Raw genomic sequence first — 57,671 nt, forward strand, 5'->3', positions numbered from 1 at the left:
TCTCCTGAATAACCATTCTCTGCAATCAACGCCGTGCCTCTAAAGCGTTTAATTCTCGCTGAATGACCGAATATTTATGCGAATTGGTATTAAAACCTAATGTCATGCAGTTTGACATTAGGTTTTTGGTTTCCTAATTAACCCCACCTAACGTAAGTTTTGCAGGATCTAATAATGTTGACAGTTCCTCTCGACTTAAATCGGTATTTTCTTCTGCAACATCAATAATTGGTCTATTTTCTTTGTAAGCTAATTTCGCTATTTCAGCTGCTTTTTGATAACCAATAATAGGGTTAAGAGCTGTCACTAAGATAGGGTTTTTATCTAATGCTTTTTTTAGGTTTTCTTCATTAACTTCAAAGCTTGATATCGCTTTATCTGCAAGTAGCTTGGAGACATTACTTAGTAATTCGATACTTTCAAGCAAATTTTTTGCAATCACAGGTAACATAACATTTAATTCGAAATTACCTGACTGTCCAGCAATGGAAATCGTTGTGTCATTGCCAATTACTTGCGCTGCGACCATGGCGGCTGCTTCAGGTATCACGGGGTTAACTTTACCTGGCATAATAGAAGAACCTGGTTGGAGTGCTTCTAAGGTAATTTCCCCTAAACCTGCTAAAGGACCCGAATTCATCCATCGTAAATCATTAGATATTTTCATGATTGAAATAGCGACGGTTTTTAATTGTCCTGATAACGCAACGGCAATATCTTGTGAGCTAATATGAGTAAAAAAATTATCAGCAGGCGTAAATGCGATATTGGTATAAGATGATAACGCTTTATTAAAAGCAGCAGAAAATTTATTGTCGGCGTTTATGCCAGTACCAACCGCAGTTCCACCTTGTGCAAGGCTTTGAACGCTTGGTTGTAATTGTCTAAGATGAATAATGTTTTGACTTATTTGGTCAGCCCACGTACGTAAAGATTGCCCTAAGGTAATAGGCATCGCATCCATTAAATGTGTACGGCCGGTTTTGACAAACTTTTCAACTTGATTAGCTTTGTTTGAAGTAATCTTTACAAAGTGTTGCAAAGCAGGTATCAACCGCTCTTCTACTTCAATAGCAGAACTTATATGTATGGTAGAAGGAATAATATCATTACTACTTTGACCATAATTCACGTGGTCATTTGCATTAACTTTTTCATCAATGTTTTGGTTTGCAAGTGTTGCTAATACTTCATTAGCATTCATATTGGTACTAGTGCCTGAACCTGTTTGAAAAACATCCACGGGAAAGTGTTTAGTAAAGTCTTCTTGCAATAAATTATCTACGGCATCAATAATCGCTAAAGACATATTTTTTGAAAGATGATTTAATTCACCGTTAGCTTCTGCAGCTGCACGCTTGGCAATTAATAAGGCTTTTATAAATGCTTTTGGCATTGGTTGGCCACTAATTGGGAAGTTATTAATTGCTCTTTGAGTTTGGGCACCATAAAGCGCGTTAATGGGTACATTTAATGAACCCATGCTGTCTTTTTCCGTGCGATAATTACTCATGTTGTCTCCTTATCTATAAAAGCGAGCGTCGTCTTAGTGTGAGCGAATAAATTGAACGCTGCTTAGAGCAGCGACACATGTTTTTTATATAACCCTTTGTCACCTAAGTATTTTCAATAAAAGTTACATTTATACATCAAACTGCTTACAATGATAATTCGTTTGGTATAGGCCGCTATGATGACATGCTTTACTATTGACTCTACGCATAAACCGCCTAATGATCAAAGTAGTTACTTATTAAATGCAATGAGGAAGGCGTGTCAAAAGTTATTATTAAATACGGCTTAATTTTGTTTGGTTTATTGGCACTTTTAAAGTTCATAGAGTTTCAGTTTTTTAGTTATAAATTACCGTTATCGAGTTATTTAATGATCATCGCTTCAATTTTTCTTATTGTTGGCTGCGCGATAGCTTGGTTTTTTAAACCAGATAAAATTGTTGAGCGTGAGGTAGAAATTGATCAAGAAAAGTTAGCGCAATTGAGTGAACGAGAGCAACAAATGCTCTTGTTTTTAGCGCAAGGTTATACCAATAAAGAAATTGCATTAAGCTTGTCTATTTCACCTAATACCGTAAAAACCCATTTAAAATCTTTGTTCGAAAAATTGGATGTATCAAATCGTACACAAGCCGTTGCTGAAGCTAAATTGTTAAAGCTGATACATTAAGCTAACGTTGTTCAAACGCTTATTTTAACTAGCTCACCCATATGGGTGATAGCCTTTTTGATAATGCTTGCATAAGGTAAAGCTACGTTAGGTTCTTTACTATACCTAAGATAATAATTCTTAACATTCACGGAGTAGGCGATGAAAAAATTAATAATGAAATATGGCTTGATTGCAGGTGTTATTGTTGTCTGTATACCTTTTATCGGTAGTTTAGTGATGGGTAGTGATCCATCCACCTACCAAATGGGAGAAATCATTGGCTATTCTACAATGATTTTTTCACTATTAACGATATTTTTAGCCGTTAAAGAATATAAGGCGCAATGCAAAGAAGTTGTATCTTTTAAACAGATATTTTTATTAGGTATTGGTATCACTTTTATTGCTGCATTTATGTTTGGCGTTTATAACGTATTATATGCAACCGTCATCGAACCTGACTTTATGAATAACTATTTTAATTACTACATTGAAAATATACGTAATAGTGGTGCTACAGAGGAAGTCATTAATCAGCAAATAGCCCAATTAGAACAAGAGAAATCATTTTTTATGAACCCTATGGTTAATTTTTCTGTGATGTTTGCAAATGTCTTTATGATTGGTTTAATTATTTCGATTGTGTCTGCATTTAGCCAGTCAGAACGTAAGCCAGCTAGTTAAACAACCAGTACATTTCCTAGGGTCTGTTAATCTTTCGAGATTAATCTTTGTTCGAACTAAACACGAAAGATCAACAGACCCTAACAATACTCTTTATTTTTTGAAATCGTTTTAGTTGGTCACTTATTTAAGCGTAATGGTATAAAATACCATGACTAAAATTACTTAAGAAAAACTATGTATAGACGAGAACAACTTATTGGGAGCTGGTTTAGCAGTAGACAACAAACTAACGGAGAAACTCATAACGAATTAGCAAAAATTCATAGCGATGGCTGTTATGAGTTTACGTTCACCGTTCTTGATCAAGAAAATCAGCTCATGCAAGAATATATTGAAGTAGGTGATTGGGGCTTAGTAGGCGATGTTCATTTTACTATCGCTAAAGCAGAAATTGATCAACAAGAAGCATTTCCAATGGATATGGCTAACCCTGACAACTATCATGCTTATCAAGTAATCCAATTAGACAGTCATATTTTTAAATATCAGCATATTGTCACGAAAGAAGTGTTTATCCTTAAGCGCGTTGTTGATAGAATCGCGCACTGTTGACATTATTCTTTTTATTATTGCAAATCGATCGAGATATTCATGAAGCAAATACATTCAGCAAGCCTGATCACGGCTATTAAAACTCCCTATGATGACCAAGGTGATATTGACCTAGCAACCTATGATCGTCTTGTTGCTAAACAAATCGATGCTGGTGTTGACGGTATAATTGTTGGTGGCACAACGGGTGAGGGGCACTTGCTAAGCTGGGAAGAGCATTTAATGCTTATCGCTCACAGTGTTCATCAGTATGGTAAAGAGCTTATTATTATTGGTAATACTGGCAGTAATAATACCCGTGAAGCAATAAAGGCGACTGAAAATGGCTTTGCCATGGGAATGGATGCTGCGTTGCAAATTAACCCTTATTACGGACGTACTTCCTCACGAGGTGTAATTGAGCACTTTCGTAAAGTATTAGATATTGGTCCTGCGTTTATTTATAACGTACCGGGTCGAACTGGCCAAGATTTAACACCAGATATCATCGTACCAATTTCAACGCATGAGAATTTTGTTGGGGTGAAAGAGTGCGCGGGCAATGAGCGTATCGGTTATTATGAAGAAAAAGGTATTGCCTGTTGGTCAGGTAATGACGATGAATGTTTTGCCGGTCGTCATCAGTTTGGTTCGCATGGTGTGATTTCTGTTACCTCTAACTTAGTACCAACATTAATGCGTAAATTAATGGATGAGCAAGACAGTAGTCTGAATGCTTCAATGCAAGGATTAATGAATTGGTTATTCTGTGAACCGAATCCTATCGCCATTAATACTAGTTTGATGATGACAGGGGCTGTTTCGCCAAATTTCCGTTTACCTTATAAGGCACTTACTATTGAACAGCGTGAACAGGGGCTTGCATTAATGGAAGCTATAGGCGCCGAACATCTAGTGGGTGAAGAACTCAACGTGTTAGATGATAGTGATATTCGCTATACACCCTAACCCTATGAGGTTAATATTTTAGCAACGCCAATAAGATCTGGTTTTAATGATGTTGTTAAATTAATATCTTTTACTTGTTCAGTTAATGGGCAAATAAAAGATAAATGTACTGCGGTTAACTGTAAGTTTACCTGTGTATCGTTATTCGCGTTACCGTGTAGCCTATCACCTACAACAGGGTAGCCTAAATTAGCAGCATGTAACCTTATTTGATGTTTTCTACCTGTTTCTATCTCAACATTAAGTAAACTAATCATAGCTTTTATTGATTTGTCGGCATATGAAAAGAATGTGCTAGCAGCTTTATTATTAATAGGGGTTGTTGTGTGTATAATGTTTTCTTCAACTAAGCCATGAACAAGTATTTGATACTTCTTGGTAATTTTACGCTGCTCAAATAAGTGACTTAACGCTTTTGCTGCCTTTTTACTATGTGCGATCAACAATAAACCTGAAGCTGCTTTATCAAGTCTGTGTACTAAAAAAGCAGGCCGTTGGGGTGTTAGTTGTGTTTCTGCCCATCTAGTTATTGTGCAGTGATCTGCCCACTTTGAACCGTTGCAAGGCATACCTGAAGGTTTATAAATAACGCTATATTCGATAAAGTCTTCAATAATGTGAGCGGCTAAACATGCTTGAGATAACACATATTCATCATAATAAAAATGTAGTACATCATCAGGTATAAGGCTTTTTTTCACCTTACGTAAACGATCAATATTTTTACCGCGCTCTAACCATAACGCTCCTTTGGTGATTGCCATTTTTAACTGTCCGTTGCTGAGTAAAGCATGCGCTCTACAGGCATTCGCTAGCAGTTCGATGACCGAGTCGTCTTGAGATTTTACGGGAAGATGAAGTTCAAATTTGATCATGTATATACTCGACAGCAATGAACATTAAAGAATTAATCACTGAATTTTTTTGATGAAATAGTTACACTAGTTTTATTTTACCCAGAGAACAGTGCAAATGGAACGAGATTATACGTTATTCCCAGAAGATGAACACGGTGAAGCTTTATGGCAAATGTTATTGCAAGGGGATGACTTGTCTGTTGCTAGAGAGTTTCAATTTTCAGTAATTTTTGCTAGCGAAGAATCAGCACTTAAATACGGTCAACTATTGTTGGAAAATAATCAAAAGTTATCATTTTGCCCGTATCCTGATAATGCAGATTATCCATGGGAAATAACGGCCTATCCAGAAATGCCAGCAAGTTATGAAAACATCACCGCCTATCAAACCCTATTAGAACAAAGCAGCGCGCCTTTAGCTGGGCATTTTGATGGATGGTATTGTCAGTCGGTGGGTTAATTTTGCTTGATATATCACAATTAAAAACGTTACAAAAACGTAGTACTAGGTCATTTCATCAGCAAAAAAAATTGATTGCTAATGTACTTAATGGGCAAAAAGTATATTGCCCACAATGTGAAAAGCTGCTTTCTGTTAAGGTTGATCATGATAAAGGAAGCACTAAAATTTTTTGTAAAGCCACCTGCACAGATATAGAACTAGAGCATTAACGAGCAGTAAAATGATAGCTACCCTTATAAAAAGGTAGCTATCTCATCAAGTGATTTTTTGACACTAGCATGATGAGGTACTGTTGCACCTTCTGCAGGATAACCCGCCACTAATAACATATAGGCGCGATCATTTTCAGGTCGGTTACATACTTTACTTAAAAATGACATTGGTTTTGGTGTGTGCGTCAGTGTTACCAAGCCGCTAGAATGCAACGCATTAATTAAAAATCCTGTTGCTATGCCTACTGATTCATGAACATAGTAATTAGTATGTTTATCTTCGGCATGGATCCCCCCCTTCTTTTGACTAAATATTGCGATGAGCCAAGGAGCGTGCTCAAGGTAAGGTTTGTTAGCATCTGTCCCTAAAGGTTTTAATGCATCTAGCCATTCATCTCCTGCTCTGCCTGCATAAAAGCTACGTTCGTGTTCTTCTGCTTGTGATCTTATTTGTGCCTTCATTTCAGCACTATTTATCGCAACAAAGTGCCAAGGTTGATGGTTGGCACCACTGGGTGCAGTGCCAGCTGCTTTGATACAGTTTTCTATTATTTCTTTAGCAACAGGGCGATCACTAAAACTACGGATACTATGCCGACGTTTAATTTCTTGATAAAAATGTTCTGAACGTGACAGCATCTCCTGTTCAGGATATTCAATATAATCAGTTAATGGTGTTGCATCATGTTGTTTCATTGTAAAACCCTTATTTTTTTGCATAGCATACCGCACAGTAATTATATTGCAAGTGCAATATAATTACTGTGCGGTATGCTAAAATAAAACAATAAATGCAGGGCTAAGGGCATTTATTGTTTATTCTGGTTGTATCGTTATCTATATCAAAAAATTGAAAGTTTTCAATGGTAAATTGCTCGATAAAACCGAGCTTTTTATAAAGGGGTAAACCCGCTTGCGAGGCTTGCAGTACAAGGTGTTTGATATTTAGCGTAATGCATTGGTTGATAAGTGCAACCATGATTGCTTTGGCATATCCTTTCCCTTGATGTGTAGGCAGCACACCCATCTGATGCACACCAGAGCATGTTTCGCTGTGTAATAACATACTTGCTCCGACATTAACTGAACCCGTAGAGGCAAGATACATCACCACTTGGTTATTACTAAGCAAGGGAAGAATAGCATTAATATCAATGTGGTAGTTAAAAGCTGCTGAGCCAATATGACACCATTCTTCAACTTGCTTTCGCGACCTTACAGGGGTTAAGGTTAACGTTGGGCTTTCTGGTAATAAATGTTGATGATTTAGCGGTAAATACATTGCAGTTTGCTTAAATGATTTTTGCCAACCATTTGAAAGTAAATGAGATTTAATCGCTTGGTGTATGTTGGATTTACCTGCAGTTTGCCATAAAGCAAAGATGGCATTATGTGAAATTTTTTGTATTAGCGTTAATAACTTTTCATGGTGTTCTTTCTCAAAGAGCTCTTCAGTTAGCGCAGAAGCTGAGGAGTCTAGCCAATGTCGATGCGGCCAATGCCTTACTGCATTAAGCGTGAACATGTCATCGCGATAAAGTGTGGTTGCACCATATAATCGCCACAATTTTTTAAGGTTAGTTAAATTTGCACTATCGATAATATTCATACGGCTTTCCAGTTTATCAAAATGAGTCCTATTATCATCAACGAAGCACCTAACGTACTTTCAAGATTCATTGTTTTTTGAGGTAAAGACAGCCAGCCAAAATGACTAAATATCATCGCACATATGAGTTGGCTCGTTAATGCAAATGACATTAGGGAGCCAGCACCCAATTTAGGGATCAAATAGTAAAGTAAACCCACACCAAGTGCACTAAGTACGCCTCCGGTATACCAGATTAAACTTGGCACTTGGGTTAATTGGTTGAATTTAACGGTATTGCCCATGATCAGATAAAGTACCAAGACTGAAATAAAAGCGATAAAAAAAGCACAGGCGGTTGCCAGTAAAGTATTATTTAACAGAAGCGCCAATTTGCTGTTTATCATTGCTTGTATAGCAATGGCTGAACCTGCAAGTAATGCAAGCAAGATTAAATTGAACATATTTACCTCATTTCAGCAAATTGTTCTAGGGAGTTCCGTATTTTTGCATAGTTAGCATACTTATCATTTTTTGCTCGCAAGCCAACAGGGCAAATAACTGTCGTTTTATAATTACTATCTTTGAGTGCTAGAATGTCATCGTACTTTTGCTGTTCAAAGCCGGTCATTGGACAACTGTCTATTTGATTAAAGGCTGCTGCTGTTAACAACGTACCCAATGCTATATAGGCTTGTTCGCTGGACCATTTATCAAATGCTGCGTTATCCATCGAATTGACAAACTGTGATACTTGTTGCTGGTAAGAAAGTATCTGATGTGCTTCTGTGTTATTTCCCCTACAATATTGAGTAAAATAGTTATTAACGAGGGTTTGTCGATCGCCAACATAATGAGCAAAAACGAATAGGTGTGAACACTGCACCACCTTTTCTTGTCCGTATGAATAGGGCAGTAATTTTTCCTTGAGTTGTTGATCTGATATAACAATTAACCTTAACGGTTGAAGGCCAAAAGCAGAAGGTGCCAATCGAGTTGACTCGATAAGTAGGGCGATTTGTTGTTCAGTTAATCGCTGTGAAGAAAAGGTTTTTACAGCGTATCGCCATTGTAATGCCGTTAATGTATTCATGTGATTCCTTAAATAAATGATGCTGAAGTAGCATACAAAACAAGGAAACATGGCGCATTTACATAGGTTGATTTAGCGAGTAATGTTTTTTCTGATCCTAGATAATTGAGTAGGTGTAATGCCAAGGTGTGAAGCGATATGATATTGCGGTAATCGTTGGTTTAATTGTGGAAAAAGATCTACAAAGTTTTGATAACGTGTTGTAGCGTCTTGTTGAACTAATTCAATCTCTCTCGCATCTTTTGCAAGCACCCAGTTTTTTTCTAAGTAATGGATATGAAAAAGTTTTATTTCTTCATTTTTGCTTAGAAGTTGGCGGAACTTTGCAAAATCAATCGAAATGTAAACGCTATCTTCCACGGTTTCTATCGCCAATAAAGCCGGAGTGTTTGTTAATAAAGAGGTCATTGAACCTGGAAACATATCCTCAGTAAAAAAAATTTTATTGTATTCATTACCTTTATTGTCAACGCTATAAGCACGCATTAATCCTTGATAAATAAAAGAAAATGAACTTGGGGTTTCTGCTAAAGGATAAATAATGCTATTCGCTTTCACTTCATGAAATTGACAAATTTTTTGAAAACACTGCCAAGTTGACTCGCTAATCGGGTAATAGGTATTCATTACTTGAAGTAATTGTTGGAACGCGAGAGATTTAGTTAGCATACTTTATGTTCACAAAGATCTTAAGGGTGTGAAAGTGTAATTTCCTTGGTACGATTGTATTCAAGCATTACGGTAAAACAAATTACTGCATGGCAGTATTAGCAAAAATCAGTTTACTATAAGTCAATAAAGCAAGGTAGAAATTTTTAAATGGACAGTTTACGTTTTCAGCCAAAGGTATTATCACTGCTTATTATTTTGTTAAGCGCTTTTTTGCCATGTTTAGCAACTGCGCAAGCAACATCAATGAATTGTATGTCGCTAAACGAAGATGTCGCGCAAATAAGAAAGTTTGCCGATGAAGCAACCTTTCGATCAGTATTACCCGTTGATAAAGAAATAAAGTTTAATTATCAATCACTACCAAGTTTTGGTGAATATTTAACATTCGCTCGTCAGCATATAGAGCAATTAAACCCTAAAGCGAAGATAAAGTGTTCGATAGATACAGCAATAAGTGAGCTTTATTTAAAGAAAAATCTATCTGAAAGAACGGTTGTTGATTTAATTCAACCTTTTGAAATAACGCCTCCAGAAGCTGAAACCGTTGTTTTATTGATTCATGGATTAACAGATTCACCCTTTATGTTTCATGATCTAGCAAAGCAGTTTTATCAACGTGGTATTGCAGTTAGAACGCTATTGTTACCTGGGCATGGTACAGCGCCTTCAGCCTTAATTGATATCGATGAACAACAATGGAGAACAGCCGCTAAGTATGGTGTTCAACGGGCATTGAAAGATTATAACTCTGTTTACCTTGGCGGCTTTTCAACAGGCGGAGCCTTACTTATTGATCAGTTACTTTCTTCGCAATGGCAGCCAGAAGAAGTTGCACGTATCAAAGGATTATTGCTTTGGTCTCCTGCGAGTAAAGCAAAGTCAGATTTTGCTTGGGCTGCAAGATATATTGATTACCTTCCTTTTTATGATTATCTCAGTAAAGGGGCTGATATCGATATCGCTAAATATGAGTCATTTGCCATTAATGCGGGCGCGCAAGTACATAAACTGATGTTGCGTATTTCACCCAATAAAGTGTCATTTAAACAACCCCCTGATGTCCCTGTTTTTTCGGTTGTCAGTGATGTAGATACAACCATTAACACAATGGCGACTCTTACTTTACTCAAGCGCTGGCACCGCGGTGAAAATCGCCAATCTAAAACAGCAGATCAATTAATGTATTTTGGCAACGAAGCGCTATTACAAGGATTTCCAGATACATTTAAGGTGAGTAGAGCACACTGTAACAATAAGCCATTTTGCCAGCACGTGTTAAATGTTGCCCATACAGCGACAACTAACGCACCTAATAACGTATATTATGGTGTGCATGGCATATATAGAAATTGTCAGCATATTAATGAAAATGCTTATTTTCTTTCTTGTAAAACCGATGATGAAAACTACATGGGTGAAACCACGAAAACGAATAAACAACAATACCCTGCAATGCAACGATTAACGTTTAATCCTCAATTTGATCAAATGATTATCTCGCTTGATCAATTTATAAACAACACCAGCATGTGATTCAAATAGAAAATATCGATAAGTAAAATACAATGCTTTACTTTTGCTACACATTTTGTAGTATGCTACTAAATGTGTAGCGTATTTTGTGGGTATTTATGACCATTCCATTTCCAGGAAACCCTGTTAGAGGCTCAAAAACAGGTAAGCCGATCATGGCTTTATTAGATCTACTTGGTAGAACGTGGGCTTTAGGTATTATTTGGCAGTTAAATAAACAAACGTTGACTTTTCGTCAATTACAAAAAGCATGTGAGGGAATATCACCTACCTTATTAAATACACGGATCAAAGAATTAACGTGTCTATCACTGTTAACAAAAGGGCAAAGCGGTTATCAATTAACAGACCAAGGTAAGGAGTTGTTTTCATTAGTACTTCCTTTAGGGCCTTGGGCGTTAGAGTGGCAAAAAGCAGTATTAACAGAAAAAAAATTACAGGACAATAAACATGTCTAAGTCATTATCATTAACACAAATGTCTTTAGACCGATGCAGCAGTGCACGGAAAAATCCGGAATGGATATCCACTCAGCTTACAAAGCCAAATACTCACTTTTTTGTGAGTTATCAAGGCAAGTTTTTAGTAAATGCTGGGCAATTAGTCACTTTAAGTAGAACGCAATTTGAACACGTTAATCATCATCGAATGACGTGTATTTTTTTGGGTAAATATTCACATGATGGCCAAGCGGTCTTTATCTTAGATTTCAGTTTACTAAGCGAAGAACAGTGGCAAGAAATACATAACCGAGTATTGCTGCAATGTTCAGATGATTTGGTTGACTTACGTCGTGCGTTGAATGAACTGCCTGTCGAAGTTGCATCTATTGCTGGTTTTGCAAATGCACTAATAAACTGGCATCGAAGTCATCAATTTTGTGGTTATTGCGGTTCTCCTTTACTTGATAAAGAAGCAGGGCATGCTAAGCAGTGTAGTGATCAAGTTTGTGCAAAGGTTGTTTTTCCTAGAACAGACCCTGTCGTCATTATGATTATTGAACATACTGATGAACAAGGGGTCTGCCGTTGTTTATTAGCAGGCCACCAACGAAGCCAAGGACAAGTTATTTCAACGCTTGCGGGTTTTGTTGACCCGGGAGAATCAATCGAAGAAGCAGTAGAAAGAGAAGTGTTCGAAGAAGTCGGTTTAACCACGACCAATATTCGCTATTTACGCTCACAACCATGGCCTTTTCCTGCATCGTTAATGCTAGGGTTTCACGTTACCGTTACCAGCAATAAAACAACAATTGATCCAGATGAAATTACCCACGTAAAATGGTGTACAGCCGAAGATATTGCAGACTTTAGTGACTGGGGAAGTGAGGATGACAATATTCAAATTCCAGGAGAACATTCTATTAGCCGTTACTTAATAGACTGGTGGTGTGAAAATCAACTTAATGTGTCAAAGTAATTCATCACTTCTTGTTCTAAAAACAAGGTAATTAGATAGCTTAATCCAACAAAACCAGCGTTGATAAGCATACGAAAAACCCTATTAAGGTGAGCGTAATTGACGTTTAACACACTTGTTGTAATGACAATACAGGCCATTAAAGCAAACCACGGTGTAAAGAAAAATATGGGTGTAAACTTTATCAAAGAAACAGCTGAGTCGTGTAGCGCGCCGCTGATAATAAAAGTGACTAATAACGCACAGGATTGAGGCATTATTTTTATGCTAGGCTTTTGAATATACTTTGCTAAGTAATAACTCCAAATAGGATTCCAATAACGCCAAAACAACGCAAAAGAGTTGGCACCCAAGGAACGAACGAGCATGTTTTTTAGTGAGTCAGAATGGCCTAATTTTACTCCCGTTCTACGTTTTACATAAACTGAAAGGCTAATCGCGGGCATGAGTTGTTTGGAGATCCATACGTTGTTGGTTGTTAACTAGCATAAAAATAACCGTCTAGTATGTACAGACTTATCAAGTGATTATTTAGCCTGCTACGCTCAAGGTTGGTTGTTGTTTTCATTAGTGGAGGTTGCTACAGTACCTTCGTGCATATTTACCGTATTATATTGTCGCCAAATTTTAGCGGTTTCACCATTACTATCTAGTGTTTGCAATGCTTGTTGAAATTGATACGCAATACTTTCTTTTGTTAACTGATGTTTTTGGTTACTAAAAGATAAATCTTCGTACTGTTTAAATAATGGATTACGCAAAAGATCAATGTGTTTAGAACGTAATGAAAAGCCTAAATACATTGGATGATCTTTACTACAGCACTGATGTATTTTGATTTCTTTTGTTGGGTATTTTGATAAATAATATAATATAACATGACATTTTCGTTATATGCGTAAAAGTCAGCTTGCTCTGAAGATATTAGCTCAATAGCTTTACCAATAGATAAGTCATATACATAACGGATGTACACACCTTTAAGGTCTTTTTTATCATAATTGGCGCCTTGTGAAATCAAGAGTGTTTTACCACGCATATCTGCAAAACTTTTTAAATCATCAACGTCTGATCTTGAAATGGTGGCAGCTCGATAATGAAGACCATTTTCAAAATAATGGGTAAATTCAGCTCTTTCGTCGTTAAAGCCAAGGCCAGGGTAAAAGTCTATTTCACCTTTTTTAAGCATATACAGGATACGTTTTTTGGGAGCACGTATTACCGCCAACTTGCAATTAATTTTGGCAAGCGCTTTGGAAAATAAAATTTGATAAACACCATTATTATTGGGGGCTTTTTCAATAAGTGGTAGCTTGTTATTCGTTCTGTAACCCATAGTAACGGTACAGGAATAAACGTGAAAACTACTTAAAATGAACAGAAATAAGCTTACATAGCGCAACAACATAATGATAAACGTTAACCTTTTTTAGTAATATGCATCAACTCTAATGCACTAACATATGGCCCAGCATACCAAACATAAACCCAAACACAGCCCATAAAGGTGGGGACCAATGTTTTTCTAACCTTACCTGTGGAGCGATATCTTGAAAAATAGAATATAAAATACCTCCAGAGGCTAATAGCATTATCAATGAAACAACTTTAGGTAAGTCATATAAAAAAGTATAGCCTAAAATCCCCGATAGCGAGCCTAATAATGCTAATCCAACAAATGATAGAATAATGATAACTGACTTCATTGATGAGCCATCTTTGAGCTCTCGATAAGCATTGAATCCTTCTGGTAGGTTTTGAAGAGCGATCAATAGCGCAATTAAATAGGCGCTTGAACTGCCTGTAGCAAAAGCTGCACCTAGGGCAATGGACTCTGGAATAAAATCGGCCAGCATGGCGACTAATTGGCTCGCTGGCGAGTTAATTTTTTTGAGTAAAATATCTAACAACATAAAGCCTACGCCGCCTAAGGTAAGAGCTAAGCAGGCAACCAATGGCGATAGATTGGAAGTACCTTCCGGCACTAATACTAACGCTACTGCTGATAAAAGCGCACCAGCTCCAAGTGCGATAATACTATGTCGTAATTCACTTTTTAACCATGAAGGGTGTAAATGTTCAATCTTCGCCAACAAAGCACCAAAGGGCATCGCCAATCCAGAGAGTAGGGTTAGAACAATTACGGTGAATAATAAATCCATAGTGATTATTTTTACCTTGCTAATTTTTATCTGTAAAGTATAAACCGATTAATTATTTTTTTTGATCATGTATACGCAATTCTCTATCGGCATTGGTTCTGAATATTGTGCCAAAACAAACCCAAGTTTTTGATATGCCCTAGCTGCTGATGTGTTGTGTGAAAATACAAATAAAGATAGTTCATTTGAATTTAACAGCTTACAGCCTATTTCACCTAGTTTTTGAATGAGCACAGTTGCTATACCTTTGCCTCTTTCGCTTGGTTTTACAGCCAACCGAGCTAGGTGACATCGATTCATTCGTAAGTAAAATTGGCCAAATGCGATTATCTCACTGTTTTCATTTAATAAAGCATAAGATGATAACGTTGATAACTTCAGATCATCTATAAACGTTTGTTCGGTGAAAGGGTAACGAAAACCAGGGCCAGACCAAAGAGAAAATGCTTGTTCATTAGGAAACCAAGCCATTAATGTTGGAATATGTTGTTGAGTAGCGACGGTTAACTTCATGATGTTTTATCCCTTAAACCTTAAAATGAACGATTACATTATATGACTTTTATAGAATAAAACCTATCTATAACATTACCTGCTTTTTTATTTCTATTTTCTTTATTCTTGCTAGATCAATAGGTTAATATTTACATAAAGAGATAAATGGAGTTTCTGTGCGTAAAATACATCAAATTTTAGGGTTAATCATGTTGCTACCTATAATTGCTTGGGCAATAACGGGTACCTATTTCTTCTTTAAACCGGGATATCAAGAAGCTTATCAAGCGCTTAATGTTAAAACATACCCATTAACTTATATTGATAAACTGCCTAAAGGGGAGTGGCTTGAAACGAAACAGTTAAAAACCGTATTAGGTCAACATGTTTTTTTAAAAGATAATAAGCAAAGGCATCACTTTATCATGCCAAGTTGGCAAGCTGTAGATATTTTATCTAAAAAACAAATCAATGCGCTGGTAGCTGATGCGATTACGGCAAACAAAACTCGCTATGGCGAGATAAAGTCTATTACCAATAACCAAATTTTAACCACAACTAACGTAGTAATCACCTTAAATTGGCCGCTATTATCACTAAGGCAACAAGGAAAAGACACTGACTTTATTAATACGATGTATAACATTCATTATTTGCGTTGGTCTGGTAATAAAACCCTTGACCAGTACCTTGGTGTAATAGGACTATTTTTAGTGCTTTTATTAGCAGGGATAGGGACTTGGATGACGATCAAACGTACATAATGAACACTTGGTTGTTTTATGGTGAGTGACAGGCTTGAGGTCAGACCTCTTGTTGTGTAAGGTAATTGCTTTTATTGAAATCTTTTTAGCTGTTTAAAGTAGGTTGATACCAATGAAACAAGAGTCTTTGTTTGTAAAAAGCGATGAGCATCAATTGCATGTGCGTCATATTTATCAACAAGAAGGTGGCACGCCTATTTTGATGCTACATGGCACCATTGAAAACGGCAAAATTTTTTATACCCAATCAGGTAAGGGTTTGGCTTGTTATCTGGCTAAACAAGGTTTTGATGTTTACGTACCCGATTTACGCGGTAAAGGTCTAAGTATACCGACATTGCATGAAACAACTGAGCATGGCCAGCATGAAATGATAGTTGCAGATATACCTTCATTGGTTAAATTTGTAGCAGAAAAAACCGGAAAGCCAATGCATGTTATTTGTCATTCATGGGGGGGCGTTGTTTTTTGTAGTAGTTTTGCTCGATTTCCAGATTTACACAGCCACGTGTTAAAGCTGGTGTGCTTTGGAACGAAACGAAGTGTATACCGTAAAACCTTCAATAAGTTTTGGAAAGTTGATGTGTTGTTTAATCGTATAGCCCCTTTTTTAGCTAAACGAAAAGGTTTCATTGACGCTGTTAAGCTTAAATTTGGTGCAGATAATGAAACAAGCCGCTTTTTGAAAGAGTGTACTTATTGGGTAAAGATAAACCCATGGCATGATCCCGTTGATCAATTTGAATATGGTAACGCTGCAAACTCGATTGAATGGCCTGACACTTGGCATTTAACGGGGGTTAACGATGATTTGTTAGGCCACATAGACGATGTAAAAGCTTTCGTTGATGAAACCAATCCAGCAGCTAAAGTGTCACTTTTAAGTAAGCAAGCGGGTAACTTAAAAGATTACGATCATATTGATATTTTGACCGATGCTAATGCAGTACAAGATCATTTTCCTGAACTTGTATCCTGGTTAAATAAATAAGCTTATAAAGTTGGCTGAGAAAGGGCTGTATGAATGTTATGTCATGACAACCCTTATTTGCGTTAGGCTATTTTAACCAACCTTTTGCAATAGCATGATTTGACAAAGCAATAAGTAATATGCCAATCACGATCACCAATAATGGCATAATAATGCTGGCGCTACCGTAAACGGCCATTGAGTCAATAACAAAAAAACTATGATAATTTTGCACTAAAACGCCAATTAAAGAGACAATAAACACTGGTTTAGCGACTGATTTTTTCAGTAATAAAAGTGCACTACCAAGCGAGCCTGCGATTACTGCGGTAGCAAAAGCGATTGTCGCCCACATAGGCATATTTTGATAAAGTGCTTGTTCAGCACTTGGTAATTCGCTAATCATCTCTGGTGTCATCATTATATGGCTGACAAATGCCATCAACCCTAAAATATTCCATATCAGAGCGATAATACTGACAATTAAAAACCATTTTGGTATTGCTGGTGGAGTCTGTTGATTCATAGTTACCTGCTTATTTTTATTGATTATTATTTTTATTCCAATAAGGCCAATTATGCTGATTGATCGAATTGGTGTTGTCTTCATCAGTGTAGTTACATTTTGAATAAATTTATACTTTGAAAGTCAATTTATTATGTAATATGCTGTTCACCTTTTTTAAAATTATAATTAAAACCATGAAGTTACCTGTAGTTTTCCTCTATTTTTTGCTATTTACAACTGTTGGCTGTAGTTCACCTTCTACAGTGCATTTATATGCTAAGTTCTTAAAGCAAGCTGAGATTAATAAAATCAAAAACTCGTTAACACAAGCTGAAATGTTAGTAGAGGTAAATCGCTTACCCTTTCCAAACTCAATAGGTGACAATACCTTAATTTATGCGCCTAGTAAGGGAAGTAAGCAACAAGCTGAACAAGTAATGAATTTGTTGAACCAACTAGGTATTGTTATTGATAATACGGGGCTTATTCTTGCAAGTAATCATAGTTTTAGTGCAAATAATATGGGGTTATATATTGTTCCCGATGATATCGTTGCTCGTAACGCTATACATGTCGAACAAAAATATAATATCCCTTTAATAAATGAATACGCGGCAAGAGATTGTCAAAACACTAGCACGTTAATATTACAAAAAAATGGCCAATTTCGTATTGAAGAAGACATATGGGATGCATCAAGAAAACTATATAATGAGCATGTGTTTAAAGGTACTTGGAAGTTAAAAGAAGGTAATTTTTTATTCTTAGCAAGTCAACAACTCGACTTTACCTTAATTTTTGAACGCGCCCCATTTTCACGTAAAATAGAAGAAGGTTTACTACAAGGTTATCAATTTTTACCAATGACGACCTACAGTAAAATGAACAACGCTGGGCGTATTTATTGCACTTATGAAATTAGCCAAGTCTTGTAGTGATTTTTACAATTATGAATAATAGGTGTTTTATTTAACGTTTATGCGCTACGTGTGGATTTTTCTTTAAGTTGTTCATATTGTTGCGTTATTACGATTAAATCGGCGTTAACCTCATCAAGCTCTGCCTGTAGCGCACGTGATGTATTAATTGCTACTGTTTTTTCTTGCTGCAATTGAATTTCCTTTGTTTTTGCTAAGGCTAGCTTTTCCTTTGATTCTTCAAGTAAAGCGATTAATCGAATAACGTCTTTGTTTTCTGTAAAAACTTGGTCATGGCCAAGTTTATTTTCAACGACTCCTTCTTCTTCAATAAGTGCGTTTGCTTTTTGAGCGAGGTAAAAATAAACCAATCGAGCGATGAAAAATAGGCCTGTTAATAAAAGCGTAAGAATATATTGATGATCAGTTTCTGTTATTGCGGTATTAATTTTACTGCTAAAACTTCCACTGCTGGTAAACAATGAAATAAAGAATTGGTGATGACAAATAAGCCAGATAATCGCATAAACGAGCAAGAAGTTAGGTGCTTTAGGTTGCGCTCGGTGAAACAAAACTACGTTTTTTAAAAACGATTGGAACATAAAAATCCTTTTATTACTTGACGCCATATTCAATAAGTTTACTGTGTTAATTACTTTATTTATATGATTTTCGTTATTAGGGGTTGTTATTTTTCTGCGGCGTTTTCGCTTATTTATGTAGAACAACTTTATTACATAAGTTTATCCTTGTACAAACACCAAATATTACGTCGTAAAAAGTGTACAGACAATTTCAACATGTCCTTAAGTGATCATTTCTATCAAAAAACTCTTGAATAATCATCATTAAATTTATGATTATTCAAGATGTGTTATTTTGTAACTGTGCTTTTAAGATAAATGTACAATAATCTGAGATATCTGACCTCCGCATGTAATAATTCTTTTGTATACTATATTCATGTATTTTTTGAGTGTGACCAAGATGTATTCAACACAATCAGGTAAAGCCTTATTTCCTTTTATCATTACCCTTTTAGTAGGGTTGTGTATTTATTTATATTTACCGACCAGCCAAGGTGAAAAAAACGCAATGGCAGGTACGGCAACACAAGTTATGGCGCATAAAGCGACCCTACAAGAAAATGCAGTGCTAATTGAAGCGATTGGAAGTGCGCGTGCTAATCAAGCGATTTACATAAAAAGTGCCCAAAGTGATTACCTTATCGATATTTTCTTTGATGATGGTGACTTTGTTGCTAAAGGTCAAAAACTGGTGCAATTACAATCTGAAGAAGAAAAAATAGCCGTAAAAGAGTTAAGCATTAATTTAGATGAAGAACAGCGCCAATTAAATCGACTAAAGGAACTTTCTCGCTCGCAAGCAACAGCTAAATCAATGTTAGAAGAGCAAGTTTCCATTGTGGAAGCAACAAAAGCGCAATTAGAAAGTGCGAAAACTAAACTTGCGGAAATGACGATAACAGCACCATTTACTGGTCTATTGGGAAAACGTGAAGTATCGATTGGTAGTTTTGTGAATACGGCGACTAACATCACAACCTTAGATGATATCAGTGTTATTAAAGTTGACTTTAAAGTACCGGAAAAGTATCTCGCGCAATTGCAGTTAGGAATGAAAGTTGTGACTAGAAATGATGCATACCCTGAGCGCACTTTTACAGGTGAAGTTACACATATCAGTTCTCGCATTGATGCAGCAACACGCAGTGTAGAAGTTACCGCGAGTTTTGCGAATGAACAACGTTTGCTTAGACCAGGCATGCTTTTAGAGACTTCATTACAACTCAGTTCCGCTCAAGCGATAATGATCCCAGAAAAAGCGGTGATCCCACTAAAAGATCAACATTTTGTTTTTGCAATTGAAAACGGTATTGCTAACAAAGTAGAAGTGCATGTTGTTAGCCGCCATGATGGCTGGGTTGCTATTGATGAAGGCTTAACTGATGGACAACAAATTGTAACCGAAGGGCTAATTAAAATACGTTCTGGCAGCAAAGTTAGTATTAAGGGGTAATTGAAATGAAAATTACCGATACAAGCGTAAAGCGTCCAGTCTTTGCCATTGTTATAAACTTGTTGTTATTAACGTTTGGTATTGTGGCTTTTACCATGCTGCCATTGCGAGAATATCCTGATATTGAATCGCCAATAGTTAGTGTTAGCACCAGCTATACAGGGGCAAGTGCTGAAATCATTGAAACCAAAATCACTCAAGTATTAGAAAATAGAATTTCGGGCATAGAAGGGATCAAAAGTATTAACTCTTCAAGTCGTAATGGTCGCTCTAATATCACTATCGAATTTAATATTAGTCGAGACATTGATGCTGCATCTAATGATGTGCGTGAACGTGTTGCCAGAGCGTTAGATAGCTTACCTGAGCAAGTTAACCCGCCAGAGGTGTCAAAGTCTAACAGTGATGAAAGTCCAATAGCTTGGTTTGTTTTAAACAGCACCACCATGAATTCATTACAATTGTCTGATTATGCGCAACGTTTTATTGTTGACCGTTTAGCCGTTGTAGATGGTGTCTCTAATGTTCGTGTCGGTGGTGAGCGAAAATACGCCATGAAGGTGTGGCTTAATCGCAAAGCTATGGCTGCGCGTGGCATTACAAGTAGTGATATTGAAAACACACTTAGAACTGAAAATGTTGAATTGCCTGCAGGTGAAATAGAATCTGTAGATCGAGATTTTACTGTTCGCACGGCAAGAAGTTATAAAGATCAAACTGACTTTAGAAACCTCGTTATTAAACGCGGTGAAGATGGCTATTTAGTGCGTCTCGGTGAAGTGGCCGATGTACACCTTGAAGCGGCTGACGACGAAAGCTTATTCCGAGGCAATGGGCGTAACATGATTGGCTTGGGCATTGTAAAACAAGCGAAAGCTAATACGTTAACCGTTGTTGATAATGCGCGAGCAGAACTTGAAAACATCAAACGTAATTTGCCTGAAGGTACCACCATAGGTGATAGCTACGACTCGTCTATTTTTATTAAAGAATCCATTGATGAAGTTTACCGAACGTTAGCCATCTCTATGGCATTGGTTGTGCTAGTAATTTACCTGTTTTTGGGGAATATTCGCGCAACATTGATCCCTGCTGTTACTGTACCTGTCGCTTTGATCGGTAGTTTTATGTTTTTACTCGCGATGGACTACTCGATAAATTTATTAACGTTATTAGCGTTAGTACTCGCAATTGGCTTAGTCGTTGATGATGCTATTGTGATGCTTGAAAACATTCACCGTCGAATTGAACTAGGTGAACCTCCTTTATTAGCAGCTTACCGCGGTGCAAGAGAGGTTGGCTTTGCGATAATCGCGACAACGTTAGTGCTTATTTCAGTATTTGTACCGTTGGTATTTATGGATGGTCGCATAGGTGCGTTATTTACAGAGTTTGCTATGGCGGTAAGTGCTGCAGTATTTTTCTCTAGCATTACCGCGTTAACATTATCTCCTGCGCTTTGTTCAAAAGTATTAAAAGCTTCAGAAAAAGAAAGTAAATTTAGTCAATGGATGGATAAAACCTTTCACCGTATCGAAGAAGCGTATAAGAACTCTATTCGTTCAAATATGTTACGTAAGTGGGGCTTAGTAATCACCATGTTATTGGCAGGATTTGCGAGTTATTCACTTTATCAACAAGTCCCTTCGGAACTAACACCTAAAGAAGATCGTGGTACTTTTTTCTTAATGATGAATGGCCCAGAAGGGGCAAGTTATGAGAATAATGCAGCAAATATGGCAAAAATTGAAGAAAGATTAATGCCTTATTCTCAATCTGGCGAGTTAAGTCGTGTGTTAATTCGTGTGCCAGGTTGGGGCGGACGAGGTGGTGTTGCTATTGTTGGTATGGCTGACTGGGATGAGCGTAAACGCTCTACATGGGAAGTCATGGATGAAATAAGCGGTAAAATGCAAGAGGTTACTGACGTTCGTGCTTTTGCAATAATGCGCCGAGGCATCGGTGGTGGTGGCTCTTCTCGGCCAATAGAGTTTGTGTTACAAGGTAATGATTACGCACAACTGGCTGATTGGCGTGATCGTATTATTAAACGTGCTGAAACTAATCCTGGCTTGGTTCGTATTGACCATGATTACAAAGAAACATTTCCACAGTTTCTCGTCAATATTGATAAAAATAAAGCAGCTGATTTAGGTGTTTCTGTCTCTGAAATAGGCAGAACCTTAGAAACTATGTTGGGTCAACGCCGTGCAACAACGTTTATTGATCGTGGTGAAGAATATGATGTTATTCTAAAAGGCACGAAAAAAGACTTTACGAACCCTACTGACATTTCCAATATTTATTTAAAATCGCGTAGTGGTGAATTGGTCCCGTTAGATAGTTTAATAACGTTAACGGAAGAGGCAACTGCATCAAGGCTTAATCGTTATAATCGTATGCGAGCTATTACCTTAAGTGCTAATTTAGCTGATGGTTATACGTTAGAAGAAGCGCTGAACTTTCTTAATCAAGTCGCTGCTGAAGAAAACGACATTGATGGTGCTATAGATTACAAAGGTGAATCACAGCTTTTCTATGAAGGTGCATCTGCGATGACTTACGTGTTTATTTTAGCACTTACCGTAACGTTTTTAGTGTTAGCGGCACAATTTGAAAGTTTTGTTCATCCGTTTGTGATCATGTTAACGGTACCGTTAGGCTTAGTTGGCGCTTTATTTGGTTTATGGTCGACAGGGTTAACTATTAATATTTATAGTCAAATTGGTATTGTGATGTTGATTGGGTTAAGTGCGAAAAATGGCATACTTATCGTTGAATTTACCAATCAATTACGCGATAAAGGGGTTGAGTTTAAAGAGGCCATTGTGCAAGCAGCAGCACAACGTTTACGCCCAATCATTATGACATCGTTAACAACGGTAATGAGCTCAGTACCGCTTGTATTGGCATCTGGTCCAGGCGCTGAAAGCCGAATGGTTATTGGTGTTGTCGTGTTTACTGGTGTTATAGTTGCTACGTTATTAACCTTGTTTATTATTCCTGCGGCGTATTATGCCTTAGCGAAAAATACGCAATCTCCTGAATTTTTACAAAATAAACTTGATAGCCAAGCTCAAGAAAAACCATTACAACAGCAATAACACCATGTTTGTTGGCTTAACACAGTTTTTACTGTGTTAAGCCAACATATTAACGTCTTATTTTTATTAAGCTTATAGTTACTAATAGTGCTAGTAATGCATAAATACTACCGCCGTGACCATGGCTTTCGCTTTCATAAACAACATCGGCGTAATCAGGATCATAATCAGTGCTTTCTAGCGGTAAAGCATATAAATCGTTAGTATCATTTGCACTATATGTGGCTACAATATCAGGGTAGCCAACTTCATATAAATCAATTAATACATCATAATATTCAGGAATATAGCCCTGATTTAACGTCGTATAAACTTCATATTCGTCATTGTCATCTTCACCAATAATCACAAAGTCTTCAGTGGTGTAATAATGTATCCAATCACCACCATTTTTACTTAAATAAAGTTCGGCATAAACCTTAGCTGAGTTGATGTGATCATAACTGTAAACATCCGCATCAAACGTAACGCTAAAGGTTTGGAAAAAGCCATCTTGGTCATAATCTTCGATAAGTTGGGCGTACCCTTGGTAAATTGAAAAACTTTGATAAATACGTGATGCCGATTTTTGACTATTGTTTATCATTTGTTTTTTGGCAGATTTTCGCTTTAGCACTTGGTCTCTAGATAGGCCTACTAATTGATTTTCTAATTTATCGCCATCTTTTAACTGACGTAGCGCTGTTGATGCATCCCATGTAACTTTGGCTGCCGAGATGCTTTTACTTTCTAGCGTTTGCGAAGCTGCATTTACCGGTAACGTCATTAGTACGCCTAATATTGCAATAGTTGTGATAGTGTGAGTCATGAGCCATCCTCGAAATAAAAAATATGCTTTATTAAAACGTGTTTATTCTGAATGCTTCCTGAACGATATAATTTTGTTTTTATTTGGTTTATTAGGCGTTTTTTGTTCAGTTCGTATTCAGTTTCTACTTGATAGATTGTCATCAAACTCGATTACTTTTACACTGACAGGGTTGTTATCATAGGCACGGTATTTTAAATGAATTTTTGTACGGTAGTTCGCTCCATTATTTTAATCGTTATGTTGTTTTCACTTAACAGCTATACGCCTGTTTATGCTCAGCCATTTGAAGCAGGAAAAACGTATAGGGTAGCAAATGCAAAACAAGCAGCGCGTTTAGTAAAAGCGCGTATTGGTGGCAAAGTGTTGAAAGTTCAACGTACCAACGTAAAAGGTAACCTAGGCTACCGGGTTAAAGTGTTAACCAATAAAGGCCATGTAGTGTCGGTAATAGTAGATGCGGTAAGCGGAAAAATAGTAGGAAGATAGCGATGCGGTTATTACTTGTAGAAGACGATATTACTTTACAAACGCAATTAAAAGATCAATTAGAACAGGCTAAATATAGTGTTGATTGTGCCGACGATGGTGAAATAGGTTTATTTCAAGCGACAGAATATCAATATGACGCGGCCATTATTGATTTAGGCTTACCTAAGCTTGATGGTAAATCGCTCATTGAAAAAATACGCGCGCAAGATATTAAATACCCGATTATTGTCTTAACTGCACGCGATAGATGGCAAGATAAAGTTGAAGGCTTAGACGCTGGCGCTGATGATTATTTAACGAAACCTTTTCAAGTGGAAGAATTACTTGCAAGGTTAAACGCTTTAATCCGTCGCAGTGTAGGACAAGCAAGCCCTGTTATCACGAATGGCCCATTTTCAATTGATACCACGAGTATGGTCGTTAGTGTTAATAAAGAAACAGTTCCATTAAGCAGCTATGAATACAAAGTGTTCGAATACATGATGTTACACATGGGGCATGTTATTTCTAAAACACAATTAACCGAACATATCTATGATCAAGATTTTGATCTTGATTCTAATGTCATTGAAGTGTTTGTAAGACGGCTACGTAAAAAGCTTGACCCTGACAGTAGTTTGCAATTTATTGAAACGTTACGTGGCCAAGGTTATCGCCTCAAACAGTTTGAACAATAGTTGAGCTAACGCCTGATGGTTCAACTAAATAATTGGTTCAACTCGCTTAAGTCACGGTTAGTCGTCAGTGCTGTTTTTATGGTGGTTGTGTTATTGCCCATTGTTGGTATAACCATTATTAAAGCATATCAAGGCCATATGGAGTCTGGTGTTAATAATGAACTGACCGCTTATTCATATAGCTTACTTACTGTCGCTGAATATGAGCAAGGACAGCTGCAAATGCCAGAAGTTCTGGCAGAGAATCGGTTTAATATCGTTCAATCAGGTTTATATGCCGCCATTTCGGATAAAAAGACCAACCAACTTCTCTGGCAATCGCAATCTCTACTTGCTATTGCATTGCCTGATAAAATGCCATCGCCTGCTGTAGGTGATGAACGCTTCACCACCGTTACAATTGATGACAAAGATCATTTTATTTACAGTTTTTCTGTACTGTTTTCTGATCTAGCAGGTGAACATGTTGTTACGTTACACCTTATTAAAGATCAATCGAGCTTTTTGGTGTTAATGGCTGAGTTTAAACAGCAACTATGGTTAGGGTTGCTGATATTAATGGCCGTTTTATTATTATTACAATATGTGTGGTTACGTTGGAGTTTACAGCCGTTGTCTCGACTAACAGCCGAAATTTCAGCAATAGAGCAAGGTAAAAGTAAGCAACTTTCTTCACGTTATCCACTTGAACTTCAACAAGTGACTGAACAGCTTAATAACCTACTTGATACGGAAAAAATGCAGCGTACTCGCTATCGAAACGCACTTTCTGATCTTGCACATAGCTTAAAAACCCCCCTTGCGGTTATTCAGGGGGATGTAAACACCAAGAATACGGCGAATGTGCAAGAGCAAATTGATGTGATGAATTTGATGATTGAACATCAATTAAAACGTGCACAAAGTGCAGGGCATGCTGCATGGTATTTAGGCGTTCCGGTTGCACCTTGTTTACAAAAATTAATCAATAGCCTAGAAAAGATATACCGTGAAAAAGCACTTATTATCGATAGCCAATGTGATGAACAGCTAATGTTTAAAGGCGATGAAGCAGATCTGCTTGAAATATTGGGTAACTTACTCGATAACGCCTGTAAAGCGGCAAAATCAATTGTATCAATTGAGATACTAAGTATTGATAATAAGCTGGTCATTAACGTTGAAGATGATGGTGAAGGGATTGCAAAAGCAGATGTAGCTAAGATCTTAAAACGTGGAAAACGCGCAGATACCTATCAACAAGGACACGGTATTGGTTTAGCGATTGTACGTGATTTAGTAGACAGCTATAAAGGAACACTCGCTATTACTGACTCAGCTACCTATGGCGGAGCATGTTTTACCTTATCATTTAACCAATAACTTCTTTATTTTTGGAACATTTTCATTTAATAAACCTATTCAGCCTTCATTCAGTTTACTTAGCGTAAATTAACCTTAACACCACAATTAGGTTAAGGCGGGAAGATGAAAATACATCACCAGTTGATCTCTAGCATAATCGTAGCAAGTGCAATAACGAGCAGCCAAGTTAGTTTTGCAGCAGTCAATCAAGCGCAAGTAACGGTTGAACAATCGGTAATGACACAAGCCGAGTTAGCGCAATTGCTTTCACCCATTGCACTTTATCCTGACGCGTTATTAACGCATATATTGATTGCTGCCACTTACCCAATAGAAGTGATTGATGCAGACAGGTTAGTTAAGCGTAATAAGCATGCTAGCAGTGAAACACTGCAAAAAATGGCGCAAGATAAAGATTGGGATCCGAGTGTTTCTGCTTTATTAGCTTTTCCACAGGTATTGGAAAAACTAAGTGAAGACTTAACGTGGATGCGAGAGCTAGGTGATGCTTTTCTTCAAGACGAAGAGCAAGTGCTAGCAAGTATTCAGTTACTAAGACAACAAGCTGATGAAGCCGGAAATCTTGCTAAAATGGACAATGTGCAGATCATTCGTGAGCAAAAGACCATTGTGATCCAACCAGAACAACCAGAAGTTATTTATGTGCCTTATTACGATACTCGTAGCGTGTATGGTCGTTGGCACTGGTCACATCGTCCACCTATTTATTGGCATCGCCCTGTTTATTATAGCTATCATAATGGACCTTTTTACTGGCGTTCTGGTATACATTTAGCGGCGGATTTCTTTTTTGTTGGCTTTCATTGGCATAATCGTCATGTTATTCATCATTCGCCGAAGTATTACCGCAATTACCACAGTAAAAAGCGAGTAACAACTAGCCACCGTGTTAAACGTTGGCAGCACAACCCACATCGCAGAAAAGGCGTAGCTTACCGTAACCATGAAGTTAAAAAACGCTATGCATCACATCGCTCTGTAAATAAGCCAGTAAAAAGAGCTCGTACATATGATGCCCGTAGTAAAGCAGTTAAAAAGCATCACGTCGTCACTAAAAAACTACGTGAACATAGTAATAAACGTATCATTGATAAAGGCTTTAGAAAACAGACACATGCTAAAAACAAACCGTTACGTAACTCGTTACATAGAAAAGCTACTGCTGGTAATGCTGCGAAAGAGCGTAATAGACAGCAAATAAAAGCTATACAACGTCATGATAAGCGCATAGAACAACGCAACACGGTGAAAAAATACCATCGTGTTGAGAAGAGAAAGTCTTATTTATCTTCGCCAAAAGCAACACGAGTAAAACAACCTACTCATAAGAAAATGGCTAATACTCAAGTGAGAAAGTCTCATCTAAATAAACCAATAAAAGTAAGTCAAAAGCGCATAGCCAAGGGAGGTCACTCAAGTAGCAATAAAACCTATACACGAGTGACTAGAAGCTCACATGGTAAACAATCGTCTGTTCCTTCCAGTCGAAAAATTAAGCCGCGTCGCGATTAATACATTCTTGCACGTGGCTAATAAAAAATAACCGTTGAGCTAAAGTAAATATCGCAAACATGGATGTTTTGCGATATTTTTAACCTTGTCATTCAGCATTTATTTTCCACCATTTACACGTAGTTACGCTAGTATTTATTCTAAGCCTGTATTTAGTAGAACACGGTTTACAACCATTTAATAAATTAATTAACGTTATGGAAAAGTTAATGAAGATAAGCCTTTTAGTTATGTTGCTTCTGCTCTCTGTCAGTTCATGTACTTCGAATAATGAACACAGGTCGACAGATGAATCCTCGTCTTGTTCTTTACAAAGCTATCAGTTGATTGCTAACCAAGTGCACACAGGTGATGAATTAGATCATGGCCCTGATATTGGCAGTGACGAATGGAAATCAGTGATTGAATTTAAGTTAGGTATTAGGGGGAATTCGTCAATACCAGCACGGTCTAGTGGTCGGTGGTGCGTTTATATTCTTAATATTATTAACACTGAAGCTGTTACTAATGTGGTTAACGATATTAACAATATGTCACCTTCTTTTGAGTGTATTGATAGTCAGCTTGGCAGTGTAGAAGATTTAATTTGTAGTCATGAAGATTTAGCATTACTCGATAGAAGATTGTCGCAAGTTTACCAACAAGCAAAAAACTCATTGCCGGAAAGTCAAATTAATACGTTAAGAACAATGCAACATGGCTGGCGTAAAGGTAGAAATGATTGTTGGAAGGCAGAAGATCAACAACGTTGTGTGAAAAAACTATATGTTGATCGTATTGCAACATTACAAGCAAAGTACCAATTGGTTCCATCTACAGGACCTTTCAATTTTTATTGCGATAATGCAACATCAAGCAAAGTAGAAGTGGTATTTTATCAAACTAAACCTGCGACTCTGATTGCCAAATATAACGAGACAGTATCGTTAATGTTTCAACAGCCCAGTGCAAGTGGATCAAAATACAAGGGCCGCAACGGATCCTTTTGGGAACATCAGGGACAAGCGCGAGTCGTTTGGGGGTATAATGCAACGCCGATGGTATGCCACTTACTAAAATAAACGGCGTAGAATATGTTTTGCCTGTTAATGTCAAAGAGGGAAAGACATCTACTTCCCTCATTAAACTTAATCATTAATAAATTTTACCGCGACTTTTCACTTTATTTACATCAACACGAGTGGGGGTGATTTTACCATCTACCAAGCCTTGCGTAGCAATTGATAACCCTTCAATTACTTGATGCATTGAGGTTAAATCTAAACTCGCTAAATCATCTGTCACTTTATGATAATGCTGATCTTTATCTAGTTGTGTACTACTAAAACTATGTGCAGGAACACCTAAGCGTGCAAGAGTTGCATTGTCAGAACGATAAAATAAATTTTGCTTTGGGTAAGGGTCTTTGTGTATTTTGAAATCTTCATCTGTTAGCGCTTTATTCAACTCTCCGCCTAATGATGAGCGATCCATACCGGTCATCCAAACATTTCCAGCACCAAATTTAGAAGGTTTACCGATCATTTCAATGTTGATCATCGCTATAACGTCATCAGGGTTAAGTTGCTTAGAAAAGTATTGAGAGCCAAAACCTCCAATTTCTTCCGCAGTAAAGGCAGAAAATATTAATGTTCTTGCGTTATCACCTTTGTGAGTAAAATATTCAGCAAGGTTTATCACTGCTGTTGTGCCTGATGCGTCATCATCCGCACCATTGTAGATCACATCACCTTCTCCGCTTTGTGATGCGCCTAAGTGATCGTAATGTGCTGAATACAGAACAATTTCATCTTTTTGTTGCTTCCCAGGTAACACACCTACAACATTGGTTAATGTTTGTTCGGTAATGCTGGTGTCTGCACTTATGCTTATAGCGTCGATTGCTGAATCTTCTGTCATGATCATCACTATTGCACCTTGGTGTTCAAGCGATAGCTTATTTAGCCCTCTTGCAAAATAACCGCTGTACCTCGCGAATAGTTTTTTATGAGCAGGGTTAATTAACACGAGGTGTTTACCACCTTGTTGATTGATACCGCTAATAACTTGACTCATATTATCGTTTTTGCCGACTGTATGAAGAGTAAAGTCATCAGTGTTTTGCCACTGAATTTTTTCAATAGTGCTGGCCAAACCAAGTTGGGCTGATTCAATAGTATTGCCATTTAAGGTAACAGCGATAGATTTTGGCTTTATTGTTGTTACTGTAAAGGATTGTTTAAAGGTATTCTCACCTTGCATCGGTACTAAACCAATCTCACTGAAACGTTGGCTAATGTAATTAGCCGCTTGATCTATTTCTTTGCTGAAATTACCTCTACCCTTTAATTCATCACTCGCTAAAAAAGTTATGTCTTTCGTTATTGTGTTAAATGACGTGTTGTCAGCCTGTGTGGCAAAGCTGACAGTTGAACTCAATGCAACGGAGGCAGCGAGAGCTAACGCACTTTTTGTTATTGTTATCATGGGGAGCCCCTAAAGTAAAAAGGTTACTATTGATTATTCGCTATTTTATTGCAAGTAACTCATGAAGCTAAGTGCGATTTGTTTGTAACGTTTGGTGTTCAATAAGCAGACTTTCATCGCCAATGGTAAGCCATAATTGGCCATCTTGAATACTTGCTTGGATTTCCGTTGTACGTTCAATTAATTCAGAAAACCTGGCTAAAGCATCGTAGTCAAACCGTGTTATTTGTAGGTTTTTAAACAGTGTCAGCTTTTTTTCTTGTTGTTGCCACCAAACATCGAACGGTGAATGGTAACCATAAATTATTACCGATTCAGCTTTATTGCTAGCACGCTTTATCCGCTTTTCATCGGGTTGGCCAAGTTCAACCCATAAGGTAATATCTTCGGTTAGCGTTTGTTGCCATAAAGCAGGTTCATCTTCATCACTCACTCCTTTGCCAAAAGTAAGTGCTGGGTCGGCATTTAAAATATAAGCAAGTATTCTTGCGCTCATACGAAGCATTGTTTCTGAAGGGTGCTGAGCAATAGTTAAGTTTAGGGTGTCGTAGTAATGACGATCCATGTCAGATAAGTGGATGGTTGTTTTGTAAATAATTGATTTAAGCGCCATGGCGATTATCGGTAATATGTTTTTGCTAATGATACGCCTAAGTGTTGTATAACCGAAACTATTTATTCGATGAATAGTTGAGATACAGTGAATTAATTTAGCGAATACGCTATATCAGTGATACATTTTCGCTATTGTTAACCGATGAGAACCGTGATGACTTATTCTTCGTTTATTCCGCCACAGCGAATTTTAATGGGCCCAGGCCCCTCAGATGTTAGTCCACAAGTACTTTCAGCCCTTGCACGACCTACTATCGGGCATTTAGACCCTTTATTTGTTGGTATGATGGATGAAGTAAAAAGTTTATTGCAATATGCCTTTCAAACCTCGAATGAAATGACCTTGGCTTTGTCAGCACCTGGCTCTGCCGGTATGGAAGCTTGCTTTGTTAATTTAATTACACCTGATGACACGGTAGTGGTTTGCCAAAACGGTGTATTCGGTTCCAGAATGTCAGAGAATGTGAAACGTATCGGGGCAAAGTTAGTGCTCATTGAAGGGGAATGGGGAAGAGCGGTTGATCCTGAATCACTTGATGCCACACTTTTACAACATCCGGAGGCAAAATTTGTCGCTTTTGTACATGCTGAAACATCAACAGGGGCACGTTCAGACGCTAAAGTACTGAGCGAAATTGCTCAACAATATAATTGTTTAACCATTGTTGATGCCGTAACGTCGCTTGGTGGTTGTGAGCTAAAAGTTGATGAATGGGGAATCGATGCTATTTATTCCGGTAGCCAAAAATGCTTATCTTGTGTACCGGGCATTTCACCGATTAGTTTTAGCGAAAAGGCGGTTGAAGTGATTAAACATCGAAAAATACCGATACAAAGTTGGTTTCTTGACCAATCACTGGTGATGGGGTATTGGTCAGGAAAAGGCAAACGTGCCTATCACCATACAGCGCCGGTAAATTCATTGTACGCATTACATGAAGCATTGCTGTCGTTAAAAAGAGAAGGATTAGAAAATGCATGGAAGCGTCATCAAGAAATGCATGATTTATTAGCCAAGGGTTTGGCTGAATTAGGTTTAGATTTTGTTGTTCCTGAGAACGAACGATTGGCTCAACTTAATACGGTGTATATTCCTCAAGGGATAAATGATGAAGAAGTGCGACGTTATTTACTTAATGAATACAACTTGGAAATAGGCGCAGGGCTTGGAAATTTTGCTGGCAAAGCGTGGCGTATTGGTTTAATGGGCTATGGGGCACGAAAAGAAAATATTGCTTTGTGCTTAGCTGCGCTTAAAGAGGTCTTAGCGCTATTTAAATAAAATATTTGCCTTTATCGCGATTTGTTAGGCTGAAGTTGCTTGTGCTGCTTTACTTGCGTCATCCATAATATTAGCTACATATCGATAAGTTTGAAAAGCGCTGAGCTCAAGCACTTTATACTGTTTTTCTGATAAAGGCATGTTATTAATTGTTTCTATAATATCTTGCTTGTGTTGCACATCTAAAATTGCATGGTGCATCAATGCATTAAATGCTTCTTTAGGTAATCTTGAGCGCTCTACCAGCTCGTTAACGTAGTCAACTGTCGGTGGGTGTGTTTCTGTGCAAGCCAAATATCCCATAATAGCAACAGGATCAACATGCTTTATTAGAAAGTATTGAGAACCGATAAATGTGGTTATATTGAGAGATGGAATTCGATCTTCCGCTTCTGCTTGGCTAACACCCATGACGGCCAAATCTTCTAAAAACCACTCATCATGCCCAGTTTCTTCCGGAATATGTTTCTTCATATAACCAGCAAGTAATTGATAAACAGGGTCGTGCATTTTCTTTAAGGATTCATTTAATGCTTCTTGCATTAGATTAATGGAGGCATTAGAAATTCGATAACTTGAATATGCTTGTTCTATGCATGCATTGACTGAGTGAGAGTGAGTAGTATAGTTTTCATTGGCGACACAAGCTCTGTTTTCCATGAAAGAAAGGCTTTTTTCAAGCCTTTCAAAATTTGAAAGATTTTTAGCCATTAAATACCGATACCTACAGGCTTACCTTTTGTCCCCTTTACTTTTTTGTTGATTGATTTCAATTGTTCAACTTCTTCTTTTGAAAGACTCTCTATTGCCTTTATTTGCTCATCGTGTAACTGCTCTTTATTGATTACGCCTTCTGCATGTAAATGTTCTACGTTTGATTTGTCCATTTTTATGAATCCTATGAAATTTAAAGTTTGATCTGTTTTATATTTTAATCAATTGCAAATACTAGAATAAGGAAATTTTTTTAATATTGTCAAGAGAATAAAAATGAGCTTTTACTTTTTAGAGTATTACTTCACAATGTGGATAATAAAAAATAACTTAAATTTTGAAATGTGCGAATGATTAAACTTTGTTTATTAGCTGCTTATTGCTTCTTTCTTGTTTTTTGTAACTTATCTACAGCTAGAGAAGGCAGCATTAACCAATTAGATCTTAATTTTGAACGGTTTGGTACTGCTGATGGTATGTCGCAAACAACTGTAAATGACATATTGCAGGATTCAAGTGGTTTTTTATGGGTAGCTACAGATGGGAATTTAAACCGATATGATGGCTATATTTTTAAACATTATAATTTTAATAATCCAAGAATATCTGTTTTACATGAAACAATCAAAGGTGAAATTTGGGCTGGCTCAGATGGAGGTTTGTATCATTATATTAAGAAAATTGATGAGTTTAAAAAAGTAGGATTTTCATCGTCTAGAGAAGGGGAAATAATTAACAGTATTGCTTCAGATTCGAAAGGGAATCTTTGGGTAGGTACTGATAACGGCTTGTTTTTAATTAATAATACAAATGAAGTTGTACGAAAATACTTTACTAAACATGCAGTCACCAGTTTACTAGTTGATGGTGAGGGTAATATTTGGGGAGCCAAGCAGAATCGAAAGGCACTTAATTCAAATTTATTTTTAATCGAGGGTAATGATACAGAATCTACTATTGCTTTTGAAACTATATTTAAAATTAACGATGTTAAGCAACACACTCAAAAGGGACTTTTTATTGCAACGACTAAAGGAGTGTTCACTTTTGATAGTAAATCAAAAGTGTTTCAAAAAATTGAAAGGTTAGATGGCATAGAAAATGTAAATTCATTGTATTTTCGTAATGCTTCAGAGTTATGGATTGGAACAAGTAATGGCGGTTATAAATACCAATTTCAAAATAATGAAATTTTATATTTCTCTCATCAGCAATCTAAATCTCGAAGTCTAAGCCATCCCGAAATTAGTTTGATTAAGAAGGGCAGTAACGATACCTTGTGGTTTGGTACAAGAGCCGGAGGTTTGAACAAGCTTGATTTGACCTTAGGTCAGTTTAAGTTAGTTGATAAGGCCAAATATAATACACTTACGAGTAATGTTATTTTAGGGTTTGAGGAAACAGCAAAAAACTATTACTTTGCAACTTATGGGGGAGGTATTTACAGTCTTGATAAAGAATCTGAAGTATTAACACATTTGCCTATAAATAATAAACTAGGTACGTTATTAACTGTATCTCTATTATTCAGTGATGACCAAAAAACTCTTTACATTGCGACAGCGGATAATGGCTTATTTGTAGTTAATTTAGAAACAGAAAAAATTAAACATTTTAAAAACAAATCAACTGATTCAAAAACGATTAGCCATAATGTGTTGACTAAATTATTTATTGATAATAAAAAGTTGCTTGTGGGTACAATGGGTGGCGGTCTAAACATACTTGATTTGACAGATGGAAACTTTGAAAACTTTCTATTTGATGAAAATATAAAATCAAGTATTTCAAATAACAATATTTGGGATATAAAAAAGATTGATGAGGATACTTTTTGGGTTGCTACTGATTCTGGTGTTAGTGTTTTAAATTTAAGTACTTCTAAATTTCATCCTTTAGTTCTTTCTACAAGCGAAAAACAGAACAGTTTTTTTGACGACTTAACTGTATGGGCAATTACAGAGCATCAGCAACAATACTGGTTTGCTACTTCGTTTGGCTTGATTACTTTTAATTCTGAACTTGATAAATTTATTGTTTATGATGAAAAAAATGGTTTAGCAAATAATAATGTTTACGCAGTGTTACCAGATAAGAATGGGAATTTGTGGATAAGCACGAACAAAGGCCTATCGAAGTTTGATATGAAACGACAGGTTTTTAAAAACTATAATCAAAGTGATGGCGTCCAAGGCAGTGAGTTTAATTCTTTAAGTTATTTCAAAGCTAAATCAGGGGAGTTATTCTTTGGTGGCGTGAATGGTTTTAATCGTTTTTTCCCCGCTGACATTAAAGATGATACATCGTTACCTAAAGTTGTGTTGACTGATTTTTTAGTACATAACAAACATGTTGAAATTCAGTCAAGTGAAAACAAAAATGAGAAAAAACGTAATGTGAATAGTGCTGGTTTCACGATTCCATCCGATATTAATGAATTAGAACGCTTAAAGTTAACATACGATGAAAAGCTGGTTACCTTTGAATTTGCCGCGCTGCATTTTGCAGCCCCAATGAATAATCAATACGCCTATAAACTTGAAGGTTTTGATGAGCAATGGATTTATACCGATGCCAAAAATAGAAGGGCAACATATACCAGTTTACCCTCAGGTGATTATACATTACGTGTAAAGGCGAGCAATGGAGACGGGTACTGGAATGAAACAGGTAAATCACTCAATATAACTGTGCTACCACCAATGTGGCGGACCTGGTGGGCTTATACAATATATTTAATTTTGATCATCGGCATTATTGGATTGATCTTATATCGGCAAAATTATCAGCGATTAAAAGAGCACGCAATAAATGTGCAGTTAAAACGTGCGGACAGATTAAAGGATGAGTTTTTAGCGAATACATCTCATGAGTTACGTACCCCACTCAACGGGATTATTGGCTTAGCTGAATCATTAATTGATGGTGTTTCTGGGCAGTTGCCCGAATCTGCTAATAAAAACCTTGCTATGGTTGTTGCCAGTGGTAAGCGTTTATCAAATCTTGTTAATGACATTCTCGACTTTTCAAAATTAAAAAATCATACCTTAAAATTGAATTTAACGGGGGTTGAGTTACATAGTTTAACTGACGTTGTAATGACGGTGTCTACTCCGCTGATTGGAGATAAAAATATTACACTTATTAACCGTGTATCTAGTGAACTTCCTATTGTTAATGCTGACGAGAACCGATTAGAACAAATTTTATATAACTTGATCGGTAATGCGATAAAATTTACCGAAAATGGTGAGGTAACTATTGATGCAGAACAAAGCGGTAATGTCGTTAAAATTTCGGTAACAGACACTGGTATTGGTATAGCAGCAGAACAACTACATCTTATTTTTAACTCTTTTGAACAGTTAAAAGGCCAAACGAATAGAGATCATAGTGGGACAGGCTTAGGTTTAACCGTTACAAAACAACTTGTTGAATTACATGAAGGTACAATATCAGTAACCTCTGAATTGGGTAAAGGGAGTTGTTTTAGTTTTACTTTGCCAATTGATAATGACCATATTACTGATGTCACAAATATTGTTAAGTCGACGAATCAACAGAAGCTAAATCGTTTACAACACCTTGATAATGAAATTGAGTATATCAGTATAGATGAAAGCGAGTTAATATCTCAGCAAAATAGGCAGCTAAATTATCAAAACTATCATATCTTAGTGGTAGATGATGATCCGATTAATCGTCAAGTGTTATTGAACCACTTAAATCTGAAAGGGTATCAGTTAACAGAAGCTGCCAGCGGCAAACAAGCATTGTCTTTAATTGAAGATGCTACAGATAGCAGCGAAGAAAAAACTCGACCTTTTGATTTAATATTACTCGATATTATGATGCCAAAAATGTCAGGCTATGAGGTATGTAATCAAATAAGAGAATGGTATTCGTTAAATGAATTACCCGTAATTTTTCTGACAGCAAAAAATCAGGTAATCGACTTAGTAGAAAGCTTTTCGGTTGGTGGTAATGATTATTTAACTAAACCTATTTCTAAACATGAACTATTAACCCGTGTTGAAAATCACTTAAGTTTACTTGATATCAACCGACACCTTGAGTATCAAGTGTCTAGCCGTACCGCTGAACTAGAAAAAGCGACACAGGCGAAAAGTGAGTTTCTCGCTAAAATGAGCCATGAAATTCGCACACCTATGAATGCTATTATCGGTTTAAGTCATTTAGCATTCAAAACCAAACTTGATAATCACCAGAAAGATTTAATTGGTAAAATTCAAGATGCCTCACAAGCGTTGCTCGCACTTATTAACGACATATTAGATTTTTCTAAGATTGAAGCAGGTAAAATGACCATTGAGTCAGTGGTGATGAATATAGAGGCGCTGATTAAAAAAACAGCTAACATATGTGCTTTAAAAGCACATAGCAAAGGGTTAGAGCTAGTGGTAAGAATTGCACCTGATGTACCTAAACAAATTAAATCTGATCCTATCAGGCTGCAACAGATATTGGTGAACCTTGCGAGTAATGCAATCAAATTTACTGAAAGTGGTCACGTATTAATTGAGGTTAAGTCTACCGAAAATAACACACTTGAATTTTCAGTGTCAGATACGGGGATAGGTTTAGATGAAAATACCATGGAAAACCTTTTTACCTCATTCAATCAAGCTGATACCTCTATAACCCGTCGCTTTGGTGGTACAGGGCTTGGTTTATCGATTTGTAAGCAACTGACCACGCTTATGGGGGGTAAAATATGGGTAGACAGCCAATTAGGGGAAGGGAGTACTTTTGGTTTTACGGTGCATTATGAAGAAGTCGAACAAAGTGAGTTACTTGCTGCACAATCGTTAATGATCGAGGGAATAAATGTATTGGTTGTTGATGATAATGCACTTTGTTTAAATGTGTTAGATGCTTTGTTAAAACAGTTTGGTTGCAAAATCACAACAACGGAAAGTGCTATAACAGCACTTGAGCTTATTGATAACGCGATATTACTTGAACAACCATTTGATTTAGTGATCACTGACTGGCGTATGCCCAAAATGGATGGTATTGAACTGGCGCATCGAATAAACAAATTAACTGAAAAGCATGATATACCAGCAGTATTAATGGTGACGGCATTCGACAAAAATGATGCAATGACTTTGTCGCATGAGGCTGGTATTGACGGCTTCTTAGAGAAGCCTGTTGATGCATCTTTATTATTAGATGCGATGATGAATGCATTAAAGCTTGAACAAAAACATTTAGAATATCATCAAGTACAAAAAGGTATTTTAGATTTATCTCATAGTCGTATACTGCTTGTTGAAGATAATGCTTTAAATCAACAAGTGGTTCTTGGATTTTTAGAAGAAACAGGTGTGAATATTGATATCGCAGAAAATGGACAAGTGGCGATTGATAAATTAGACAGTGAAAGCTACGACCTTGTGTTTATGGATTTACAAATGCCGATAATGGATGGGTTAACGGCAACAAAAATTATTCGTGCAAACGATCAATTTAGTAATTTGCCTATCATTGCAATGACCGCCCATGCCATGCAAGAGGAATTAGATCGTTGTTTAGAAGTAGGAATGAATGATTATTTTACTAAACCGATAGATCCAAATGCTTTATATATCTTGTTATCAAAGTGGCTAAATAATGAAGCAGTGAGTGAACAAGTAACACTGATAAAAAGCGATGAAACGCGACAGAAAATCACCCATCAAAAGCGAAATACAGAATCAGACCAAACGAAGGAAGTGTCTCTGTTAGCAGAGATAGAAAAGCTCCCGTGCCTTGATGCTAAAACAGCGATTAAAACTATGGGGGGGCGTGAGCATTTATATCAAAAGTTAGTACAGCAATTTGCTAAAAACTACGCTGATACAGTAGATTCTCTGCGTGAAATATACAAGCAACAAGATTATGATAGTGCTTATAGGGTTGCACATTCTTTAAAGTCTAATGCAAATTATATTGGTGCATTAACGTTGGCAAAGCGGGCTACTCAGCTTGAGTCTCAACTTAAAAGTGAGCCAGAATCGGCTGATTTACTGGTTGCTGAAACATCGATTGAATTGAATAATGTGTTAATCGCACTTGAAAGTTTACCGTTTAGTTTAGCTGCTAAAGAGCAGTCTGGTACAGCGATTGTTAACGTTCAGTATTATCAAAGGCAGTTAACATCTTTGTTATCATCGATAAAAGAACTGTTAGTTGATGAAAATGCCCAAGTAGAAGATTTACTACCGCGACTGTTAACAATTACTCAAGGAAGTGAACATGAGCAATTAGCCAAAAAAATAGCAGATGACATTGATGACATTGAATATGCACAAGCAATTAATGATATAGAGGCGATATTAGCAACAATAACTGGCGCTAATGTTTCAAATAATAAAAATGATAAAGAATAATCATCGTATGGAACTAGAAAGTTTTGACCTTAAAGTGTTAATTGTTGATGACGAAAAAGCTAATCGAAAAATATTAAAAGAGCTTTTGCAAGAACAAGCAAAAATTATCTTTGCTAAAAACGGTGAACAAGCCATCGAATTTGCTAAGAAACACGTACCTGATTTAATTCTATTAGACGTAGTGATGCCTGACAAGTCAGGTTTTGATGTTATAGAAGTGATCAAAAACGACCCCGTTACCATGGCAACCTCAGTGATATTTATTACCGGTCTAGCCAATTGCAATGATGAGGAAAAAGGCTTTGCATTAGGAGGTTGTGATTATATTTATAAGCCTTTTAATACCAATATTGTTTCTGCGCGAATTTCAACCCATCTTGAACTTATTCAGCAACGTAAAATGCTTGATAGTATAGCGCATGTTGATGCCTTAACGGGGATTTCAAACCGCAGAAAGCTTGATAAAGTACTGAATGATGAGTTAGCCGCCAATAAGCGAGATAAAAAACAATTACTGGTAGCCATGCTAGATGTTGATTATTTTAAGCAATTTAATGACCACTATGGTCATGGTGCAGGAGATATAGCGCTTAAAAAAATAGCGTCTTTATTTCGTGAAGTACTTAATCGGCCAAGAGACTTCGTTGCACGTTATGGAGGAGAAGAATTTACCGTAATCTTGCCTGATTGTAATGAACAAGGAGCTAGTCTAGTATTAAATAATATAGTAAAGGCATTGGCTGCTAAAGAAATAGTTCATGAGTATTCAGATGCGGCTAAATATTTGACCATCAGTGTGGGCGCAATACTGGTCAACGGTGAACAAGCATACAATGTTCAGCAGGTACTTGATACGGCAGATCGTTTGCTCTATCAAGCAAAAAACAATGGCCGTAATCAAGTTGTGCTTGAATGTTTATAAAATAATTTGTTTAAACTCGTAGCTCTCGCTATTACCACCTCCTCTACGTTAAGAGATTTAGCTAACGTGTGAAGAGGCCATTTCATTCACTATTTTTTCAATGTTTAAATTACCACCTGGCGAATCTTCATTACTAGGCATTTCGGCTTGTGCCAGAGGAAATGCAAGGGCCATTACACATTTACTTAAATGAATGATTAGATGGTTTTCAGTTAACCAGTGCAGCGTGTCTTCTATTTGCTGAGTATTATTTGAAATTTGCTGTTCATCGAGTTTTTTGATTAATCTATCTTTTGGCAAGGGCTCTGCACATAAACGATAAATATCCGCCGTTAAACCCGCTAATGTGTGAGAAAAAGCAGTCGCTACTTGTCGTGTATCAAAAATAATAATGTTATTGCCATGATCTGTCATACAACACATTGGAATTGTGCCGTTTAGCCAACTATCACTCCAGTTGTTTAGTAATGATTGCACCTTTGCATGTGAATTAGTTGCTGGCTTAAAGGTAAAATTTAGCGTGTATATCCCTGTTTCTTTATCGTTTGCCTGAATGAAAAAATACGCGAGGTTATAAACAACTTGTTTATCTAGTGGATAAATATATTGATAACTTTTGGTTGGCTCGAGTGTTAAACCAAACTTTTCTGGGGTATTAAAGTATGGGCTAAAGCGGTGGTAACAAATTTTGGCCATTTGATCGAACGGTGGATGGTAATGTGTCACTAAAGGCAGCCATTCAGCCATTTCATCATACCAAAATGCTTGCTCATTAGGGGCTTCGCATAATAAATTCCAGGTCACTCGAACGCCATAACTACGACACCACTTAAGTGCTGCAAGGTTTTGTATTGCTGTAGTGCCTTTTTTTATTGCCTTAAGAAAATCGTCATGCAAGCCTTCAATGCCAGGTTGTATCCACTTTATTCCAGCCTCAGCTAGCGATTTAACATGGTGTTGTTTTAAGTTAGCTTTGGTCTCATAAAATAAATTATAGGCAGGATCTTCTGCTAATGTAGGTAGCACCGTTTTCATGTATTCTATCGGTAATATATTATCGACAATTAAAAATTTATCGACGTTGTATTTGCTCGATAAATTTTTAAATTCACTTAATGCAGCTTCAGGTGTTTTTGAACGGTGATCCATAGTACCGCCATTTAAACCGCAAAAAGTGCAGTGTTGTTTTGCTCCCCACCAACAACCTCGAGAGGTTTCAGCGACTAAACCTGGGGAAATGTATTGTCCAATTTTTAGACTCTCTAATGATTGAAAATAGCTGTCAAAAATTGGCTCTCCAACTTTTCTCATGTCTGAAATATAGGCACGAGGTGGCTTTTGTGTTTGCCCAGCATCAACGGCAAGTGACTTGTGTTTTTGGCTAATAAAGCCGTTTGGTAAATTTTGGTAGTTAATTGGCTCGTTTTTCATTAGTTTGTCAATGAAAGGGCCTATCACGTCATCACATTCGCCGGAGAAAACATAATCAACCCATGAAAAGCTCTCACTGATTGTTTGCCCCATAATGCCTTCACAGTTAGCCCCTCCCATTAAAGTAATAATACTGCTATCAAGACTTTTAATTTTTCTTAACAAGGCAAGTGACGCACAATTTTGTTGAAAGGTAGAGGTACAACCGACAATTTTTGGGCTGTTGCTGACAATTTCGTTGGCAAGTGAGTCGATGTAGCGCTCAGCGGTTTCTCTGATGGTTAACAGTTTTTGCTTATTTTCATCAGACAAATCAGTAAAAAGCGCAAAAAAGCCGTCATCATCAGCTGGTTTGTCAGGAAACGCTGCTTTAGAAAACGTCCACTCGCCAATTAAATAATCATTAAATGTGTTATCGATGAAGTTATATTCAATCAGACCAATTTGTTTCGCAAAAACTAAGTTGGCGTATAGTGATTCAACGTTATAGCCATATTCTGTGATATACGTTTCAAGCACTCCCATTGCCATTGAAGGAATTGTTAACGAAGTGTATGGCATACACACTAAATAAATATCTTTGTCCATAAATGCATTATTATTTGATTATCGCTGTTGTCATCGTAGCGTAGTCAATATAAATGGTCGAGGGAATTAACAATATAAGATAACGATTGATTATTTATAGGGTAAAATAATCTTCGTCTAATGCTAGTTCAATAGGTGAAGTTGCTTGTGATTGAGGCAAGATATAATGAGCAAAATTTACTTGATAACTGTGTTTAATGTGTTTTGTTACATTCGACTGGCAAGTATATCTATTATCGATATATTTTGCTGTAAACATGTCGAAATTAGTTTCATTAAAGGTAAGTAAATCGAAGGCATTAGGTGCTAGTACCTCAAGTATAATAGGCACTAAGGCTAATAAGTTGATATTCGACTCAAAAGAGATATAACTACTGCCACGTTGCGGAGTTACGTGAATAGTAAAGTACCATTTATCTTTAATGGCATTTAAAGAGTAACCAAATGGTTCAAAAACAAAGTCATCCAACGTAAAGCCTGGAATTAATCGTTTAAGCTGTAAAAATTTCCTCACATCACTTGCTGTAAGCGTAGGGTTAGTGAGTACTGCTGAAGCGCGATCACTTATTTGGTAGGTTGTTAGCTCATAGGTTTTAGCCGTAGGAATACTTTTAACGTTATTATTTAGCTGAAATAAATAATTATGATGACTATCTAAGTTGCCAAAGCGAAATGCTTTTCCTGATAAATAATCTTGTAATCGTTTCGCGTCTTGGCCAAAGTTACTTGATTGTGCATGAGAAAAGTATTCATTTTTTCGTTGGTATATGAAATGTTCAACTACATTAATACCATATTTCTCGAAGAAAAAAATGGCTGAATTTACCAGTTGAGTAATACCACATGTGATAATTAATAAGCGGTCTTTCCAAATAAAAAGGCTGGACTCTGACAATAAATATGCGCGGCAATGTTTGTTTTCAATTGAGGACAAAATTTTTGCATTGCAAGCGTTTACGAGATCTTTCCAAACACAAGTATCAATGTCAGTTAGTAAGTTTAATTGCTTACAATCAACAATTAACTCTGTTTTCTTTTCAGAACCTTCATAAAACAACGGTTATTCCCCAGTGCTATTTTTCTAAGCAGTGCATTATTGTACGAATAAAATGACAACAAGCAATATATTACGTATATATGCATTAGTCACTATTGATGCAGTTCAAGTATTTTAGGAAGTTGCAGAGCAAGATAAATTAGGAGATTGTACGTTTGAAAAAGCACCCATTCATCAAACGTACACAGAATGTAGCTTACTTTGTTGCATGAAAAACTTTTTCAAAATGCCTAAAAAAAGAAGTATCAAAATACTTACCATGGACGGCCCAAACCTGACGAAAGTTATTTCTTAAAAACCACTCTTTTATTTCGAGTTCCCACCCTTGCCACTGATCTGTTTGTGATCCAAAAGTGACGCGGTTATACATCAGATAAGCACGCTCAAATATGGCTATTCTGATTAACAAAATGGCTTCTTCTTGTTTTTTTTGTGTTTCGGTCAACTCCCTTGGTGATTCATATGGGGAGTCAAAGACATCTAGTTCTGGATGCTCAATACAAAGTTGCTGAATCTCTATGTATTTCTCATCCAAAGCATCAAAAGTACCATATTCTCTTTCTAGTCTTTGTTTATTTTGCTCTTTAATATAGGCGAAGATTGCCGAAGGCACACCAAATATGGTGATGATAAAAGTCATTATTTCTAAATATTGAGACAGTTGCTCCATCATTTTTACTCTTGTACTGTTTACAATGTTTATTTTGGTCGAAATCCTATATTAACTTTATCGTTAGAGTAAATGTTTTTCTGTGCTATTTTTAATTTAGCGGTAAATTTTAGACTGTGATGAACTGTAATTTTGGGGAATGAAGCTCAAAAAGAAAAGTGATGTTAGTTTGAAATGTTTATTACTTCTCCTGTTTTTACGTTAATTGTTACCCATCTAAATAAACAGTTTGAGTTTATTTAGATGGGGAATACGAAAACAAACGTTACTTTTTACGTATCAAGGGTACTGCGCATAGCAATAACGCAAGCCAGCCGAAAGAGCCGCCACTGCTGTCACCAGGTTTTGGCTGCTCTAAGCTTTTTTCATAAAGTGTATTTTTCGCTGAGGTTAAGTCAGCATCAGTGCTAACTGTTGCATCATAAATAACGACTTGATATACCGTAACAAAATTCTCTTGACCTGGCACTGCGTCGGCATCTGCACATTGATCTTCGTAGTCTGGCATTGGCAGCTCTTGGAAGCCGCCGTGGCCTGTGTCACAACGTGGAACGTCAGCAATTGCATTAATCACCTCCATTCCGTCTTCAATAACTTCACCAAATACAGCGTAAGCACCGCCACCGTATACATCAACAGGATCTAACACTGAGGCATTATTTTTTAAGTTGATGAACCATTGGCTGTTAGCACTATTAATCTTACCACGCTGCTTCGCCATTGAAATAGTCGCAGTTACGTTTGAATAAACAGGCTCATTTTCAATAGTACCATTGGTTTCAATCCATTTTGGTGGTAATTCACCCTCGAACTTTGCTCCTCCGCCTTGAACAACAAAATCATCTACCGTACGGTGAATAATGGTATTGTCATATTTGCCATCATTGACGTACGCGAGAAAGTTTTCTGCGGTTTTTGGGGTTGTTTCGTCATGTAAGTTGACTTTGAAATTACCATGCGAGGTTTGAAATTCAACAATGGTTGCATGACTCATGCTAGCACTAAGACTTAAGGTTAGCATGAGTGCTGAAAGGTAAGGTTTTTTCATTATAATTTCTTAAAGTTGCCTAAAAATCAGTGTGTTCGATGTTAGAGGCAGCGATAAAAAACGACAAGCAGTTAAATGTTATCTTATGTAATTCTTAAAGGTGAACTGAGGAATATGGTTGCAAATATAATGTTAGTATAGGCATTAGTTATTAGTTGCGGGAAAACACACGCTTAGTTTAATGAGTTTATGATGTTATCTTTTCAATCGAGAGGTAAGTAAAGCTAATAATCCGAGAGAAAATACGAGTATGCTTGAAGGCTCGGGAATCTCAGCGCTTAAATTCATGTCAAATGATAGATCGTCCATCGCCCATGCCCAACCATCATTAGGCTGCATGCCTAAAATTTTACTGACACCGCTTGATGAAAAGTTCACAGGTACATATGCTGATGCATTAGATGAAACGGTTTTAGTTTCTAAAAGTAAGTTATTGATGTCGTAAAGCTCAAAAGTTACTGAACCTGAACCTAGGGTATCAAGCATAAGCGAAATATTAGAACTACTACCGCTAAATAATATTTCTATAAAATCAGCTCTATTGCCGGGACAACCTAAGTTTGCATCAGCACAGTTTGTTAGCACATTACTGCCACTTGGTGCTGTAATGCCATCAGGATCAGGTGCTGCATTGATATTTATTGGAGCGTTGTCTTCAAACCCTGCAAACGTTACTCCCCAGTTTTGATATTGATTAGTAATTGCAGTGTTGGCCGCAATGACGTTGCCATTTGCATCAGTATCAAAATCTATGAGCGTACCATGTGCGTAACTAGTGGCTAATACTAATAAGGAAACTAACGATGATTTAATAATTGTTAACGCCATATTGTTCTCTTTATAATGTGAATGTACTTTATGTACTTAACTAAGCAAAAAATAGGTCGTTATTATTTTTATGAATATATTCAATGGTTTACTTGTTTTTGTTTTTAATGTTGATACTTATTGTAAAATTTTTAGACACTTTGTTATGCGTTAGCGTTTTAAGGCAGCACTAAATTATTACTTAATCATCCGTGCGCGAAAATTCCTTCCTTTCATTTTACCTTCAGATACGACTTTTAACGCTTTTTTTGCAACGGTGCGTTTAACGGCAACATAGGCTTTTAGTGGTGTCATTTGTATTTTGCCAATGGCACTACCATCAATCATATTGTTTGCTGTTAAAGCGCCGAGAATATCGCCTGGTCGAAGTTTTTGTTTCTTACCGCCATCAATTTGAATCGTTGTCATGGGGGCCATTGAAATAGGATTATTTAATACCTCGATATTAGGTAAAGGGTCAGCATGAACTTCTATATCAAGGTACTCTTCTAAACGAATGACCTTGTGTGCTTCTTTATTGCTCATTAGTGAACAAGCGATACCCGTGTTTCCTGCGCGTCCAGTACGGCCGATACGATGTACATGAATCTCTGGATCATGAGCAATATGGTAGTTAATCACCATGCTTATATTGTCAATATCAAGGCCACGAGCAGCGACATCAGTCGCAACAAGAATATTAATACTTTTGTTAGCGAAGCGTATTAAGGTTTGATCACGATCACGTTGCTCTAAATCACCATGTAAGGCTGCACAACTAAAGCCGCGATGTAGTAAAGAGTCAGCTAATGCTTGTGTTTCTAATTTAGTATTACAAAAAATGACTGAAGAAGCGGGTTGAAAGTGTTGTAACAATAATGCGACAGCAGTGGAACGTTCATCATTATGTTGTACTTCAAAAAAATGCTGTTCAATGCTTGCGTGGTCATGGCTACTTTCTACCTTGATCAATTCTGGTGACTGCATGATCTGATTAGCCATGGCTTGTATTTTATCAGGGAATGTAGCGCTAAAAAGCAATGATTGTCTTTGAGCGGGGCAATGTGAAAAAATTAACTCTAGCGCTGGCTGAAAACCCATTTCTAACATGCGATCTGCTTCATCTAACACGAGAGTATTGAGTTCTGATAAATCTAACCGACCTTTACGTAGATGATCTTCAATGCGTCCGGGTGTGCCAACAATAATGTGTGCTCCATGCTCTAACGAACCAATTTGCGGGCCCATCGGTGTTCCACCACAAAGTGTTAGTACTTTCACATTGTGAATAGCTGCCGCTAATTTTCTAATTTCTTTAGCGACTTGGTCTGCAAGTTCTCGCGTTGGGCATAGCACTAGTGCTTGTACTCGAAAACGTTTTACTTTTAAGTTGTGCAAAAGTCCTAGCGTAAAAGTGGCCGTTTTGCCTGACCCTGTTTTACCTTGGCCTATAACATCTTGTCCTGCCAGTATTTTTGGTAATGCCTGAGCTTGGATAGGAGTCATTTCAAGATAACCTAAACGCGTTAAATTATCGATAAGTTCGGGACTTAATGCGGTAGTAGAAAAAGAGTGAGCAGACAAACGATAAACCTTATTAACATGAATTATTTGGATTATACCAGAGGGGAGGTGATATAGTGCGATTGATTTTACACTAAAGAGAACATTTTGTGAGCAAAATTGCTATTTTTGTTGATGTACAGAATATTTATTACACCACGCGCCAAGCATTCGGCAGGCAATTTAATTATCGCCAGTTTTGGCAGCGAGTCTCTCAACAAGGTGAAATTGTCATGGCAAATGCCTATGCGATAGCACGAGATGACGACCAGCAACATAAATTTCAAACGGCACTCAAACATATTGGTTTTGATGTAAAGCTAAAACCGTTTATTCAACGTAGCGATGGCTCTGCAAAAGGTGATTGGGATGTCGGAATCGCGATTGATGTACTTGATGCTGCTCCTGACATTGATAAAATAGTTTTACTTTCTGGCGATGGTGATTTTGACTTGTTATTACAAAAAGTCGCTGATAAGTACCAATGTCAAACACATGTTTTTGGCGTGGCGCAACTAACAGCGGCCTCACTAATTAATGCTGCTGGCGACTTTACTCGTATAGACAACACGCTATTGATGTAGCGTTTATTTGTGTGTATTTGATCATGATTTTTTGTCAAATATCGATTGATGTATAGTTTTCGATAATTTTTTCCTGCTTAACTTTTCAGTTCATAAGTACTTTGAATGTAATTCATACTGTGCTTTTCGTTGTTAATCGCAATTTTCTTTTACCACAACAGATGACAAGCTAAGTTAATGAAAGTTTTTTCATTTTGAGGATAACATCATGAGATGTTTGATCGCGAGTTTAATAGTTAGTTTGCTTGTTTTATCGGGTGGTGTGATTGGCTCCGAACGTAGTGAATACACTATGGGGAGCGACGGCCCGTTACCAACGTCACAGCAAGGGCTTTTGTTGCAACATGCAGAGCTTCATTTCACCATATTACCTAAAGAGAAAGCAATTAATGGCAAGGGCATACTAACTCTTGTTAGTGACCACTCGAGAAACAACGTTGGTATCAATTTAGATAACTTTTTTTCTATTGATAAAGTACTGATCAACAGCAAGGTCATTGATGAGAACCAGTACAGTAACCCAGAAGGGCTACTATTGATCAATTTACCTAACAAAATAAAGGGTAAATTTACCGTTGAAATACACTATTCTGGCGCACCTCGAGAAGCCGTAAAAGCGCCTTGGGATGGTGGTTTTGTTTGGGCGAAAACATCTAGCGGTAAAGACTGGATTGCTACGGCTGTTCAAGGTGAAGGCTGTGACTTATTTTGGCCATGTATTGACAACCCTATTGGCGAACCAAAAACGACAACTATGCATATTACTGTTCCTAAAGGGTTGGTAGCAGCGGCAAATGGTACGCTGCAGTCGGTAACTAAAGGTGAAACAACAGATACCTATCACTGGCAGGCATTATCACAGTTAAATACGTATGGTGTTGCTATAAACGTGGGGCCTTATGAAGTGATTAAAACAACGTTTCATAGCCAGTATGGAAATGAAATTCCAGTTGAGTTTTATCACCTTCCAGAAAATAAAGAAGGCGCTAAAAAACTAGTACAAGAACTGCTAGACATAACCACATTCTTTGAACGTAAAATTGGGCCTTATCCATTTGGCCAAGACAAAATAGGTGTTGTTGATACGCCCCATTTAGGTATGGAACATCAAACCATTAATGCTTATGGCAATAATTACATTACTGACAAGTATGGCTTTGATTGGTTGATGTTTCATGAATTTGCACATGAATGGTTTGCAAATCAATTAACCAATAAAAATGCCAATGCCATGTGGTTGCATGAAGGCTTCGGTGCTTATATGCATCCGTTATACGAATATTATTTACATGGGCAAACTGCTTATATGTCACACATGTTTGATATGCGATTAAAAGTACGGAATAAAGCGCCGATAGTGAGTAAAGAATTATTAACTGTAGAAGGTGTGTACCAAGAAGAAAAAGGTGGTCCAGGAGCAGATATTTACGCGAAAGCACCTTGGGTATTACATACTTTACGTAACATTATTGGTGATGAACATTTCTTCAAAGCAACGACTGAATTAGTGTATGGCACAGCAAAGCCAACACCTAGTGACTTCAAACCGGTGCTTGCTGATACGGAAGACTTTCTTCGAATTGTTAACCGGTTAACAGGTCAAGATTTCAGATGGTTTTTTGATGTGTATTTTTATCAATCTGCGTTACCTGAAGTTATTCAGAGCAAAACTGATACTCGTTTAACTTTACAGTGGAAAACGCCAAATAATTTACCTTTCCCTTTGCCTTTAGATGTATCCGTGAATGGTAAAGTGTTAACACTCGATATGACTAAACCTCAAACAATAAAGGTTTTACCAAATGATTTAGTGATCATTGACCCAATGAGTAAAGTGCTAATTGAGAAACCACATGTAGCGAATTATCAGCGCTTCATCGAAGAAAGTACTAAATAACTTTTATCATAGGTTTTAACTTAATTAAGCAACATTAACAGCGGTTCTTTGATTGGCTGGTAGATCACTAAAATCTGGACGATGTGCGGCAATTCGTCCAGACTTAGTTATCCTGAATAAATTACTGTATTTTTTACATTTTTAACGTACTTGCTAGTGGAAAATTTCAAGAAAATAATAAATGTACCTGACCCCATTCATAAGTTGTTTTCAAGGTTAATCTAGCCAAGTTTTACGCGGGGACTCCCCTAGTTTTACTAAGTAAGCTTTCACAAAATCGATAAACACTCTTCTTCTTTTCGGTAAATGTTCACGCTTAGCGTAGATGATATATACCCCAGATGCTACATGTTCTGACTCATCTAAAGTTGCAATAATTTTTACCTTTTTTGCTTTTACCCATTCTTTTGCAATGAAGTGGGGCATTAATGCAATACCTGCGTTTGCAGCGCAGAATTCGGCCATTGCTTCGCCATCATCTACAATTGTTTTTCTTGTAGGCTCTAATGAGATGCGCTTACCTTTATATTTAAAATCAATTGGCATGGTTTTACCTGTTTGTTTGAATCGAAACAGTACCCAAGGATAAGAAGATAAACATTCCTGCGTTATTTCAATATTGTTCGTAATATCTGCGTTACTGCCTATGCAAAGTACAAATTTTATCGGGGTAAGTTTCTGAGCAATAAGTCGATTATCAGCTATGGTGCCACTTCTAATGGAGATATCGATAGACTCTTTGATCATATCAACATATTCGTCACTAAAATTTATATCTAACTGTAATTGAGGATACGCTTCTCTAAACTTACATAGCATGGGTAATAGGTATTGACGGCCGTAAGATACTGGCAGATTTATTTTTAATGTGCCTTTAATATCGCGAGAGTCTTGCCGTAATGCTTCTTCATGATCTTTAAGTTTTACAAGTAACTCTTCAACCACTTGAGCGTAACGGTTACCCGCAGAGGTTAATTTTAATTGCCTCGTTGAGCGATTAAACAATTGTAGTCCGAGTTGTTCTTCAAGGCGCTTGATTGCCTTACTGACTGTGGATGGATCAGTTGCATGTAATTTTGCAGTTTCAGTAAAGTTTTCTGTTTTAGTGGTGGTTGCAAAAAGCGTCATTGCTCTGAACTTATCCATACTGACTATCCTTATATGAATTATATTCATTAATATAATGAATAAGTGGCACTTCTGGCAAACAATTTATCCGTTATACTGTTTGCAAGTTTGTTACGTAGTTTTTGATCTTAAATACGAGGGAATGTGCAATGCTTATTGCTGCGGGAATTTTTGCTATCTTACTTGGTGTAATACATTCAATTTTAGGTGAATGGCTTATCTTTAAAAAACTTAGACATAATACGATAGTACCAACACAAGGAGGGACAGTATTAGCGGCTAGACAAATTAGAATAATATGGGCAAGTTGGCATTTAGTCACGTTATTTGGTTGGTCATTAGGCGCAATTTTATGGACTATTGCTTTTGCAAGTTCCTCTCATGTAGATGTAATCGCCATTACTACTAATGTCATTGCCGTAATAATGTTTTGCAGCGCATTATTGGTGTTATTTGCAACGAAAGGTAAACATCCAGGTTGGGTGGTGCTAACACTTATTAGTGTGTTAACCATGTTGTCTTAAGTATTTATTGACTATTTTGCCATGATTAACATAGGGGCTGTTGATTTTCGATGAACCCAAAGGGCAGCTTTTATTGTCATTACCTTGTGTAAAAACCAATAAGCGGCTGTAAAAATATATAGACTATGAATTTAATTCAATTTAAAAAGCTTAAAGAGGTTGGTAATGCAAGTCATTTTATTATGGGCTGCAGTGTTAGTCAGTGGTCTTACGTTTGTTATTCATACCTTTATTGGTGGTATTAAGGTTGCAACTCCTCTATTAGAAGATACTTCGTTGCCAATTGCCTCTAAATGGTTAAATTATTATTGTTGGCATATTACAACGCTATATACCTTTTTTATGGGGTGGGCATATGCCTTTGTTGCACTTAATCCTGATAAACCTGAACTAGTCGTCTTTCTAAGCGTTTTGAATGTGTCATTTTCGTTATTAAGTGTTTTGGTTGCCATGAAGGCAAATATTTCCCCTTTACGATTCCCATCAACAACATTGTTTGCTTTGGTTTCAATTTTAGGTATTGCAAGCCTTGTTGTTTAAACAAATTTTTAATTAGTTAACAGTAGGTTCTTATGATTAATGCTCTGTATAAGTCGTGTTTTTTTACACTAACGCTTTTGTTTTCTTGGTCAGCATTGACGGGTAATTTGCCAAATAAATTACTCAATGAACCAATACTGTTGCTGTCAGGTGAGCAAACAAGTTTAGCTAATTCACTTGATAAAAAGCCAGTGTACTTAAAGTTTTGGGCGACTTGGTGTCAGCCATGCTTAAAAGAAATGCCTCACTTTCAACACGTACAAGAAGAATATGGCGAAGCAGTTGATGTTATTAGTATTAATATTGGCATTAATGAAGACATAAATTCAATAAATAAGGTCATTGAAAAATTTGGCTTAACTATGCCAACAACCATCGATAAAAGTGGTGATCTCGCTAAAGCTTTTAACTTTATCGGTACGCCATACCACCTATTGTTTGATAAGCAAATGAACCTTGTGCACTTAGGGCATGAAGCAACAGAGTCACTCGATAATAAGATAGCGTTATTAAGCCAACAACGCACTGTAGAGTTACTTGATTCAAATAAGCTGATTGATCACGAAACACGTTTAACACTGTCGTTAAATGACGGACGTATTCATGCGTTGTTCTTTAGCGCTACATGGTGTGATTGGTACTTAAAAGATTCGAGGCCAGCAGTATCGCAAAGGTGTATCAATGCACAAAAGACTGTGAGTGCTTTAGCGAAAAAATTTCCAAATGTTAGTTGGCAAGGCTTGGTTTCTCGATTGTGGACAGGTGATTCAGATTTAGCCGCATATAAGAAAAAATACGCGATTAATTATCTTGTAGATATTGATAAAAGCAATTCGATATTTCACCAATATGGTGTCAACGAATTACCTGAACTGATTCTAATAAAAGATAATGAGGTATTATTTCGCAGTAATAGGTTAAATGACGACCAGCAATTAGATAAAACATTGGCTTTGCTAAAAACTGCAGGTGAATGATATTACGCTTTTTAAATGAGTAGTTCTTCAAATAGTATGATCAAGGCTTTCGATTGCGCTGCATAGCTATTTGCAAACGAAGAAAAATGGCAGAAGTGAACTTGTTGCAATAATAGTCATAAATATGCGCGATTTTATAGGGGGTTTGCGTTTAATGCTGTATACTGCGCGACCTTATTATTTTGAGTCAGCATGTTTTTTGTTTATCGTTTTTACCTATAGCTTGCCGTTCAATTCTATTTGTTTATTCTAGGAAGTTCTCTTTGATCACTACATCAAATATTACCATGCAATTTGGCGCTGAGCCGTTATTTGAAAATATCTCTGCTAAATTTGGCAACGGCAACCGCTACGGTTTGATCGGTGCTAATGGTTGTGGAAAATCAACCTTTATGAAAATTCTTAGCGGAGAGTTAACGCCTACATCGGGTAATGTTTCAGTGGCTTCGGGCAACAAAGTAGGTACTTTAAGCCAAGATCAATTCGCTTTTGAGCAATACAGTGTCATTGACACAGTGATCATGGGTGATGTCGCTTTATGGAAAATAAAACAAGAAAGAGATGCCATTTATGCACAAGCCGAAATGAGCGAAGCTGATGGTATGCGAGTAGGTGATTTAGAAAGTCAGTTTGCTGAAATGGACGGATACAGTGCCGAAAGCAGAGCCGGTGAAATTTTATTAGAGGCAGGCATAGAAGAATCATTGCATTATGGTTTAATGGAGCAAGTTGCCCCCGGCTGGAAGCTTCGGGTATTGCTTGCGCAAGCATTGTTTGCTAACCCTGATATTTTATTGTTAGACGAACCTACCAACAACCTAGATATTCATACCATTAGCTGGTTAGAAGGTGAGCTAAACAAACGCAAATGTACCATGATTATTATTTCGCATGATCGACATTTTTTAAATGCGGTTTGTACTCATATGGCAGATATAGATTATGGCGAGTTGCGTATTTACCCAGGCAACTATGAGTACTTTCTCGCGCAATCTAGCTTATTAAGAGAACAATTATTAGCAGGAAATGCTAAGAAAGCCGCTGAAATTGAAGAACTACAAGATTTTGTAAATCGATTTGGTGCTAACGCATCTAAAGCCAAACAAGCCAGTTCTCGTGCTAAGAAAATGGATAAAATCAAACTCGATGAGGTTAAATCTTCAAGCCGGATCACACCCAATATCGCTTTTGCATCGGGAAAAAAGATGCACCGACAAGCATTAGAGCTAGAAAAGCTTTCTCATAGCTTTGATAATGAACTGTTGTTTGAACAAGGTGATTTATTATTAGAAGCGGGCGCAAAACTTGCTGTTATTGGAGAAAATGGTGTTGGTAAAACAACTTTTCTGCGCTGTTTAATGAATGAAATTAGCCCTAAAGCTGGTGTTGTGAAATGGTCTGAAAATGCGTCAGTAGGGTATTGCCCTCAAGATAGCGGTCACTTTTTTGATAATGATCTAACCTTGATGGATTGGATGTCGCAGTGGCGTAGACCTTGTCATAACGATTTAATGGTTCGTGGTATGTTAGGACGTTTACTTTTTACTGAAGACGACGCCAATAAAAAAGCGCGTAACTGTTCAGGTGGCGAAAAAAATCGCTTACTTTTTGGCATGTTGATGATGCAAGATATTAATGTATTGATCATGGACGAGCCAACAAATCATATGGATATAGAAGCCATTGACGCGTTAAATAATGCGTTAAAAGCGTTTGAAGGCACACTGATATTTGTTAGCCATGATCGCGCGTTTGTTTCAAGTTTAGCAACACGGATCATTGATATTAAAGACAAAAAAATTATTAACTTTCAAGGTTCTTTGGATGAATATTTGCCCAGTGAGCAGGATCTTCTTGCTAAAAGTCTGATGGCAAACGACAGTAAGCGGTTCATTGCATAAATATTGTTTGGTTAATTTAGGCGGGGTAAAGGTAAAATATGTCATTTTCAACACTTGGATTACCAGCATCAATTGTTAAAGCGGTTGATGAACTGGGATACCGCACACCAACAACGATACAAAAAATGGCCATTCCTGCCGTATTGTCAGGTAAGAATGTTGTTGCTGCTGCCCATACTGGCACGGGTAAAACAGCGAGTTTTGTTTTACCAATGTTAACGCTGCTAGATAATGGTAAAGTAGTGCGAGGCAAACGTATTCGTGCGCTTATTTTAACACCAACGCGTGAGCTCGCAGTACAAATAGAAGCAAGTATTCAACAATACGCGAAGCATTTATCGCTTACTAGTATGGCTATGTATGGTGGAGTTGCTATAGAGGCTCAAAAACAGCAATTAATTTGGGGCGTTGACATACTGGTAGCAACACCGGGTCGATTGTTAGATATGGCGCACCAACGAGCTTTCCATTTTGATGAATTAAAGATGTTAGTGCTTGATGAAGCTGATCGAATGTTAGATATGGGCTTTATAGATGATATTAATAACATTATTGAACGCTTACCAACACAACGACAAAATTTACTCTTCTCTGCAACTATTTCTGATGACGTACGTCGTTTAGCTAAGCGCAGTATGGAAAACCCTACTGAAATTACGATAAAGGAAAATAGCAAAACTTCACCTAACATAGAGCAATGGTTAGTTACAGTAGACAAAGACAAAAAGTCAGCACTATTAAGTCATTTAATTCAAACCAATCAATGGCACCAAGCACTTATTTTTATTGAAACAAAGCATGGTGCAGCTAAGTTAGTGAGTCAGTTGGCAAAACGTGATATTAAGGCTGAGAGTATTCATAGCGGTAGAACGCAAGCAATTAGAGAGCAAATATTAGCTGATTTTAAAGCCGGTAAAATACAAATGTTGGTCGCTACAGGAATCGCTGCTCGAGGAATAGACATTGGTAATTTAACACGCGTTATTAATTATGATTTACCAGCGCATACAGATGAATATATCCATCGAATTGGCCGTACTGGTCGCGCAGGCGCAAATGGTGAAGCTATTTCTTTGGTATCAAAAGATAATTTTCGTGAACTTTGTGCCATTGAAAGTCGGTTAGGCCACATCATTGAAAGAAAAGAATTTGACGGCTTTCCAGTAAAGAAAGTGGTACCTGTTTCAATATTAAATTATGTACCTAAACATAAGGGGTAGTTACCTTATACAGGAAGTCACTAAATTATGAGTCAATCACAGGTAATTATCGGTTTGGTCAACCCTAAAGGGCCAAGTAATGTCGGTACAATAATGCGCGCTGCAGGGTGCTTTAATGCCCACGAAGTATTATACACGGGTACTCGTTATGCGCGGGCCGCCCAATATGAAGTAAAAACCAATACTGATACACATAAGTCCAGAAACAATATTCCTTTAACGCAAGTTGAATGTTTGTTTAGTAAAAAAGCAGAAGGGATGGAAGTTGTATGTGTTGAGCTATGCCTTGGTGCAACGTCTCTGACAGAGTTTTCTCATCCTGAACGCGCTTTATACATTTTTGGGCCAGAAGATGGTTCAATCAGTCAGACGATCATTGATCAAGCAGATCATGTTGTTTATGTGCCAACAATAGATTGTTTGAACTTAGCAGCAACAACCAATGTTGTTCTGTATGATAGGCTTGCTAAATCTTCAGAGATCAATAAAGGTGATGAACTGATAAAAAGCAGTCGAGATACCAATAACCGCCTTAAAGTTAGCACCTAATAATAGCGTTAAAGGATGCAGAAGTTATAAGAACAAGGCCTTTGAAACTCACTTTAAATACATAAATATCCAGATAGGCACTTTCATTCACTATCGCTAGTGAATCCTGTATAATTCGCGCACTTAAAATCATCAGTAACCTTTATTGATTTAAAAAGGCGCATTATGACCGTTGAACAATTCGATCCTGCTAATTCATCGCAAACACAAGCTAGGCAGACAACCACCTTAGACACACCCCAAAAAGTGATAGAAGAGCAAGCTCGTCATATTGATCATAGTAGAACGCAAGGCTCGCGCATTGGCTTTGTATCGTTAGGTTGCCCTAAAAACCTTGTTGATTCTGAACGTATTTTAACGCAACTGCGTACCGAAGGTTATGACGTAGTGCCAAGTTATAACGACGCAGATATGGTGATTGTGAATACCTGTGGTTTTATCGATTCAGCGGTACAAGAATCTTTAGATACCATAGGTGAAGCGCTAAAAGAAAACGGTAAGGTGCTAGTTACAGGGTGTTTAGGTGCAAAGAAAGATGAAATTATTGAATTGCATCCGAATGTGTTAGGAGTCACTGGTCCACATGCTTACGATGAAGTGCTAACCCAAGTTCATGAACATTTGGAAAAACCGAAACATAACCCATTCGTTGATTTAATTCCTGATCAAGGGGTAAAACTCACTCCTAAGCATTTTGCTTATTTAAAAATATCAGAAGGTTGCAATCACCGTTGTACGTTTTGCATTATTCCTTCAATGCGTGGTGATTTAGACTCTCGCCCTATTGGT

At 37.1% G+C, this 57,671-nt stretch carries 56 protein-coding genes (1 of these 56 running past the window's edge); 30 read left to right on the forward strand and 26 right to left on the reverse strand.

Annotated features, from left to right (window positions below; all coding sequences use genetic code 11):
* Positions 1–133 precede the first annotated feature (133 nt).
* Entirely contained in the window at positions 134–1,513 is a 1,380-nt protein-coding gene (locus BI291_RS03045; protein WP_074496284.1) for a lyase family protein, read from the reverse strand.
* A 260-nt stretch (positions 1,514–1,773) separates the two neighbouring features.
* Between BI291_RS03045 and BI291_RS03050 the strand changes: the two genes are divergently transcribed.
* From BI291_RS03050 to dapA, 4 genes are all read left to right on the forward strand, one after another.
* Complete coding sequence (locus tag BI291_RS03050) at positions 1,774–2,184, forward strand: helix-turn-helix transcriptional regulator (RefSeq protein WP_083601869.1); 411 nt, start codon at positions 1,774–1,776, stop codon at positions 2,182–2,184.
* A 141-nt stretch (positions 2,185–2,325) separates the two neighbouring features.
* Entirely contained in the window at positions 2,326–2,850 is a 525-nt protein-coding gene (locus BI291_RS03055) for a DUF4199 domain-containing protein (RefSeq protein WP_074496285.1), read from the forward strand.
* Positions 2,851–3,027: 177 nt separating this feature from the next.
* Positions 3,028–3,405: a hypothetical protein gene (locus tag BI291_RS03060; RefSeq protein ID WP_074496286.1), complete on the forward strand. Its 378-nt coding sequence runs from the start codon at positions 3,028–3,030 to the stop codon at positions 3,403–3,405.
* A gap of 39 nt (positions 3,406–3,444) precedes the next feature.
* Positions 3,445–4,353 (forward strand): 4-hydroxy-tetrahydrodipicolinate synthase, encoded by a 909-nt coding sequence (gene dapA / locus BI291_RS03065; protein ID WP_074496287.1) that lies wholly within the window; start codon positions 3,445–3,447, stop codon positions 4,351–4,353.
* A 2-nt stretch (positions 4,354–4,355) separates the two neighbouring features.
* On the opposite strand, the gene BI291_RS03070 is transcribed toward dapA, so the two are convergent.
* Positions 4,356–5,228 carry an RluA family pseudouridine synthase gene (locus BI291_RS03070; RefSeq protein WP_074496288.1) on the reverse strand — a complete coding sequence of 291 codons (873 nt, stop codon included), beginning with the start codon at positions 5,226–5,228 and terminating at the stop codon, positions 4,356–4,358.
* A 97-nt stretch (positions 5,229–5,325) separates the two neighbouring features.
* On the opposite strand from BI291_RS03070, the gene BI291_RS03075 reads away from it, so the two are divergent.
* Positions 5,326–5,670 carry a ribonuclease E inhibitor RraB gene (locus tag BI291_RS03075; RefSeq protein ID WP_074496289.1) on the forward strand — a complete coding sequence of 115 codons (345 nt, stop codon included), beginning with the start codon at positions 5,326–5,328 and terminating at the stop codon, positions 5,668–5,670.
* Between the two features lie 236 nt (positions 5,671–5,906).
* On the opposite strand, the gene BI291_RS03085 is transcribed toward BI291_RS03075, so the two are convergent.
* The 5 genes from BI291_RS03085 to BI291_RS03105 form a co-directional block, all read right to left on the reverse strand.
* Positions 5,907–6,581 (reverse strand): nitroreductase family protein, encoded by a 675-nt coding sequence (locus tag BI291_RS03085; RefSeq protein WP_074496291.1) that lies wholly within the window; start codon positions 6,579–6,581, stop codon positions 5,907–5,909.
* Positions 6,582–6,684: 103 nt separating this feature from the next.
* Complete coding sequence (locus BI291_RS03090; RefSeq protein ID WP_074496292.1) at positions 6,685–7,494, reverse strand: N-acetyltransferase; 810 nt, start codon at positions 7,492–7,494, stop codon at positions 6,685–6,687.
* Complete coding sequence (locus BI291_RS03095; RefSeq protein WP_074496293.1) at positions 7,491–7,937, reverse strand: DMT family transporter; 447 nt, start codon at positions 7,935–7,937, stop codon at positions 7,491–7,493. Before BI291_RS03095 ends, BI291_RS03090 begins: the two co-directional genes overlap by 4 nt.
* Positions 7,938–7,939: 2 nt before the next feature.
* Entirely contained in the window at positions 7,940–8,566 is a 627-nt protein-coding gene (locus BI291_RS03100; RefSeq protein ID WP_074496294.1) for an NAD(P)H-dependent oxidoreductase, read from the reverse strand.
* Positions 8,567–8,638: 72 nt separating this feature from the next.
* A complete protein-coding gene (locus BI291_RS03105) occupies positions 8,639–9,235 on the reverse strand; it encodes a Crp/Fnr family transcriptional regulator (protein ID WP_074496295.1) in 597 nt (198 codons plus the stop codon).
* 150 nt (positions 9,236–9,385) lie between these two features.
* On the opposite strand from BI291_RS03105, the gene BI291_RS03110 reads away from it, so the two are divergent.
* The 3 genes from BI291_RS03110 (at position 9,386) to nudC (ending at position 12,190) form a co-directional block, all read left to right on the forward strand.
* Positions 9,386–10,771: a carboxylesterase gene (locus BI291_RS03110; protein WP_074496296.1), complete on the forward strand. Its 1,386-nt coding sequence runs from the start codon at positions 9,386–9,388 to the stop codon at positions 10,769–10,771.
* Positions 10,772–10,869: 98 nt separating this feature from the next.
* Positions 10,870–11,229 (forward strand): helix-turn-helix domain-containing protein, encoded by a 360-nt coding sequence (locus BI291_RS03115; protein WP_074496297.1) that lies wholly within the window; start codon positions 10,870–10,872, stop codon positions 11,227–11,229.
* Complete coding sequence (nudC, locus tag BI291_RS03120; protein ID WP_074496298.1) at positions 11,222–12,190, forward strand: NAD(+) diphosphatase; 969 nt, start codon at positions 11,222–11,224, stop codon at positions 12,188–12,190. The genes BI291_RS03115 and nudC overlap by 8 nt, the downstream gene beginning before the upstream one ends.
* Here the strand turns inward: nudC and BI291_RS03125 are convergent.
* The 5 genes from BI291_RS03125 to BI291_RS03145 all read right to left on the reverse strand — a co-directional run bounded on the left by BI291_RS03125 (position 12,169) and on the right by BI291_RS03145 (position 14,865).
* Positions 12,169–12,636, reverse strand: a complete 468-nt coding sequence (locus tag BI291_RS03125; RefSeq protein ID WP_074496299.1) for an MBOAT family O-acyltransferase — start codon at positions 12,634–12,636, stop codon at positions 12,169–12,171. The genes nudC and BI291_RS03125 overlap by 22 nt on opposite strands.
* A 99-nt stretch (positions 12,637–12,735) precedes the next feature.
* Positions 12,736–12,993, reverse strand: coding sequence for a hypothetical protein (locus tag BI291_RS03130; protein WP_074496300.1), 258 nt, complete (start codon positions 12,991–12,993; stop codon positions 12,736–12,738).
* A complete protein-coding gene (locus BI291_RS03135) occupies positions 12,984–13,526 on the reverse strand; it encodes a transporter substrate-binding domain-containing protein (protein ID WP_074496301.1) in 543 nt (180 codons plus the stop codon). Before BI291_RS03135 ends, BI291_RS03130 begins: the two co-directional genes overlap by 10 nt.
* Before the next feature lie 112 nt (positions 13,527–13,638).
* Complete coding sequence (locus BI291_RS03140; protein ID WP_074496302.1) at positions 13,639–14,352, reverse strand: ZIP family metal transporter; 714 nt, start codon at positions 14,350–14,352, stop codon at positions 13,639–13,641.
* Between the two features lie 48 nt (positions 14,353–14,400).
* Positions 14,401–14,865: a GNAT family N-acetyltransferase gene (locus BI291_RS03145; RefSeq protein ID WP_074496303.1), complete on the reverse strand. Its 465-nt coding sequence runs from the start codon at positions 14,863–14,865 to the stop codon at positions 14,401–14,403.
* Positions 14,866–15,023: 158 nt separating this feature from the next.
* Here BI291_RS03145 and BI291_RS03150 point away from each other — a divergent pair, with 158 nt between their 5' ends.
* Both BI291_RS03150 and BI291_RS03155 read left to right on the forward strand, forming a co-directional pair.
* Complete coding sequence (locus tag BI291_RS03150) at positions 15,024–15,611, forward strand: PepSY domain-containing protein (RefSeq protein ID WP_083601876.1); 588 nt, start codon at positions 15,024–15,026, stop codon at positions 15,609–15,611.
* Positions 15,612–15,723: 112 nt separating this feature from the next.
* Positions 15,724–16,602, forward strand: a complete 879-nt coding sequence (locus tag BI291_RS03155) for an alpha/beta fold hydrolase (protein ID WP_217693805.1) — start codon at positions 15,724–15,726, stop codon at positions 16,600–16,602.
* A 67-nt stretch (positions 16,603–16,669) separates the two neighbouring features.
* On the opposite strand, the gene BI291_RS03160 is transcribed toward BI291_RS03155, so the two are convergent.
* Positions 16,670–17,107, reverse strand: coding sequence for a hypothetical protein (locus tag BI291_RS03160; RefSeq protein ID WP_074496304.1), 438 nt, complete (start codon positions 17,105–17,107; stop codon positions 16,670–16,672).
* Positions 17,108–17,283: 176 nt separating this feature from the next.
* Here BI291_RS03160 and BI291_RS03165 point away from each other — a divergent pair, with 176 nt between their 5' ends.
* Positions 17,284–18,024, forward strand: coding sequence for a hypothetical protein (locus tag BI291_RS03165; protein WP_139302541.1), 741 nt, complete (start codon positions 17,284–17,286; stop codon positions 18,022–18,024).
* 41 nt (positions 18,025–18,065) lie between these two features.
* Here BI291_RS03165 and BI291_RS03170 read toward each other — a convergent pair whose 3' ends face one another.
* Positions 18,066–18,608, reverse strand: a complete 543-nt coding sequence (locus tag BI291_RS03170) for a hypothetical protein (protein WP_074496306.1) — start codon at positions 18,606–18,608, stop codon at positions 18,066–18,068.
* Between the two features lie 385 nt (positions 18,609–18,993).
* On the opposite strand from BI291_RS03170, the gene BI291_RS03175 reads away from it, so the two are divergent.
* Positions 18,994–20,046: an efflux RND transporter periplasmic adaptor subunit gene (locus BI291_RS03175; protein WP_074496307.1), complete on the forward strand. Its 1,053-nt coding sequence runs from the start codon at positions 18,994–18,996 to the stop codon at positions 20,044–20,046.
* Positions 20,047–20,051: 5 nt separating this feature from the next.
* A complete protein-coding gene (locus tag BI291_RS03180; protein ID WP_074496308.1) occupies positions 20,052–23,150 on the forward strand; it encodes an efflux RND transporter permease subunit in 3,099 nt (1,032 codons plus the stop codon).
* A 49-nt stretch (positions 23,151–23,199) separates the two neighbouring features.
* Here BI291_RS03180 and BI291_RS03185 read toward each other — a convergent pair whose 3' ends face one another.
* Positions 23,200–23,958 (reverse strand): choice-of-anchor H family protein, encoded by a 759-nt coding sequence (locus BI291_RS03185; protein WP_139302542.1) that lies wholly within the window; start codon positions 23,956–23,958, stop codon positions 23,200–23,202.
* Between the two features lie 198 nt (positions 23,959–24,156).
* Between BI291_RS03185 and BI291_RS03190 the strand changes: the two genes are divergently transcribed.
* The 5 genes from BI291_RS03190 to BI291_RS03210 all read left to right on the forward strand — a co-directional run bounded on the left by BI291_RS03190 (position 24,157) and on the right by BI291_RS03210 (position 29,065).
* A complete protein-coding gene (locus BI291_RS03190) occupies positions 24,157–24,447 on the forward strand; it encodes a PepSY domain-containing protein (RefSeq protein WP_254849513.1) in 291 nt (96 codons plus the stop codon).
* A gap of 2 nt (positions 24,448–24,449) precedes the next feature.
* Positions 24,450–25,127: a response regulator transcription factor gene (locus tag BI291_RS03195; protein WP_074496310.1), complete on the forward strand. Its 678-nt coding sequence runs from the start codon at positions 24,450–24,452 to the stop codon at positions 25,125–25,127.
* A gap of 15 nt (positions 25,128–25,142) precedes the next feature.
* On the forward strand, positions 25,143–26,489 hold the full coding sequence (locus BI291_RS03200) for an ATP-binding protein (protein ID WP_074496311.1): 1,347 nt from the start codon (positions 25,143–25,145) through the stop codon (positions 26,487–26,489).
* A gap of 105 nt (positions 26,490–26,594) precedes the next feature.
* Positions 26,595–28,004, forward strand: coding sequence for a DUF3300 domain-containing protein (locus tag BI291_RS03205; RefSeq protein WP_074496312.1), 1,410 nt, complete (start codon positions 26,595–26,597; stop codon positions 28,002–28,004).
* 209 nt (positions 28,005–28,213) lie between these two features.
* Positions 28,214–29,065 carry an MliC family protein gene (locus BI291_RS03210; RefSeq protein ID WP_074496313.1) on the forward strand — a complete coding sequence of 284 codons (852 nt, stop codon included), beginning with the start codon at positions 28,214–28,216 and terminating at the stop codon, positions 29,063–29,065.
* Positions 29,066–29,138: 73 nt separating this feature from the next.
* Here BI291_RS03210 and BI291_RS03215 read toward each other — a convergent pair whose 3' ends face one another.
* A complete protein-coding gene (locus BI291_RS03215) occupies positions 29,139–30,470 on the reverse strand; it encodes a M20/M25/M40 family metallo-hydrolase (protein WP_083601877.1) in 1,332 nt (443 codons plus the stop codon).
* Between the two features lie 67 nt (positions 30,471–30,537).
* Positions 30,538–31,083 (reverse strand): YaeQ family protein, encoded by a 546-nt coding sequence (locus BI291_RS03220; RefSeq protein ID WP_074496314.1) that lies wholly within the window; start codon positions 31,081–31,083, stop codon positions 30,538–30,540.
* 156 nt (positions 31,084–31,239) lie between these two features.
* Here BI291_RS03220 and BI291_RS03225 point away from each other — a divergent pair, with 156 nt between their 5' ends.
* Positions 31,240–32,367: an alanine--glyoxylate aminotransferase family protein gene (locus BI291_RS03225; protein ID WP_074496315.1), complete on the forward strand. Its 1,128-nt coding sequence runs from the start codon at positions 31,240–31,242 to the stop codon at positions 32,365–32,367.
* A gap of 24 nt (positions 32,368–32,391) precedes the next feature.
* Here BI291_RS03225 and BI291_RS03230 read toward each other — a convergent pair whose 3' ends face one another.
* Both BI291_RS03230 and BI291_RS18385 read right to left on the reverse strand, forming a co-directional pair.
* Positions 32,392–33,078 carry an iron-containing redox enzyme family protein gene (locus BI291_RS03230; protein WP_074496316.1) on the reverse strand — a complete coding sequence of 229 codons (687 nt, stop codon included), beginning with the start codon at positions 33,076–33,078 and terminating at the stop codon, positions 32,392–32,394.
* Complete coding sequence (locus BI291_RS18385) at positions 33,078–33,254, reverse strand: hypothetical protein (RefSeq protein WP_175573069.1); 177 nt, start codon at positions 33,252–33,254, stop codon at positions 33,078–33,080. Before BI291_RS18385 ends, BI291_RS03230 begins: the two co-directional genes overlap by 1 nt.
* A gap of 177 nt (positions 33,255–33,431) precedes the next feature.
* Here BI291_RS18385 and BI291_RS03235 point away from each other — a divergent pair, with 177 nt between their 5' ends.
* Complete coding sequence (locus BI291_RS03235) at positions 33,432–39,476, forward strand: response regulator (protein ID WP_074496317.1); 6,045 nt, start codon at positions 33,432–33,434, stop codon at positions 39,474–39,476.
* The gene (locus BI291_RS03240; RefSeq protein ID WP_254849514.1) at positions 39,463–40,398 is read left to right on the forward strand and encodes a diguanylate cyclase; all 936 of its coding nucleotides are present in this window, start codon (positions 39,463–39,465) and stop codon (positions 40,396–40,398) included. Before BI291_RS03235 ends, BI291_RS03240 begins: the two co-directional genes overlap by 14 nt.
* Before the next feature lie 57 nt (positions 40,399–40,455).
* Here BI291_RS03240 and BI291_RS03245 read toward each other — a convergent pair whose 3' ends face one another.
* The 6 genes from BI291_RS03245 to dbpA form a co-directional block, all read right to left on the reverse strand.
* Entirely contained in the window at positions 40,456–42,417 is a 1,962-nt protein-coding gene (locus tag BI291_RS03245; protein ID WP_074496318.1) for a RiPP maturation radical SAM C-methyltransferase, read from the reverse strand.
* Between the two features lie 94 nt (positions 42,418–42,511).
* Positions 42,512–43,474, reverse strand: a complete 963-nt coding sequence (locus tag BI291_RS03250; RefSeq protein WP_074496319.1) for a hypothetical protein — start codon at positions 43,472–43,474, stop codon at positions 42,512–42,514.
* 196 nt (positions 43,475–43,670) lie between these two features.
* Positions 43,671–44,147 carry a hypothetical protein gene (locus BI291_RS03255; protein WP_074496320.1) on the reverse strand — a complete coding sequence of 159 codons (477 nt, stop codon included), beginning with the start codon at positions 44,145–44,147 and terminating at the stop codon, positions 43,671–43,673.
* Positions 44,148–44,409: 262 nt separating this feature from the next.
* A complete protein-coding gene (locus BI291_RS03260) occupies positions 44,410–45,192 on the reverse strand; it encodes a peptidylprolyl isomerase (protein WP_074496321.1) in 783 nt (260 codons plus the stop codon).
* A 195-nt stretch (positions 45,193–45,387) separates the two neighbouring features.
* Positions 45,388–46,020 (reverse strand): PEP-CTERM sorting domain-containing protein, encoded by a 633-nt coding sequence (locus BI291_RS03265; RefSeq protein ID WP_074496322.1) that lies wholly within the window; start codon positions 46,018–46,020, stop codon positions 45,388–45,390.
* Positions 46,021–46,197: 177 nt separating this feature from the next.
* Positions 46,198–47,583 (reverse strand): ATP-dependent RNA helicase DbpA, encoded by a 1,386-nt coding sequence (gene dbpA, locus BI291_RS03270; protein ID WP_074496323.1) that lies wholly within the window; start codon positions 47,581–47,583, stop codon positions 46,198–46,200.
* Between the two features lie 89 nt (positions 47,584–47,672).
* Here dbpA and BI291_RS03275 point away from each other — a divergent pair, with 89 nt between their 5' ends.
* The gene (locus BI291_RS03275; RefSeq protein WP_074496324.1) at positions 47,673–48,146 is read left to right on the forward strand and encodes an NYN domain-containing protein; all 474 of its coding nucleotides are present in this window, start codon (positions 47,673–47,675) and stop codon (positions 48,144–48,146) included.
* Positions 48,147–48,354: 208 nt separating this feature from the next.
* Complete coding sequence (locus tag BI291_RS03280; protein WP_074496325.1) at positions 48,355–50,043, forward strand: M1 family metallopeptidase; 1,689 nt, start codon at positions 48,355–48,357, stop codon at positions 50,041–50,043.
* 216 nt (positions 50,044–50,259) lie between these two features.
* Here BI291_RS03280 and BI291_RS03285 read toward each other — a convergent pair whose 3' ends face one another.
* Positions 50,260–51,189 (reverse strand): LysR family transcriptional regulator, encoded by a 930-nt coding sequence (locus BI291_RS03285; RefSeq protein WP_074496326.1) that lies wholly within the window; start codon positions 51,187–51,189, stop codon positions 50,260–50,262.
* A 131-nt stretch (positions 51,190–51,320) separates the two neighbouring features.
* On the opposite strand from BI291_RS03285, the gene BI291_RS03290 reads away from it, so the two are divergent.
* The 7 genes from BI291_RS03290 to rimO form a co-directional block, all read left to right on the forward strand.
* The gene (locus BI291_RS03290; protein WP_074496327.1) at positions 51,321–51,695 is read left to right on the forward strand and encodes a hypothetical protein; all 375 of its coding nucleotides are present in this window, start codon (positions 51,321–51,323) and stop codon (positions 51,693–51,695) included.
* 165 nt (positions 51,696–51,860) lie between these two features.
* Positions 51,861–52,235: a hypothetical protein gene (locus BI291_RS03295; protein ID WP_074496328.1), complete on the forward strand. Its 375-nt coding sequence runs from the start codon at positions 51,861–51,863 to the stop codon at positions 52,233–52,235.
* A gap of 32 nt (positions 52,236–52,267) precedes the next feature.
* On the forward strand, positions 52,268–53,212 hold the full coding sequence (locus tag BI291_RS03300; protein WP_074496329.1) for a thioredoxin family protein: 945 nt from the start codon (positions 52,268–52,270) through the stop codon (positions 53,210–53,212).
* 263 nt (positions 53,213–53,475) lie between these two features.
* Positions 53,476–55,113, forward strand: coding sequence for an ABC-F family ATPase (locus BI291_RS03305; RefSeq protein WP_074496330.1), 1,638 nt, complete (start codon positions 53,476–53,478; stop codon positions 55,111–55,113).
* 38 nt (positions 55,114–55,151) lie between these two features.
* Complete coding sequence (locus BI291_RS03310) at positions 55,152–56,333, forward strand: DEAD/DEAH box helicase (protein ID WP_074496331.1); 1,182 nt, start codon at positions 55,152–55,154, stop codon at positions 56,331–56,333.
* Positions 56,334–56,360: 27 nt separating this feature from the next.
* On the forward strand, positions 56,361–56,882 hold the full coding sequence (locus tag BI291_RS03315) for an RNA methyltransferase (protein WP_074496332.1): 522 nt from the start codon (positions 56,361–56,363) through the stop codon (positions 56,880–56,882).
* 165 nt (positions 56,883–57,047) lie between these two features.
* Positions 57,048–57,671: the start of a 30S ribosomal protein S12 methylthiotransferase RimO gene (gene rimO, locus BI291_RS03320; protein ID WP_074496333.1), read on the forward strand. It continues 816 nt past the right edge of the window; the window shows 624 of its 1,440 coding nt (coding positions 1–624); it begins with the start codon at positions 57,048–57,050; its stop codon lies off the right edge, out of view.

The organism is Thalassotalea sp. PP2-459 (assembly GCF_001913705.1).
GTDB classification, from domain to species: domain Bacteria; phylum Pseudomonadota; class Gammaproteobacteria; order Enterobacterales; family Alteromonadaceae; genus Thalassotalea_C; species Thalassotalea_C hakodatensis.

Excerpts from the sequence above, each read along its gene's own strand:
- BI291_RS03045 (WP_074496284.1), bottom strand. The coding sequence starts at position 1,513 with ATGAGTAATTATCGCACGGAAAAAGACAGCATGGGTTCATTAAATGTA.
- BI291_RS03055 (WP_074496285.1), top strand. The coding sequence starts at position 2,326 with ATGAAAAAATTAATAATGAAATATGGCTTGATTGCAGGTGTTATTGTT.
- BI291_RS03060 (WP_074496286.1), top strand. The coding sequence starts at position 3,028 with ATGTATAGACGAGAACAACTTATTGGGAGCTGGTTTAGCAGTAGACAA.
- dapA (WP_074496287.1), top strand. The coding sequence starts at position 3,445 with ATGAAGCAAATACATTCAGCAAGCCTGATCACGGCTATTAAAACTCCC.
- BI291_RS03070 (WP_074496288.1), bottom strand. The coding sequence starts at position 5,228 with ATGATCAAATTTGAACTTCATCTTCCCGTAAAATCTCAAGACGACTCG.
- BI291_RS03075 (WP_074496289.1), top strand. The coding sequence starts at position 5,326 with ATGGAACGAGATTATACGTTATTCCCAGAAGATGAACACGGTGAAGCT.
- BI291_RS03085 (WP_074496291.1), bottom strand. The coding sequence starts at position 6,581 with ATGAAACAACATGATGCAACACCATTAACTGATTATATTGAATATCCT.
- BI291_RS03090 (WP_074496292.1), bottom strand. The coding sequence starts at position 7,494 with ATGAATATTATCGATAGTGCAAATTTAACTAACCTTAAAAAATTGTGG.
- BI291_RS03095 (WP_074496293.1), bottom strand. The coding sequence starts at position 7,937 with ATGTTCAATTTAATCTTGCTTGCATTACTTGCAGGTTCAGCCATTGCT.
- BI291_RS03100 (WP_074496294.1), bottom strand. The coding sequence starts at position 8,566 with ATGAATACATTAACGGCATTACAATGGCGATACGCTGTAAAAACCTTT.
- BI291_RS03105 (WP_074496295.1), bottom strand. The coding sequence starts at position 9,235 with ATGCTAACTAAATCTCTCGCGTTCCAACAATTACTTCAAGTAATGAAT.
- BI291_RS03110 (WP_074496296.1), top strand. The coding sequence starts at position 9,386 with ATGGACAGTTTACGTTTTCAGCCAAAGGTATTATCACTGCTTATTATT.
- BI291_RS03115 (WP_074496297.1), top strand. The coding sequence starts at position 10,870 with ATGACCATTCCATTTCCAGGAAACCCTGTTAGAGGCTCAAAAACAGGT.
- nudC (WP_074496298.1), top strand. The coding sequence starts at position 11,222 with ATGTCTAAGTCATTATCATTAACACAAATGTCTTTAGACCGATGCAGC.
- BI291_RS03125 (WP_074496299.1), bottom strand. The coding sequence starts at position 12,636 with ATGCCCGCGATTAGCCTTTCAGTTTATGTAAAACGTAGAACGGGAGTA.
- BI291_RS03130 (WP_074496300.1), bottom strand. The coding sequence starts at position 12,993 with ATGTATTTAGGCTTTTCATTACGTTCTAAACACATTGATCTTTTGCGT.
- BI291_RS03135 (WP_074496301.1), bottom strand. The coding sequence starts at position 13,526 with ATGGGTTACAGAACGAATAACAAGCTACCACTTATTGAAAAAGCCCCC.
- BI291_RS03140 (WP_074496302.1), bottom strand. The coding sequence starts at position 14,352 with ATGGATTTATTATTCACCGTAATTGTTCTAACCCTACTCTCTGGATTG.
- BI291_RS03145 (WP_074496303.1), bottom strand. The coding sequence starts at position 14,865 with ATGAAGTTAACCGTCGCTACTCAACAACATATTCCAACATTAATGGCT.
- BI291_RS03155 (WP_217693805.1), top strand. The coding sequence starts at position 15,724 with ATGAAACAAGAGTCTTTGTTTGTAAAAAGCGATGAGCATCAATTGCAT.
- BI291_RS03160 (WP_074496304.1), bottom strand. The coding sequence starts at position 17,107 with ATGAATCAACAGACTCCACCAGCAATACCAAAATGGTTTTTAATTGTC.
- BI291_RS03165 (WP_139302541.1), top strand. The coding sequence starts at position 17,284 with ATGAAGTTACCTGTAGTTTTCCTCTATTTTTTGCTATTTACAACTGTT.
- BI291_RS03170 (WP_074496306.1), bottom strand. The coding sequence starts at position 18,608 with ATGTTCCAATCGTTTTTAAAAAACGTAGTTTTGTTTCACCGAGCGCAA.
- BI291_RS03175 (WP_074496307.1), top strand. The coding sequence starts at position 18,994 with ATGTATTCAACACAATCAGGTAAAGCCTTATTTCCTTTTATCATTACC.
- BI291_RS03180 (WP_074496308.1), top strand. The coding sequence starts at position 20,052 with ATGAAAATTACCGATACAAGCGTAAAGCGTCCAGTCTTTGCCATTGTT.
- BI291_RS03185 (WP_139302542.1), bottom strand. The coding sequence starts at position 23,958 with ATGACTCACACTATCACAACTATTGCAATATTAGGCGTACTAATGACG.
- BI291_RS03190 (WP_254849513.1), top strand. The coding sequence starts at position 24,157 with ATGAATTTTTGTACGGTAGTTCGCTCCATTATTTTAATCGTTATGTTG.
- BI291_RS03195 (WP_074496310.1), top strand. The coding sequence starts at position 24,450 with ATGCGGTTATTACTTGTAGAAGACGATATTACTTTACAAACGCAATTA.
- BI291_RS03200 (WP_074496311.1), top strand. The coding sequence starts at position 25,143 with ATGGTTCAACTAAATAATTGGTTCAACTCGCTTAAGTCACGGTTAGTC.
- BI291_RS03205 (WP_074496312.1), top strand. The coding sequence starts at position 26,595 with ATGAAAATACATCACCAGTTGATCTCTAGCATAATCGTAGCAAGTGCA.
- BI291_RS03210 (WP_074496313.1), top strand. The coding sequence starts at position 28,214 with ATGAAGATAAGCCTTTTAGTTATGTTGCTTCTGCTCTCTGTCAGTTCA.
- BI291_RS03215 (WP_083601877.1), bottom strand. The coding sequence starts at position 30,470 with ATGATAACAATAACAAAAAGTGCGTTAGCTCTCGCTGCCTCCGTTGCA.
- BI291_RS03220 (WP_074496314.1), bottom strand. The coding sequence starts at position 31,083 with ATGGCGCTTAAATCAATTATTTACAAAACAACCATCCACTTATCTGAC.
- BI291_RS03225 (WP_074496315.1), top strand. The coding sequence starts at position 31,240 with ATGACTTATTCTTCGTTTATTCCGCCACAGCGAATTTTAATGGGCCCA.
- BI291_RS03230 (WP_074496316.1), bottom strand. The coding sequence starts at position 33,078 with ATGGCTAAAAATCTTTCAAATTTTGAAAGGCTTGAAAAAAGCCTTTCT.
- BI291_RS18385 (WP_175573069.1), bottom strand. The coding sequence starts at position 33,254 with ATGGACAAATCAAACGTAGAACATTTACATGCAGAAGGCGTAATCAAT.
- BI291_RS03235 (WP_074496317.1), top strand. The coding sequence starts at position 33,432 with ATGATTAAACTTTGTTTATTAGCTGCTTATTGCTTCTTTCTTGTTTTT.
- BI291_RS03240 (WP_254849514.1), top strand. The coding sequence starts at position 39,463 with ATGATAAAGAATAATCATCGTATGGAACTAGAAAGTTTTGACCTTAAA.
- BI291_RS03245 (WP_074496318.1), bottom strand. The coding sequence starts at position 42,417 with ATGGACAAAGATATTTATTTAGTGTGTATGCCATACACTTCGTTAACA.
- BI291_RS03255 (WP_074496320.1), bottom strand. The coding sequence starts at position 44,147 with ATGATGGAGCAACTGTCTCAATATTTAGAAATAATGACTTTTATCATC.
- BI291_RS03260 (WP_074496321.1), bottom strand. The coding sequence starts at position 45,192 with ATGAAAAAACCTTACCTTTCAGCACTCATGCTAACCTTAAGTCTTAGT.
- BI291_RS03265 (WP_074496322.1), bottom strand. The coding sequence starts at position 46,020 with ATGGCGTTAACAATTATTAAATCATCGTTAGTTTCCTTATTAGTATTA.
- BI291_RS03280 (WP_074496325.1), top strand. The coding sequence starts at position 48,355 with ATGAGATGTTTGATCGCGAGTTTAATAGTTAGTTTGCTTGTTTTATCG.
- BI291_RS03285 (WP_074496326.1), bottom strand. The coding sequence starts at position 51,189 with ATGGATAAGTTCAGAGCAATGACGCTTTTTGCAACCACCACTAAAACA.
- BI291_RS03290 (WP_074496327.1), top strand. The coding sequence starts at position 51,321 with ATGCTTATTGCTGCGGGAATTTTTGCTATCTTACTTGGTGTAATACAT.
- BI291_RS03295 (WP_074496328.1), top strand. The coding sequence starts at position 51,861 with ATGCAAGTCATTTTATTATGGGCTGCAGTGTTAGTCAGTGGTCTTACG.
- BI291_RS03300 (WP_074496329.1), top strand. The coding sequence starts at position 52,268 with ATGATTAATGCTCTGTATAAGTCGTGTTTTTTTACACTAACGCTTTTG.
- BI291_RS03310 (WP_074496331.1), top strand. The coding sequence starts at position 55,152 with ATGTCATTTTCAACACTTGGATTACCAGCATCAATTGTTAAAGCGGTT.
- BI291_RS03315 (WP_074496332.1), top strand. The coding sequence starts at position 56,361 with ATGAGTCAATCACAGGTAATTATCGGTTTGGTCAACCCTAAAGGGCCA.